At 38.5% G+C, this 57,278-nt stretch carries 61 protein-coding genes and 2 pseudogenes (2 of these 63 running past the window's edge); 37 read left to right on the top strand and 26 right to left on the bottom strand.

The window, feature by feature from the left end; all coding sequences use genetic code 11:
* The 27 genes from rplV to K2F26_RS07540 form a co-directional block, all read left to right on the top strand.
* Positions 1 to 191: the 3' portion of a 50S ribosomal protein L22 gene (gene rplV, locus K2F26_RS07670; protein ID WP_096570361.1), read on the top strand. The gene continues 172 nt to the left of window position 1, outside the view; only the last 191 of its 363 coding nucleotides appear in the window; the start codon falls outside the window, past its left edge; its stop codon occupies positions 189 to 191.
* Between the two features lie 68 nt (positions 192 to 259).
* Complete coding sequence (gene rpsC, locus K2F26_RS07665; protein ID WP_220610986.1) at positions 260 to 1,012, top strand: 30S ribosomal protein S3; 753 nt, start codon at positions 260 to 262, stop codon at positions 1,010 to 1,012.
* Positions 1,013 to 1,122: 110 nt separating this feature from the next.
* Positions 1,123 to 1,548: a 50S ribosomal protein L16 gene (gene rplP / locus K2F26_RS07660; RefSeq protein ID WP_096570365.1), complete on the top strand. Its 426-nt coding sequence runs from the start codon at positions 1,123 to 1,125 to the stop codon at positions 1,546 to 1,548.
* 3 nt (positions 1,549 to 1,551) lie between these two features.
* Positions 1,552 to 1,779, top strand: coding sequence for a 50S ribosomal protein L29 (gene rpmC, locus K2F26_RS07655; RefSeq protein WP_220610985.1), 228 nt, complete (start codon positions 1,552 to 1,554; stop codon positions 1,777 to 1,779).
* 6 nt (positions 1,780 to 1,785) lie between these two features.
* On the top strand, positions 1,786 to 2,037 hold the full coding sequence (rpsQ, locus tag K2F26_RS07650; protein ID WP_220610984.1) for a 30S ribosomal protein S17: 252 nt from the start codon (positions 1,786 to 1,788) through the stop codon (positions 2,035 to 2,037).
* Between the two features lie 43 nt (positions 2,038 to 2,080).
* Positions 2,081 to 2,449: a 50S ribosomal protein L14 gene (gene rplN, locus K2F26_RS07645; protein WP_096570371.1), complete on the top strand. Its 369-nt coding sequence runs from the start codon at positions 2,081 to 2,083 to the stop codon at positions 2,447 to 2,449.
* Positions 2,449 to 2,796, top strand: a complete 348-nt coding sequence (gene rplX, locus K2F26_RS07640; protein WP_220610983.1) for a 50S ribosomal protein L24 — start codon at positions 2,449 to 2,451, stop codon at positions 2,794 to 2,796. The genes rplN and rplX overlap by 1 nt, the downstream gene beginning before the upstream one ends.
* A gap of 127 nt (positions 2,797 to 2,923) precedes the next feature.
* Positions 2,924 to 3,472, top strand: a complete 549-nt coding sequence (gene rplE, locus K2F26_RS07635; protein ID WP_194051589.1) for a 50S ribosomal protein L5 — start codon at positions 2,924 to 2,926, stop codon at positions 3,470 to 3,472.
* Positions 3,473 to 3,492: 20 nt separating this feature from the next.
* Positions 3,493 to 3,894 carry a 30S ribosomal protein S8 gene (rpsH, locus tag K2F26_RS07630; protein WP_220610982.1) on the top strand — a complete coding sequence of 134 codons (402 nt, stop codon included), beginning with the start codon at positions 3,493 to 3,495 and terminating at the stop codon, positions 3,892 to 3,894.
* Between the two features lie 143 nt (positions 3,895 to 4,037).
* Positions 4,038 to 4,586: a 50S ribosomal protein L6 gene (gene rplF / locus K2F26_RS07625; RefSeq protein WP_194051591.1), complete on the top strand. Its 549-nt coding sequence runs from the start codon at positions 4,038 to 4,040 to the stop codon at positions 4,584 to 4,586.
* A 2-nt stretch (positions 4,587 to 4,588) separates the two neighbouring features.
* Positions 4,589 to 4,951: a 50S ribosomal protein L18 gene (rplR, locus tag K2F26_RS07620; protein ID WP_220610981.1), complete on the top strand. Its 363-nt coding sequence runs from the start codon at positions 4,589 to 4,591 to the stop codon at positions 4,949 to 4,951.
* Between the two features lie 112 nt (positions 4,952 to 5,063).
* Positions 5,064 to 5,588: a 30S ribosomal protein S5 gene (rpsE, locus tag K2F26_RS07615; RefSeq protein WP_194051595.1), complete on the top strand. Its 525-nt coding sequence runs from the start codon at positions 5,064 to 5,066 to the stop codon at positions 5,586 to 5,588.
* Positions 5,589 to 5,671: 83 nt separating this feature from the next.
* Positions 5,672 to 6,118 (top strand): 50S ribosomal protein L15, encoded by a 447-nt coding sequence (gene rplO, locus K2F26_RS07610; protein WP_194051597.1) that lies wholly within the window; start codon positions 5,672 to 5,674, stop codon positions 6,116 to 6,118.
* A 69-nt stretch (positions 6,119 to 6,187) separates the two neighbouring features.
* A complete protein-coding gene (gene secY, locus K2F26_RS07605) occupies positions 6,188 to 7,501 on the top strand; it encodes a preprotein translocase subunit SecY (RefSeq protein WP_096570386.1) in 1,314 nt (437 codons plus the stop codon).
* Positions 7,501 to 8,055 (top strand): adenylate kinase, encoded by a 555-nt coding sequence (locus K2F26_RS07600; RefSeq protein ID WP_220610980.1) that lies wholly within the window; start codon positions 7,501 to 7,503, stop codon positions 8,053 to 8,055. Before secY ends, K2F26_RS07600 begins: the two co-directional genes overlap by 1 nt.
* Positions 8,056 to 8,226: 171 nt before the next feature.
* Complete coding sequence (infA, locus tag K2F26_RS07595) at positions 8,227 to 8,451, top strand: translation initiation factor IF-1 (RefSeq protein WP_006276978.1); 225 nt, start codon at positions 8,227 to 8,229, stop codon at positions 8,449 to 8,451.
* 116 nt (positions 8,452 to 8,567) lie between these two features.
* Complete coding sequence (gene rpmJ, locus K2F26_RS07590; protein ID WP_013191489.1) at positions 8,568 to 8,681, top strand: 50S ribosomal protein L36; 114 nt, start codon at positions 8,568 to 8,570, stop codon at positions 8,679 to 8,681.
* Positions 8,682 to 8,794: 113 nt separating this feature from the next.
* Positions 8,795 to 9,175 (top strand): 30S ribosomal protein S13, encoded by a 381-nt coding sequence (gene rpsM / locus K2F26_RS07585; protein WP_194051601.1) that lies wholly within the window; start codon positions 8,795 to 8,797, stop codon positions 9,173 to 9,175.
* Between the two features lie 58 nt (positions 9,176 to 9,233).
* On the top strand, positions 9,234 to 9,629 hold the full coding sequence (rpsK, locus tag K2F26_RS07580) for a 30S ribosomal protein S11 (protein WP_096570392.1): 396 nt from the start codon (positions 9,234 to 9,236) through the stop codon (positions 9,627 to 9,629).
* Between the two features lie 573 nt (positions 9,630 to 10,202).
* The gene (locus K2F26_RS07575; RefSeq protein ID WP_220610979.1) at positions 10,203 to 11,147 is read left to right on the top strand and encodes a DNA-directed RNA polymerase subunit alpha; all 945 of its coding nucleotides are present in this window, start codon (positions 10,203 to 10,205) and stop codon (positions 11,145 to 11,147) included.
* A 32-nt stretch (positions 11,148 to 11,179) separates the two neighbouring features.
* A complete protein-coding gene (gene rplQ, locus K2F26_RS07570; protein WP_194051615.1) occupies positions 11,180 to 11,530 on the top strand; it encodes a 50S ribosomal protein L17 in 351 nt (116 codons plus the stop codon).
* Positions 11,531 to 11,652: 122 nt separating this feature from the next.
* On the top strand, positions 11,653 to 12,480 hold the full coding sequence (truA, locus tag K2F26_RS07565) for a tRNA pseudouridine(38-40) synthase TruA (protein WP_220610978.1): 828 nt from the start codon (positions 11,653 to 11,655) through the stop codon (positions 12,478 to 12,480).
* A 151-nt stretch (positions 12,481 to 12,631) separates the two neighbouring features.
* Positions 12,632 to 13,087 carry a 50S ribosomal protein L13 gene (rplM, locus tag K2F26_RS07560; RefSeq protein ID WP_194051619.1) on the top strand — a complete coding sequence of 152 codons (456 nt, stop codon included), beginning with the start codon at positions 12,632 to 12,634 and terminating at the stop codon, positions 13,085 to 13,087.
* Positions 13,088 to 13,089: 2 nt separating this feature from the next.
* Positions 13,090 to 13,509, top strand: a complete 420-nt coding sequence (gene rpsI, locus K2F26_RS07555) for a 30S ribosomal protein S9 (protein ID WP_096570402.1) — start codon at positions 13,090 to 13,092, stop codon at positions 13,507 to 13,509.
* A 393-nt stretch (positions 13,510 to 13,902) separates the two neighbouring features.
* The gene (gene rpmE, locus K2F26_RS07550; RefSeq protein WP_194051623.1) at positions 13,903 to 14,136 is read left to right on the top strand and encodes a 50S ribosomal protein L31; all 234 of its coding nucleotides are present in this window, start codon (positions 13,903 to 13,905) and stop codon (positions 14,134 to 14,136) included.
* Between the two features lie 123 nt (positions 14,137 to 14,259).
* Positions 14,260 to 15,354 carry a peptide chain release factor 1 gene (prfA, locus tag K2F26_RS07545; RefSeq protein WP_194051857.1) on the top strand — a complete coding sequence of 365 codons (1,095 nt, stop codon included), beginning with the start codon at positions 14,260 to 14,262 and terminating at the stop codon, positions 15,352 to 15,354.
* Between the two features lie 294 nt (positions 15,355 to 15,648).
* Positions 15,649 to 19,548 carry an Eco57I restriction-modification methylase domain-containing protein gene (locus K2F26_RS07540; protein ID WP_220610977.1) on the top strand — a complete coding sequence of 1,300 codons (3,900 nt, stop codon included), beginning with the start codon at positions 15,649 to 15,651 and terminating at the stop codon, positions 19,546 to 19,548.
* Positions 19,549 to 19,676: 128 nt separating this feature from the next.
* On the opposite strand, the gene K2F26_RS07535 is transcribed toward K2F26_RS07540, so the two are convergent.
* Both K2F26_RS07535 and K2F26_RS07530 read right to left on the bottom strand, forming a co-directional pair.
* Positions 19,677 to 20,111: a hypothetical protein gene (locus K2F26_RS07535; RefSeq protein WP_220610976.1), complete on the bottom strand. Its 435-nt coding sequence runs from the start codon at positions 20,109 to 20,111 to the stop codon at positions 19,677 to 19,679.
* 141 nt (positions 20,112 to 20,252) lie between these two features.
* Positions 20,253 to 20,972: a GDSL-type esterase/lipase family protein gene (locus K2F26_RS07530; protein ID WP_194051630.1), complete on the bottom strand. Its 720-nt coding sequence runs from the start codon at positions 20,970 to 20,972 to the stop codon at positions 20,253 to 20,255.
* A 463-nt stretch (positions 20,973 to 21,435) separates the two neighbouring features.
* On the opposite strand from K2F26_RS07530, the gene K2F26_RS07525 reads away from it, so the two are divergent.
* Positions 21,436 to 22,629, top strand: a complete 1,194-nt coding sequence (locus tag K2F26_RS07525; RefSeq protein ID WP_220610975.1) for a glycoside hydrolase family 10-like protein — start codon at positions 21,436 to 21,438, stop codon at positions 22,627 to 22,629.
* A gap of 70 nt (positions 22,630 to 22,699) precedes the next feature.
* On the opposite strand, the gene K2F26_RS07520 is transcribed toward K2F26_RS07525, so the two are convergent.
* The 3 genes from K2F26_RS07520 to nfi all read right to left on the bottom strand — a co-directional run bounded on the left by K2F26_RS07520 (position 22,700) and on the right by nfi (position 26,300).
* Entirely contained in the window at positions 22,700 to 24,667 is a 1,968-nt protein-coding gene (locus tag K2F26_RS07520) for an FHA domain-containing protein (protein ID WP_220610974.1), read from the bottom strand.
* Between the two features lie 292 nt (positions 24,668 to 24,959).
* Positions 24,960 to 25,496 carry an FHA domain-containing protein gene (locus K2F26_RS07515; RefSeq protein WP_194051636.1) on the bottom strand — a complete coding sequence of 179 codons (537 nt, stop codon included), beginning with the start codon at positions 25,494 to 25,496 and terminating at the stop codon, positions 24,960 to 24,962.
* Positions 25,497 to 25,634: 138 nt separating this feature from the next.
* Complete coding sequence (gene nfi, locus K2F26_RS07510) at positions 25,635 to 26,300, bottom strand: deoxyribonuclease V (RefSeq protein ID WP_220610973.1); 666 nt, start codon at positions 26,298 to 26,300, stop codon at positions 25,635 to 25,637.
* A gap of 191 nt (positions 26,301 to 26,491) precedes the next feature.
* On the opposite strand from nfi, the pseudogene K2F26_RS07505 reads away from it, so the two are divergent.
* Positions 26,492 to 27,112: pseudogene (locus K2F26_RS07505) on the top strand (prohibitin family protein); the annotation flags it as partial.
* Here K2F26_RS07505 and K2F26_RS07500 read toward each other — a convergent pair.
* The 8 genes from K2F26_RS07500 to purC all read right to left on the bottom strand — a co-directional run bounded on the left by K2F26_RS07500 (position 27,108) and on the right by purC (position 36,647).
* Positions 27,108 to 27,644 carry a Uma2 family endonuclease gene (locus K2F26_RS07500; protein ID WP_220610971.1) on the bottom strand — a complete coding sequence of 179 codons (537 nt, stop codon included), beginning with the start codon at positions 27,642 to 27,644 and terminating at the stop codon, positions 27,108 to 27,110. The pseudogene K2F26_RS07505 and the gene K2F26_RS07500 overlap by 5 nt on opposite strands.
* Before the next feature lie 138 nt (positions 27,645 to 27,782).
* On the bottom strand, positions 27,783 to 29,114 hold the full coding sequence (locus K2F26_RS07495; protein ID WP_220610970.1) for a DNA cytosine methyltransferase: 1,332 nt from the start codon (positions 29,112 to 29,114) through the stop codon (positions 27,783 to 27,785).
* Positions 29,115 to 29,253: 139 nt separating this feature from the next.
* Positions 29,254 to 30,408, bottom strand: a complete 1,155-nt coding sequence (lpxB, locus tag K2F26_RS07490) for a lipid-A-disaccharide synthase (protein WP_220610969.1) — start codon at positions 30,406 to 30,408, stop codon at positions 29,254 to 29,256.
* Positions 30,409 to 30,580: 172 nt separating this feature from the next.
* Positions 30,581 to 31,399: an acyl-ACP--UDP-N-acetylglucosamine O-acyltransferase gene (gene lpxA / locus K2F26_RS07485; protein ID WP_194051648.1), complete on the bottom strand. Its 819-nt coding sequence runs from the start codon at positions 31,397 to 31,399 to the stop codon at positions 30,581 to 30,583.
* A gap of 344 nt (positions 31,400 to 31,743) precedes the next feature.
* The gene (fabZ, locus tag K2F26_RS07480) at positions 31,744 to 32,259 is read right to left on the bottom strand and encodes a 3-hydroxyacyl-ACP dehydratase FabZ (RefSeq protein ID WP_193942139.1); all 516 of its coding nucleotides are present in this window, start codon (positions 32,257 to 32,259) and stop codon (positions 31,744 to 31,746) included.
* Between the two features lie 89 nt (positions 32,260 to 32,348).
* Positions 32,349 to 33,197 (bottom strand): UDP-3-O-acyl-N-acetylglucosamine deacetylase, encoded by an 849-nt coding sequence (gene lpxC, locus K2F26_RS07475; RefSeq protein WP_220610968.1) that lies wholly within the window; start codon positions 33,195 to 33,197, stop codon positions 32,349 to 32,351.
* 208 nt (positions 33,198 to 33,405) lie between these two features.
* Positions 33,406 to 35,787 (bottom strand): BamA/TamA family outer membrane protein, encoded by a 2,382-nt coding sequence (locus K2F26_RS07470; RefSeq protein WP_220610967.1) that lies wholly within the window; start codon positions 35,785 to 35,787, stop codon positions 33,406 to 33,408.
* A gap of 122 nt (positions 35,788 to 35,909) precedes the next feature.
* Positions 35,910 to 36,647: a phosphoribosylaminoimidazolesuccinocarboxamide synthase gene (purC, locus tag K2F26_RS07465; RefSeq protein ID WP_220610966.1), complete on the bottom strand. Its 738-nt coding sequence runs from the start codon at positions 36,645 to 36,647 to the stop codon at positions 35,910 to 35,912.
* Positions 36,648 to 37,479: 832 nt separating this feature from the next.
* On the opposite strand from purC, the gene K2F26_RS07460 reads away from it, so the two are divergent.
* Complete coding sequence (locus K2F26_RS07460; protein ID WP_220610965.1) at positions 37,480 to 37,752, top strand: DUF7219 family protein; 273 nt, start codon at positions 37,480 to 37,482, stop codon at positions 37,750 to 37,752.
* Positions 37,753 to 37,829: 77 nt separating this feature from the next.
* Here the strand turns inward: K2F26_RS07460 and K2F26_RS07455 are convergent, their stop codons facing one another.
* The 9 genes from K2F26_RS07455 to K2F26_RS07415 form a co-directional block, all read right to left on the bottom strand.
* Positions 37,830 to 40,403, bottom strand: a complete 2,574-nt coding sequence (locus K2F26_RS07455) for a GAF domain-containing protein (RefSeq protein ID WP_220610964.1) — start codon at positions 40,401 to 40,403, stop codon at positions 37,830 to 37,832.
* Between the two features lie 141 nt (positions 40,404 to 40,544).
* Positions 40,545 to 41,663 (bottom strand): glycosyltransferase family 4 protein, encoded by a 1,119-nt coding sequence (locus K2F26_RS07450; protein ID WP_220610963.1) that lies wholly within the window; start codon positions 41,661 to 41,663, stop codon positions 40,545 to 40,547.
* A 185-nt stretch (positions 41,664 to 41,848) separates the two neighbouring features.
* Positions 41,849 to 43,000, bottom strand: a complete 1,152-nt coding sequence (locus tag K2F26_RS07445) for an NAD-dependent epimerase/dehydratase family protein (protein ID WP_220610962.1) — start codon at positions 42,998 to 43,000, stop codon at positions 41,849 to 41,851.
* A gap of 171 nt (positions 43,001 to 43,171) precedes the next feature.
* Complete coding sequence (locus K2F26_RS07440) at positions 43,172 to 43,675, bottom strand: hypothetical protein (RefSeq protein WP_220610961.1); 504 nt, start codon at positions 43,673 to 43,675, stop codon at positions 43,172 to 43,174.
* 155 nt (positions 43,676 to 43,830) lie between these two features.
* A complete protein-coding gene (locus K2F26_RS07435) occupies positions 43,831 to 44,781 on the bottom strand; it encodes a patatin-like phospholipase family protein (protein WP_220610960.1) in 951 nt (316 codons plus the stop codon).
* Positions 44,782 to 44,793: 12 nt separating this feature from the next.
* Positions 44,794 to 45,126: an element excision factor XisI family protein gene (locus K2F26_RS07430; RefSeq protein WP_220610959.1), complete on the bottom strand. Its 333-nt coding sequence runs from the start codon at positions 45,124 to 45,126 to the stop codon at positions 44,794 to 44,796.
* Positions 45,111 to 45,530: a XisH family protein gene (locus K2F26_RS07425; RefSeq protein ID WP_220610958.1), complete on the bottom strand. Its 420-nt coding sequence runs from the start codon at positions 45,528 to 45,530 to the stop codon at positions 45,111 to 45,113. Before K2F26_RS07425 ends, K2F26_RS07430 begins: the two co-directional genes overlap by 16 nt.
* Positions 45,531 to 45,539: 9 nt before the next feature.
* Complete coding sequence (locus tag K2F26_RS07420) at positions 45,540 to 46,523, bottom strand: diguanylate cyclase regulator RdcB family protein (RefSeq protein WP_220610957.1); 984 nt, start codon at positions 46,521 to 46,523, stop codon at positions 45,540 to 45,542.
* Between the two features lie 24 nt (positions 46,524 to 46,547).
* On the bottom strand, positions 46,548 to 49,112 hold the full coding sequence (locus K2F26_RS07415) for a dynamin family protein (RefSeq protein ID WP_220610956.1): 2,565 nt from the start codon (positions 49,110 to 49,112) through the stop codon (positions 46,548 to 46,550).
* A gap of 330 nt (positions 49,113 to 49,442) precedes the next feature.
* Between K2F26_RS07415 and K2F26_RS07410 the strand changes: the two genes are divergently transcribed.
* From K2F26_RS07410 to K2F26_RS07390, 5 genes are all read left to right on the top strand, one after another.
* Entirely contained in the window at positions 49,443 to 49,790 is a 348-nt protein-coding gene (locus K2F26_RS07410; RefSeq protein ID WP_220610955.1) for a slr0373 family blue light stress response protein, read from the top strand.
* A gap of 99 nt (positions 49,791 to 49,889) precedes the next feature.
* Positions 49,890 to 51,401, top strand: coding sequence for a stress-responsive protein Ycf46 (gene ycf46 / locus K2F26_RS07405; protein ID WP_194051667.1), 1,512 nt, complete (start codon positions 49,890 to 49,892; stop codon positions 51,399 to 51,401).
* Positions 51,402 to 51,561: 160 nt separating this feature from the next.
* Positions 51,562 to 51,912, top strand: a complete 351-nt coding sequence (locus K2F26_RS07400) for a DUF1257 domain-containing protein (protein WP_015136553.1) — start codon at positions 51,562 to 51,564, stop codon at positions 51,910 to 51,912.
* A gap of 600 nt (positions 51,913 to 52,512) precedes the next feature.
* On the top strand, positions 52,513 to 52,902 hold the full coding sequence (locus K2F26_RS07395; RefSeq protein WP_194051673.1) for a type II toxin-antitoxin system RelE/ParE family toxin: 390 nt from the start codon (positions 52,513 to 52,515) through the stop codon (positions 52,900 to 52,902).
* A complete protein-coding gene (locus K2F26_RS07390) occupies positions 52,889 to 53,194 on the top strand; it encodes a helix-turn-helix domain-containing protein (RefSeq protein WP_194051675.1) in 306 nt (101 codons plus the stop codon). The genes K2F26_RS07395 and K2F26_RS07390 overlap by 14 nt, the downstream gene beginning before the upstream one ends.
* A gap of 94 nt (positions 53,195 to 53,288) precedes the next feature.
* Here K2F26_RS07390 and K2F26_RS07385 read toward each other — a convergent pair whose 3' ends face one another.
* The 3 genes from K2F26_RS07385 to K2F26_RS07375 form a co-directional block, all read right to left on the bottom strand.
* Entirely contained in the window at positions 53,289 to 53,510 is a 222-nt protein-coding gene (locus K2F26_RS07385) for a hypothetical protein (protein ID WP_220610954.1), read from the bottom strand.
* Between the two features lie 553 nt (positions 53,511 to 54,063).
* Positions 54,064 to 55,050 carry a hypothetical protein gene (locus tag K2F26_RS07380; RefSeq protein ID WP_220610953.1) on the bottom strand — a complete coding sequence of 329 codons (987 nt, stop codon included), beginning with the start codon at positions 55,048 to 55,050 and terminating at the stop codon, positions 54,064 to 54,066.
* Positions 55,051 to 55,184: 134 nt separating this feature from the next.
* The gene (locus tag K2F26_RS07375) at positions 55,185 to 55,529 is read right to left on the bottom strand and encodes a hypothetical protein (RefSeq protein WP_220610952.1); all 345 of its coding nucleotides are present in this window, start codon (positions 55,527 to 55,529) and stop codon (positions 55,185 to 55,187) included.
* A gap of 371 nt (positions 55,530 to 55,900) precedes the next feature.
* Here K2F26_RS07375 and K2F26_RS25420 point away from each other — a divergent pair.
* Both K2F26_RS25420 and K2F26_RS07365 read left to right on the top strand, forming a co-directional pair.
* Positions 55,901 to 56,506 (top strand): annotated as a pseudogene (locus K2F26_RS25420) (dual OB domain-containing protein); the annotation flags it as partial.
* Between the two features lie 229 nt (positions 56,507 to 56,735).
* A complete protein-coding gene (locus K2F26_RS07365; RefSeq protein WP_220610950.1) occupies positions 56,736 to 57,098 on the top strand; it encodes a 2TM domain-containing protein in 363 nt (120 codons plus the stop codon).
* 91 nt (positions 57,099 to 57,189) lie between these two features.
* Here K2F26_RS07365 and K2F26_RS07360 read toward each other — a convergent pair whose 3' ends face one another.
* Positions 57,190 to 57,278, bottom strand: partial view of an Rpn family recombination-promoting nuclease/putative transposase gene (locus K2F26_RS07360; RefSeq protein WP_220610949.1) — the final stretch only. Its footprint extends 748 nt past the window's final position; 89 of the gene's 837 nt are visible here — the last part of the coding sequence; its start codon lies beyond the right edge, outside the window; it ends in the stop codon at positions 57,190 to 57,192.

The raw sequence follows: 57,278 nt of genomic DNA, 5'->3' as shown, positions 1-57,278 counted from the left end.
GTGCCGCCGCTAATGCTGAACACAACGCAGGTTTAGATCGGGCAGAACTGGTAATTACTCAAGCTTATGCTGACCAAGGACCAGTGTTAAAACGGTTCCAACCTAGAGCGCAAGGAAGAGCTTACCAAATTCGCAAACCGACCTGTCATATTACTGTTGCTGTCGGTGCAGGTGCTACCGCTGCTAAATAAGCAGCCAAATAAGCACTCATACAGCCACAACTAATTGCGTACAGTAAGAAATTTTAGAGGAAGCATTTGTGGGACAGAAAATTCATCCAGTCGGTTTTCGTCTGGGTATTACACAAGAACATCAATCCCGTTGGTTCGCAGTTCCTGACCGTTATCCAGCACTGCTGCAAGAAGACCACAAACTCCGTCAATACATAGAACAAAAACTGGGAAGAAACGCTCAAAACAACGCTGGTATTTCCGAAATCCGCATTGAGCGCAAAGCTGACCAAATCGACCTAGAACTACGGACAGCTAGACCAGGGGTAGTAGTAGGTCGGGGTGGACAAGGTATAGAATCACTGCGTACCGGACTGCAAGACTTGTTAGGTGGTCAACGGCAAATTCGCATTAACGTTGTGGAAGTGCAAAAAGTTGATGCTGATGCTTATTTAATTGCCGAATACATCGCTCAACAATTAGAACGCCGTGTTTCCTTCCGTCGGGTAGTGCGCCAAGCGATTCAACGCGCCCAAAGAGCCGGAGTACAAGGAATTAAAGTGCAAGTGGGTGGTCGCCTTAACGGTGCGGAAATTGCCCGGACAGAGTGGACTCGTGAAGGTAGAGTACCTTTACATACACTGCGTGCTGACATTGACTATTCCTACTGCACAGCCCAAACAATTTACGGAATTTTGGGGATTAAGGTTTGGGTATTCAAGGGTGAGATTATCCCTGGACAAGAAGAAGCACCACAACCATCAGGAAGGGAGCGCGAACCCCGTCGTCGTGACCAAAAACGCCGTCGCCAACAATTTGAAGATCGCTCCAATGAAGCGTAATTTAGGTGACAGGTGACAGGTGACAGGTGACAGGAAAAAGCCAATAACCGATTACCAATCACCCATTACCAATTACCAATCACCGATTACCAATTAGCAATTAGCAGATCATGTTAAGTCCTAAAAGAACGAAATTCCGCAAACAACAACGCGGACGCATGGAGGGTCTAGCACACCGTGGCAGTACCCTGAACTTTGGGGATTTTGCCCTACAGGCACAAGAACCATGCTGGATTACTTCCCGGCAAATCGAAGCTTCCCGTCGGGCAATGACTCGTTACATTCGCCGGGGTGGTAAAATCTGGATTCGCATTTTCCCAGATAAACCTGTAACCATGCGTCCCGCAGAAACCCGGATGGGTTCTGGTAAAGGTAATCCCGAATTTTGGGTAGCAGTAGTTAAACCAGGTCGGATTTTGTTTGAAATCGCTGGTGTATCCGAAGAAATAGCTCGTGAAGCTATGAGATTGGCGGCTTATAAGTTACCCATCAAAACCAAGTTTATTGTGCGCTCTCAACCACAGGAGCAAGAATAGGTTATGCCTCTTCCCAAAATTTCAGAAGCTAGAGAATTAAGTGACGAGAAACTGGCTGAAGAAATAGTCGCTGTGAAAAAACAACTATTTCAACTACGCTTGCAAAAAGCTACCAGACAGTTAGAAAAACCCCACCAGTTTAGACACGCCCGCCATCGTCTGGCTCAACTGTTAACAGTAGAAGGCGAACGCAAACGGGCTGGAAGTCAAGCTACTAAGGAAGAAAAGTAGAAGATTATGGCACTCAAAGAAAGAGTTGGCTTGGTAGTGAGCGATAAAATGCAAAAAACCGTGGTGGTTGCTGTAGAAAACCGCTCTTCTCACCCCAAGTACGGTAAAACCGTAGTGAAAACCCGGCGCTACAAAGCTCACGACGAAGAAAATACCTGTAAAGTGGGCGATCGCGTCCGCATTCAGGAAACTAGACCCCTGAGCAAAACTAAGCGTTGGCAAGTCGCAGAAATCCTCAACGCTAAAGCTACAACATAAATAGTTGTTATCAAATTAACAACTCTTAACCGGGAGACTAATTGTGATTCAACCCCAAACCTACCTCAATGTTGCCGATAATAGCGGAGCCAAAAAACTCATGTGCATCCGCGTATTAGGCGCAGGTAATCGTCGCTATGGTGGCGTAGGCGATAAAATTATCGCTGTTGTGAAAGAGTCTAACCCCAACATGGCTGTAAAAAAGTCTGATGTTGTGGAGGCAGTAATTGTTCGCACCAAGAAAAGTATTAATCGTGACAGCGGTATGAGCATTCGTTTTGATGATAATGCCGCAGTCATCATCAACAAAGATGGTAATCCCAGAGGTACACGGGTGTTTGGACCAGTGGCAAGGGAATTACGCGATAAAAACTTTACCAAAATAGTTTCTCTCGCGCCGGAGGTGCTGTAATGGCAAAGCCAAAACCTAAAGTGTTTCATAAAATGCACGTCAAAACCGGCGACACTGTACAAGTGATAGCTGGTAAAGATAAAGGCAAAGTGGGAGAAGTGATTAAAGCACTACCCCAAGACAGCAAAGTTATTGTTAAAGGTGTCAACATTAAGACTAAGCACATTAAACCTCAGCAAGAAGGTGAGTCTGGTCGGATTGTTAACCAAGAGTATCCTATTCATAGTTCCAATGTGATGCTCTATTCCACCAAGCAAAACGTCGCTAGTCGTGTCTGCTACACTTTCACCGCTGAAGGGAAGAAAGTGAGAATGTTGAAAAAAACAGGTGAGATTTTAGATAAATAAGCCTGTAACCAGGTTGAGATTTTAGATTTGAGTAGATTTAGTAGATTTAAATATATTCAATCCAAAATCTAAAATCCAAAATCTAAAATTCCCTGACCAAGCCCAGGGATAATCAGGACAAATAACTATGGCGACAACTAGACTCAAAACTGTATATCAAGAGACAATTGTCCCCAAACTAACCCAACAGTTTCAGTACACTAACGTACATCAAGTACCGAAAGTGGTGAAAATCACTGTTAACCGGGGTTTGGGTGAAGCTGCTCAAAATGCTAAAGCATTAGAAGCATCTTTAAACGAAATAGCCCTGATTACTGGTCAAAAACCAGTAGTGACAAGAGCAAAAAAGGCGATCGCAGGCTTCAAAATTCGTCAAGGTATGCCTGTTGGCATCATGGTGACTCTCAGAGGCGAACGGATGTATGCCTTTCTCGACCGTCTGATCAGCCTTTCATTACCTAGAATCCGCGACTTTCGCGGTGTTAGCCCCAAAAGCTTTGATGGGCGGGGTAACTATACTCTAGGTGTACGAGAACAGCTAATTTTTCCAGAAGTCGAGTACGACAGCATCGATCAAATCCGTGGTTTAGATATCTCTATCATTACCACAGCGAAAAACGACGAAGAGGGTCGTGCCTTACTTAAAGAAATGGGAATGCCCTTTCGCGATCAATAAGTTCATCTAAAGAGGGAACGATGGCGGCTAACGACACAATTGCAGATATGCTGACGCGCATCCGCAATGCTAACCTGGCAAGGCATCAAACAACACAAGTGCCAGCGACAAAAATGACTCGTAGTATTGCCAAGGTACTACAACAAGAAGGCTTTATTTCTGAAGTTTCAGAAGCCGGAGAAGGGGTCAAGCGTAACTTAGTAATTTCCCTGAAATACAAAGGTAAAAATCGCCAACCCTTAATTACAGCACTGAAGCGTGTAAGTAAACCTGGTTTGCGAGTTTACTCCAACAGAAAAGACTTACCAAGAGTGCTAGGTGGCATCGGTATTGCCATTATTTCTACATCCAGTGGGATTATGACTGACCGTGAAGCGCGTCGTCAGAACTTGGGTGGTGAAGTGCTTTGCTACGTTTGGTAAAAACTAAGAGCAGGAGTATGGCTAACGCCACGCTTCGCTATCAGGAGTTTAGGAGTTCAGGAGTTCAGAATTTTTTCAGGGTTATTAACCACAACTCATTCTCGTACTCACAACTCATAACTGACAAAGGACAAAATTAAATCATGTCTCGTATTGGTAAACGTCCAATTACTGTTCCCGCCAAAGTACAAGTGGCGATTGATGGCACAAAGGTAGTGGTGAAAGGTCCCAAGGGAGAACTTTCCCGTGACCTACCTGCCAATGTCATTGTTTCCCAAGAAGGGGAAACATTGTTGGTGACACGTCGGGATGAAACCCGTACCTCTAGACAAATGCACGGTTTAAGCCGAACTTTAGTTGCCAACATGGTTGAAGGCGTATCCCAAGGTTTTCAACGGCGCTTGGAAATTCAAGGGGTCGGTTATCGCGCCCAAGTTCAAGGCCGTAACCTAGTTTTGAATATCGGTTATAGCCATCAAGTACAAATTGAACCACCAGACGGAGTTCAGTTTGCTGTAGAAAATAACACCAACGTCATCGTCAGTGGCTATGACAAAGAAGTGGTAGGCAACACAGCAGCGAAAATTCGCGCTGTACGTCCACCTGAACCATACAAAGGTAAAGGTATCCGCTACGCCGGTGAAGTGGTCAGACGCAAAGCTGGTAAGACTGGTGGTAAAGGTAAGAAGTAAACATGAAACTTACTCGTAGAGAATCAAAACAGCGTCGTCATCGGCGCGTGCGTGGTAAAGTTAGCGGTTCCCCAGAACGCCCACGTTTAGCTGTATTCCGGTCTAATGAGCATATTTATGCTCAAGTCATTGATGATACACAACATCAAACCATTGTCGCAGCATCAACTGTAGAACCAGAGTTGAAATCTAACTTAGCGTCTGGTGCTAACTGTGATGCCTCAGCGCAAGTTGGTAAGTTGATAGCAGTGCGTTCCTTAGAAAAAGGTATTACCAAAGTCGTTTTTGATCGCGGTGGCAACCTCTATCATGGTCGCATCAAAGCACTAGCTGAAGCAGCACGCGAAGCAGGTTTAGATTTCTAAAGTCATCTGTCAGGGAACAGCGAACAGGGAACAGTAATAACTGAAAACCGAAAACTGGCAACTGGCAATTGACTAATGACCAATGACAACTAACGTTGAGAGAGCATGAATTATGGCAACGGGTCGTCGTAAAGCAAGTAAAGCAAAAAAAGAAGAAACCAACTGGCAGGAACGAGTGATTCAAATCCGTCGTGTTAGTAAGGTAGTTAAAGGTGGTAAAAAACTCAGTTTCCGAGCAATTGTGATCGTTGGTAACGAACGCGGTCAAGTTGGTGTGGGAGTAGGTAAAGCCTCTGATGTGATCGGCGCTGTGAAAAAAGGTGTGGCAGATGGTAAAAAACATCTGATTGACATCCCTATCACCAAATCTAATTCTATTCCTCATCCAATTGATGGCATTGGTGGAGGAGCTAAAGTTATTATGCGTCCAGCCGCACCTGGTACTGGTGTAATCGCCGGTGGTGCAGTGCGGACTGTATTAGAGTTGGCTGGAGTACGTAACGTTCTCGCTAAACAATTAGGATCTAATAATCCTCTGAATAATGCTAGAGCCGCTGTTAATGCTCTATCTACACTGCGGACATTCGCGGAAGTCGCTGAAGATCGGGGCATTTCTGTAGAGAATCTCTATATTTAGTCATGCTTTGATATTGGATTCTCCATATAAAATCCATAAGCACAACGAGATTATCAATCCCAAATCTAAAATCCCAAATCAAAATGAGACTCAACGATGTTAAGCCCCAAAAAGGCTCGAAAAAACGCCGTAAGCGTGTAGGTAGAGGTATTTCTGCTGGTCAAGGCGCTAGTGCAGGTCTAGGTATGCGGGGTCAAAAATCTCGTTCTGGTAGCAGCACTAGACCAGGTTTTGAAGGTGGTCAACAGCCATTGTACCGCCGGATACCCAAACTCAAAGGTTTTCCCGTCGTTAATCGTAAAGTTTACACTACGATAAATGTAGAGAAGTTGGCCTCCCTACCTGCTAATTCAGAAGTAACTTTGGCTTCTTTAAAGGAAGCTGGTATCCTCACTGCGGTGAAGGGACCCTTGAAAATCTTGGGTAATGGGGAATTGAGCGTTCCGCTCAAGGTGCAAGCGGCGGCTTTTACAGGCCAAGCTCGTAGCAAAATTGAGGCAGCTGGCGGAAGTTGTGAAGTCTTAGACTGAGCCAGGAAACAGCACTCCCAGCTAGTCAACTCGCTTCCAGCGCCTGGTTAACTATAAAGGTAGCACTCTATGATCAGTCGAGACAAAGCCCCAACGGCTCAAGAAACTTTTATGCAGATGGCGCAAGCAGCTGGACTGAGAGGAAGGCTGCTGGTCACAGTCGGTATTTTAATTTTGGTTCGCCTGGGTATCTTTTTACCAGTTCCAGGAATTAATCGCGAGAGATTTGCAGAAGCTATATCCGGCAATAATTCCATTTTCGGTTTATTGGATATATTTTCGGGACGGGGACTCTCTACACTGGGGGTATTTGCTCTGGGGATTTTGCCCTTTATCAATGCGTCTATTATCATCCAATTACTGACTGCTGCCATTCCCTCTTTAGAAAATTTACAGAAAAATGAAGGGGAAGCTGGAAGGCGGAAAATATCGCAAATTACCCGCTATGTGACGGTTGGTTGGGCTGTGGTTCAAAGTACGGCTTTTTCAGCATTGTTCTTACAACAATTTGCCGTTAATCCCGGACCAGTTTTTGTGGCAGAAACGGCGATCGCTCTCACTGCTGGTTCCATGTTTGTCATGTGGGCATCGGAACTGATCACAGAAAGAGGTATTGGGAATGGTGCATCTTTGTTGATTTTTGTCAACATTGTTGCTTCTTTACCTAAATCTTTAGGCGATACCATTGACTTGGTACAAGTTGGCGGACGGGAAATAGTCGGTCGTGTGATTGTCCTCGTACTGGTTTTTATAGCTACAATTATCGGTATCGTGTTCGTGCAGGAAGGAATGCGCCGCATTCCCATTATTTCTGCACGTCGTCAAGTAGGTAGACGAGTTTTGGCAGAACAACGGAGTTTTCTTCCTTTACGCCTCAATCAAGGCGGTGTTATGCCAATTATTTTTGCCGCTGCTATCCTCAGTTTGCCACTGCTAATAGCCAATTTCACTAAAAATGCTGACTTGGCAAATATCGTCAATACATACCTCAGTCCCAGTGGTTCTGGTTCTTGGGTTTATGCTTTGGTGTACATGGTTTCTATTATCTTCTTTAGCTATTTCTATTCTTCGTTGATTCTCAACCCAGTAGACGTGGCGCAAAATTTGAAGAAAATGGGTTCTAGTATTCCCGGTATTCGTCCCGGTAAGGCTACCAGTGAGTATATTGAGCGTGTCAGTAACAGATTGACTTTTTTAGGCGCACTCTTTTTGGGCTTAGTGGCTATTATTCCCACTGCTGTAGAAAGCACTTTAAACGTGCCAACTTTTAGAGGCTTGGGTGCTACCTCTTTATTAATTTTAGTGGGCGTGGCAATTGATACGGCAAGGCAAATTCAGACCTACGTTATCTCTCAACGCTATGAAGGAATGGTGAAACAATAGTGACGCGATTAATCTTCTTGGGACCACCAGGTGCGGGTAAAGGAACTCAGGCTAAAGCCTTGGCTGATTTTTTAAATATTCCTCATATTTCCACTGGGGACATTTTACGCCAAGCCATTACAGACCAGACAGATTTGGGGAAAAAAGCCCAAGAATACATGGATAAGGGTGATTTAGTCCCTGACACACTGGTGGAAGATATGGTTGAGGAACGACTCCAAAAACCAGATGCAGAAAACGGTTGGATTCTTGATGGCTTCCCCCGTACAGTCGCCCAAGCAATTTTCTTGGGAGAACTGTTGGCAAAAGTGGAGAAGGATGAGGAAAAGGTGGTTAACCTGGATGCACCCGATGATGTTGTGATTGCTCGGTTGCTGGGACGTGGACGGAAAGATGATGCTGAAGACGTGATTCGTCACCGTTTAGATGTTTATCGTCGAGATACTGCACCACTCATCAAATATTATGGCGATCGCCATAAACTTTTGACTGTTAACGGTAATCAGTCCCAAGAAGAAGTCACCACTGCATTAAAAAAGGTCATAACTGTTTAGGGGATGAACAGGGGAAATAAAGGAGCAAATATTCCAATCCTCAATCCCCAGTCCCCAATTCCTTTTAGCTAAGATATATTAATAAACTGTTGATATATTTCGCAATTTGTGTATTCTTACCGATTGCATTTGTGGCAACGGAACAGAAAATTGTCGAGTTGAGGAAAAAATTTGTCTAAACAAGATTTGATTGAAATGGAAGGGACTGTCACCGAATCATTGCCCAATGCCATGTTTCGTGTGGACTTGGACAACGGTTTTAATGTTCTAGCACACATTTCCGGCAAAATTCGCCGTAATTACATCAAAATTCTACCTGGTGATCGGGTCAAGGTGGAGTTAACCCCCTACGACCTGACAAAAGGCCGCATTACCTATCGACTACGGAAGAAATAAAACTATGTAGAGAATCTTACCATAAATCAGCTTATTTGGGATTTACCCATTTGCTTAACTGAAATAATTTCCCTAGAAATGCTATAATTTACTATTTGGAGTCAATTAGAACAGGCATGAAAGTCAGAGCCTCAGTCAAAAAAATTTGTGAAAAATGCAACGTGATCAAGCGCCGTGGTCGCGTTATGGTGATTTGTGAAAACCCCAAACACAAGCAACGTCAAGGATAAAACTCTGATTACCAGAGCTTTGGTGCTATCGAAAGATCACCATCAAAAACCAAGAATGTGATTAATCACGATCTGGTAACTGCTATTAAGAACGAAAGAGGGAGAGATTCATTGTGGCACGAATTTCGGGAGTAGACCTGCCACGCGATAAGCGCGTAGAGATTGGTCTAACTTATATTTATGGAATTGGGTTAACAAGGTCGCAAGAAATCTTAGCGGCTACTGGTGTGAACCCAGACACCCGCGTTAAAGACCTGAGTGATGCTGATGTAGCGGCTTTGAGAGCCGAAATAGAAAGTAATTATCAGGTAGAAGGTGACTTACGCCGTTTAGAGGCGATGAACATCAAGCGTCTAGTGGATATTGGCTGTTATCGTGGTCGTCGTCATCGCATGGGCTTACCCGTCAGAGGACAAAGAACCCGCACCAACGCCAGAACCCGACGCGGTAGAAGACAAACAGTGGCTGGTAAGAAGAAAGCCCCTGGCAAATAAATAAACTTTCTAGGCTTGCTCATGGCAGCAAGTTTTACCTTAAATTCACCAAACAAATATGGCAAGACAACCAACTAAAAAAACCGGGAGCAAAAAGCAGAAACGGAACGTACCTAACGGCATTGCCTACATTCAGTCTACTTTCAACAATAGCATTGTCACCATTACCGATCAAAATGGAGATGTCATCTCCTGGGCAAGTGCTGGTTCAAGTGGATTTAAAGGGGCAAAAAAAGGAACTCCCTTCGCAGCCCAAACCGCAGCTGAAAGTGCAGGCCGTCGCGCTATGGACCAAGGAATGCGTCAAATTGAGGTGATGGTAAGTGGACCTGGAGCCGGTCGGGAAACTGCGATCCGGGCGTTGCAAGGAGCAGGATTAGAAATTACCCTCATTCGTGATATTACCCCTATTCCTCACAATGGCTGCCGTCCACCTAAGCGCCGTCGAGTTTAAACACTGTAAGAATTCAGGAGTCAGGATTCGTAGGGGCGAAGTAGGGTCGAAGTAGAGTCGAAGTAGGGGCGAAGGATTCGGACAATAGCCTGTTCAGAAAATTGGTAATTGGTTGCCCGAATGCTTCGCCCTTACAAAAGTCAGGAGTTGGAAAGTTTGAGAAATCAGTAGATGATCAAATAGTAATTTTTGGCGTAACTGTTAAGAAGCTGACTGCTGATAGCTGAATGCTTACTCAGCATTAACTGTTAAAAACGCTCAGGCAGAAAGTTCATGCTCAGGTAAATCACAGCCAAGGCAATCTGGAAAATATAAAGTAAACTTCAGAAGCAATTGGTGATTTAAAAGCATAACAGCCCTCCCACTGGGAAGGCTGCTCAACTTTCAAAAAAACAGAAAAAACAGAATATTATCATGCCTGCGGGTTGAATTGGTAAATCAAACTTTCCCTGCTTTAAATATTGGTTTAAATGTTGGCAGTTTGATCCATCACAGTCACAGATCAGAGCATAAAGTTAATTCGATAGGCAAATTAATTGCCTGATAGCAGCACCTTAAAAGGGAGGCTACTCCGTGGCGCAGTTTCAAATTGAATGTGTAGAGTCTAATACAGAGGAAAGTCGCAGCCATTACAGCAAATTTGTTCTCGAACCATTAGAACGTGGTCAAGGAACAACTGTAGGTAACGCATTGCGGCGGGTTTTGTTGTCCAATTTAGAAGGGACAGCAGTTACAGCAGTCAGAATAGCTGGGGTTACTCATGAGTTTGCCACAGTTCCCGGTGTCAGGGAAGATGTGCTAGAAATTCTCATGCGAATGAAGGAAGTGATTCTCAAAAGCTATTCTTCTCAACCGCAAATCGGTCGGTTATTGGTTAACGGTCCGGCAACAGTCACAGCGGCACATTTTGATTTGCCCAGTGAAGTAGACGTGATTGATCCTACCCAGTATGTAGCTACTTTGGCTGAAGGTGGCAAACTGGAAATGGAGTTTCGCATTGAAAGAGGTAAAGGTTATCGTACTGTAGAACGGGGTAGAGAAGAAGCCACTTCCCTGGACTTTTTGCAAATTGACTCGGTATTTATGCCTGTGCGAAAAGTCAATTATAGCGTTGAAGAAGCTCGTGGTGATGGTACTCTTAAAGATCGACTGTTATTAGAAGTTTGGACTAATGGCAGTGTTTCACCCCAAGAAGCACTTTCTTCAGCGGCGGGAATTTTGGTAGATTTATTTAACCCGTTAAAAGATATCTCCTTAGAACCTACAGATATGGGTTCAGATATCCCAGACGATCCAACTGCTCAAATTCCCATTGAAGAATTGCAGTTGTCTGTCCGTGCTTATAACTGTCTCAAACGAGCGCAAGTTAACTCCGTGGCAGATTTGCTGGATTATACCCAAGAAGACCTCTTGGAAATCAAAAACTTTGGTCAAAAGTCGGCGGAAGAAGTAGTGGAAGCTTTACAGCGTCGTTTAGGCATTACTTTACCGCAGGAAAGAGGTTCTAAACCAAGCTAATTTTATTTTGTAATAATTTCAAGTGCATTATTATGCGTCACCGTTGTAAAGTCAAAAAACTTGGTAAACCCGCAGACCAGCGTCGTGCTTTATTGCGATCGCTCACCACTGAGCTAATCCGTCATGGTCGTATTACCACAACTTTAATCCGTGCTAAAGTATTGCGGAGTGAAGCTGAAAAGATGATCACCCTAGCTAAAGATGGTTCTTTGGCAGCACGTCGGGAAGCTTTGGGTTATATCTACGACAAATCACTGGTTCATGCTTTGTTTGAGCAAGCACCTAATCGGTATGCTAACCGCCAAGGTGGTTATACTCGCATCCTGCACACCGTTCCCCGTCGCGGTGACAATGCAGAAATGGCGATTATTGAATTAGTTTAAAGTCAAAGGGAACAGGGAACAGGGAACAGGGAACAGGAAAGATATCTATTAAACATTATAGAACTATTGCCTTTTGCCTCTTGCCTTTTGCCTCTTGCCTCTTGCCTTTTACCAAACCCAGTATGTTAGAAAGCCGCCAGCCAACACCAACTTATCGAGTAGCCTTGGTCATTCAGTATCTAGGTACTAATTTTCACGGCTGGCAACGGCAAAAGGCGCAGCGATCAGTCCAAGAAGAGATAGAAACAGCTATAGCTACTGTTCTGGGGTATCACGTGACACTTCATGGCGCAGGGCGAACCGATGCCGGAGTTCATGCAGCTGCTCAAGTCGCCCATTTTGATGCCACAGGTTTTATTCCCGCGCACAAGTGGGCAACAGTTTTGAACAGTTATCTACCTCCAGATATATTAATCAGGGCTTCGGCGGGTGTAGATGACCGTTGGCACGCTCGCTTTAATGCAGTGTATCGACGGTATAGATACACAATCTATACTGAAGCTCGACCAAACTTGTTTGTGAACTCCTTCAGTTGGCATTATTATTATGCTCCCTTGGACGAAAATTTAATTCAAGCTGCCCTGAAACCTCTACTGGGAAAACATCATTTAGCGGCTTTTCATCGTGCAGGATCAGCGCGATCGCATTCCTGGGTGGAAGTACAAGCAGCAGAATGTTATCGAAAAGGTTCATTACTCCATATTGAAATTCAGGCCAATGGATTTTTATATGGCATGGTGCGGTTATTAGTAGGAATACTGGTGGAAGTGGGATCAGGAGTGCGATCGCTCGAAGATTTCACCAACATCTGGCAAACAGAAAACCGGGAAAAAGTGAAATACGCCGCACCACCTCAAGGCTTATGCTTGTTAAGGGTAGGATATCCTGATTTTCCCTTTCCCCAGGAAATTTGGTACGACACCCAACCATATTTAGTGTTTGGTCATTAGTTATTAGTTATTAGTCATTAGTCATTAGTCATTAGTTATTAGTAAAACTTACAACTAATTGCTGATTACTGATTACTGAAAGCTGAAAGCTGAAAGCTGATTACTGAAAGCTGATTACTGACCACTCAAAACCGACAAAGGAAAAATAACAATGAGTAGTAAAACTTACCTTCCTCCTCAAGAAAAACTTGAGCGCGAGTGGTATGTAGTAGATGCCACCGATAAACGCCTGGGTAGACTAGCAAGCGAAATTGCTATGGTTCTCAGAGGCAAAAGAAAAGCCGAATATACACCCCACTTAGACACTGGTGATTTCGTTGTTGTCATCAACGCTGAAAAAGTAGCCGTTACCGGTAAAAAACGCACTCAAAAAGTTTACCGTCGTCATTCTGGCCGTCCTGGTGGAATGAAAACAGAAACCTTTGCTAAATTGCAACAACGTTTACCAGAACGGATTTTAGAACACGCTGTGAAAGGGATGTTACCTAAAAACAGCTTGGGTAAACAACTATTTACAAAGTTGAAAGTTTACGCTGGTCCTACCCATCCCCACGCAGCACAAAAACCCAAAGAACTGATTGTTAACACAATTCCTGGAGAAAATTAATAATGGCAACAGTAGCAGAAGCTAATAGCGGTCGCGCTGTGTACTGGGGTACTGGCCGCCGTAAGTCCGCAGTGGCACAAGTACGTTTAGTTCCCGGTGAAGGTAAATTTACCGTTAACGGCAAAGATGGAGAATTATACTTCCAATTCAATGCCAACTACTTAGGAGCGATCAAAGCACCTTTAGAGACTTTGGGACTAGAAAGCGAATATGACATTTTAGTAAAAGCTGAAGGCGGTGGTTTAACTGGTCAAGCTGACTCTATTCGCTTGGGTGTCGCTCGTGCTTTGTGTCAATTAGATCCTGATAATCGTTCACCTTTGAAAATTGAAGGTTATTTAACTCGTGATCCACGAGCTAAGGAACGGAAAAAATACGGTTTACACAAAGCTCGTAAAGCTCCTCAATACTCCAAACGTTAATCAATTTTGGATTTTGGATTTTGGATTTTGGATTTTGAATTTTCAACGCAGATGGACGCAGATAAAAGCAGATGGTTTTCTGTTAATGTAAGTTGCTAGTTGGGAGTTTTAGAGTTGAGAATGAATTTTTTCTGATTTGTGTACAAGTCACGAAAGAATGAACCACGAAGAAGCGAAGTACACGAAGGAAAGAAGGTTTAGAGAGATTTTCTGTAAGTCCTGTTTTTCTTGGTTATTCTTCCCTGCTGTCCTCTGAAGACTATCACTAGCAATTTGGGTTACTGAATCAATGGTTTTAATTGCGTTTTGATGTTGAATCTAAAATCTAAAATTCTCTTAGTTACCAAAGTTTGAAAGTTATAATTTTGATAGAGAAACACCACAAAAGGAAAAATGGCTAAACCTGATATTCATCCCCAGTGGTATCCAGAGGCTAAGGTCTACTGTAACGGTCAAGTTGTGATGACTGTTGGTTCTACAAAACCGGAATTGCACGTAGATGTTTGGTCTGGAAACCACCCCTATTACACTGGTACTCAGAAAATTATTGACGCTGAGGGTCGTGTGGAACGCTTCCTCCGCAAGTATGGTATGTCTGGCGAACAAGGCGGTAAAAAGAAAAAGTAGCTGGTTGGCTATAGCTTGTGCTGGCAAGATGCCCGCACTACAAGGACCCTGCATGGTTGTGGGGTCACTTGTCATTTTATGCTTGAGCCAACTTGTTATTTTTTAGGAGCTTGTGAAGTCGTTATGGCAGAATCATATTTACTGGAGAAACTTAAATCTGTTGAACAAACTTTTCATGAATTAACTCGCCGTTTGGCTGACCCGGATACAGCGAAAAATCCTGATGAGTATCAAAAAATTGCTAAGTCTCGTTCTTCTTTAGAAGAGGTTGTTAATACTTACGAAACTTGGAAAACTGCCCAGGAAGAATTAATTGGGGCGCGTCAAATTCTTAAAGAGTCTAATGGTGATCCAGAGTTGCAAGAAATGGCAGCTTTTGAGGTGAAGGAATTAGAAGATAAGATAGAACATCTGGAAGACAGGTTGAAGATATTGCTGCTACCTCGTGATCCGAATGATGATAAAAACATCATGTTGGAAATTCGCGCTGGGACTGGTGGTGATGAAGCTAGTATTTGGGCTGGTGATCTGCTGAGAATGTATTCCCGCTATGCTGATACTCAAGGTTGGAGAGTGAAGCTAGTCAGCGAGTCTCTGGGTGAGATGGGCGGTTTCAAGGAAGTAATTCTGGAAATTCAAGGCGATAGTGTTTACAGTAAGCTGAAGTTTGAAGCTGGTGTTCATCGTGTGCAGCGTGTTCCTGCTACGGAGGCGGGGGGTAGGGTACATACTTCTACAGCTACGGTGGCTATTATGCCAGAAGTGGATGATGTAGAGGTGCATATTGACCCGAAAGATATTGAAATGACTACTGCGCGTTCTGGTGGTGCGGGTGGACAAAACGTGAACAAGGTGGAAACGGCGGTTGACTTGATGCACAAACCGACTGGTATCCGCATTTTCTGTACTGAAGAACGGAGTCAGTTACAGAACAAGGAACGGGCGATGCAAATTTTGCGGGCGAAACTCTATGAAATGAAGTTGCGGGAACAACAGGAAGCTGTAACTTCGATGAGGCGATCGCAAGTTGGTACTGGTTCTCGTTCAGAAAAAATCCGCACTTACAACTATAAAGATAGTCGGGTGACTGATCATCGTTTGGGACAGAATTTCACTTTGAGTCCTGTTTTAGAAGGTGATATAGAAACTTTGATTCAATCTTGTATTTCTCAAGATCAACAGGAACGTTTAGCAGAATTAGCTGCTGCTAATAATTAATTTTTAGGTTTAAATTTTTGGTAAAGCCGCTTATTTTGTTGTTGTTTTTTACAGGAATAGGCGGTTTTTTTTATGGTTTTGTTTCGCGCAAAGTGGCAAAGGAGCAAAGGAATGAACCACGAAGACACGAAGGACACGAAGGAATGGAAGTGAAGAAGAGGAAGAAAAGAAGGTTTGAGGGAGATTTTTTTGTGATTTTTGTATTATTCCACTTATATGTAAATTTTTTTTATGCCTCATCAAAAGGATAAAAAACTAGGTATCATAGATGATGATTCATGAATGAGTAAGTAAATGTCACTATCACAATTCCGCGAAAATATTACTCAGTTAATTACAACCGCAGAAACTATGTTAGGTTCACCACGTAGTGGTAAACCAGAAGAAAATACTAAAGATAGTCTCATTGTACCTGTTTTAGATGCTCTCGGTTATACTTCAGAATACCGGACTTTAGAAGGTGCAATTCGTAGTTTAATTGGTACTACGACATGGGTGGATTATTTGCTGCGTAATGAAATCGGAAAACATCCTAAATTGCTGTTTGAAGCTAAAAGTTTATGGGATAAAAATATCTGGGAAGCTAATGAAAAGCAAGTATTAGATTATATCAGAAATTATAGTTTAGATATTCGTACACAAGAGCCTGTTCTTTGGATTATTTTATCTAACTTTCGAGAATGGCATATTTTAAGATTACAGGATCGCAAACCTTTTTGGTCTTTTACAATGGAGGATCTGAAAAATGATCCTGAATTGATTAGTACATTATACAATTGTTTAGTCCGGGAAAATTTATCTAGTAATCGGTTAGAAGCTTTTTATAGTGAAAAATCTAGAGAAGAATTAGGTGCTAAATTTCTAGCAGATTTAAAAATTTGGCGAATTATTATTGCTAATGGTATTAAAAAATCTCACCCTGATTTAAGTTTAGATCAAATTCGTGAAGCTGCCCAAATTATTCTGAATCGATTTCTCTTAATTAGACTTTTAGAAACCTTTAGCCGAGAAATGCCATTTAATTATTTGGGTATAGTTTATTACAACTGGCAGCAAACTTTTCCTGATTTACCTTTTATTGAAGAATTAAGGCGTGCTTTTCGTCATACATGGGTGGGATATAATACTGAATTATTTCAACCTTCCTGGATTGATGAATTAATTATTGATGTTGAATATTTAGAATCAATTATTGTGATTAATGCTGTTCCCCAACAGGGAATACTTTATCCCATTACAGGAACATTGGCTAATTATCGTTCAATTTATAACTATGATTTTACAACTTTAACCCAGGATATTTTAGGTACTGCTTATGAACAATTTTTGGATCATCAATTAATTTTAGAAAATGATATTATTCAAATATTAGAAAATCAAAAAACTCGCAAAAAAGAAGGTATTTTCTATACTCCTAATTATATAGTCCGTCGGATTGTTCAGCAAACTTTACAACCTTTAGTAAAACCGAAAATTGATCAAGCAATTGAATTACTAGCAGCAGGGGAATTACAACAAGCTTATTTAGTAGCAGCATCGGTTTTAGAAATTACAGTGCTTGATCCTGCTTGTGGTTCTGGTTCATTTTTATTAGGTGCATTTGATTATTTATTAACAGAAATTAAACGTTATAATCTAGCTTGTCAAAATGCCAAAATTCCCACAAATTTTGATTTATTTAGTCATGTAGCACCCCAACCAATTATTAATCCTGAAGAACAAATTTTAGTAAAAATGCTGCATGGAGTAGATCGAGATCCCCAAGCGGTTTTATTAGCAAAATTATCATTATGGACTAGGTTATTACGTGCGCGTCCCGGTGAATATGGTAGACGCAATGGTTCTATTTATTCCCATCTCCCTGCACTAACTTTAAATATTCGTGTTGGTGATAGTTTAGTGTATAGTCCTGCTAATTTACAACCTTTTGAAACACAATTAGCAATAGTCGCAGATTTGGCTAAAATTGCTAGAGATACTACCCAAACAGAAATTGAAAGAAATCAAGCTGTGAGTAATTTAGAAACTAGAATTACCGCAATTAATCAAGAAATTAATCCTGTGTTAACTGCTTTTTTTGCTAGTGATGAAAGTATCAATTCGGTAGTTAATTTAATTAAAAATCGAGATGCTGAAGATAACGAGATAGAAGAAATTAGAAAGTTAATCATACAAGAAAATCATTCAGAACAAAGTTTAGAAAATTTTTTAGAAAATTGTTTAAAAAATTGGACTTCAGGAGAATTAGCAAGGGTAAAATCTGAATTAATGATTTTATCAACTGCGGTTGAGGAAGTTGTACTAAAAAAACCATTTAATTGGGAATTGGAATTTCCTCATATTTTTGATCCTAGATTACCAAAATCAGCAAGAGGATTTTCTGCAATAATTGGTAATCCTCCTTATTTTAATGTTGATGCTACCTTTGGTAGAGGTGCATTGGAATTAAAATGGTTAAAATTTGCCTATTCTGATATTTATACTGATAAAACAGATATTTTATTTTATTTCTTCCGTCGGGGTTTTGATATTTTACAGGAAGATGGTTATTTAAGTTTTATCATTTCTCGTTCTTTTATTCAAGGTGATAAATCTAGAAGTTTACGAGAATTTATTTGTAAAAATACGAAGATAGTTAACATTATTGATTTTTTAGGACATCAAGTTTTTCAAGCGGGAATTGCTACCTGTATTATGCAATTGCAAAGGAAAAATCCTCAACCAGAAGATACTTTTACTACTTTTTATGTTCTGGATTTGGATATTGTGAAAAATACTTTTAAGAATGATGATAATTGTTTAAGTTTAATTGATGGTGTAACCCAGGTAGATATTACCCAATCTAGTTTAAATGATAATCGTTGGCAAATTTCACCCTATAATCATATTTTTGAGAAAATTGATAAATCGGGTACTAAATTAAGAGATATAGACTGGGTACGTTATACAGAAGGTATTACTACAGGTCGTGATTCTATTTTTGAAGGTGAATTTAAACAAAGATTTCCTGATGAATATTATTTACAAAGAGTTGCGATTTCTGATATTAATTCCTATGGTTGTGAACCACCAGATACACAAATTTTGTACTATACTCATCAAACAGAATGGGAAGAATTACCACAGTCTGTCAAAACCTATTTACAGGAAAATCGTTCAGAATTAGAAAGCAGAGATGTTTATAGAAATAAAACCAGTAGTTATGAGTGGTTTCATTTGCATCGGCCACGTTACGGAATGAGAGATGCAAAAATTCTCTTTCCCCGTCGTGCAAATTCTAATAAGTTTTTTGTTGATGAACAGGGAATTTTTGGTTTTAAAAGTGATGTAGCTGCTTATATCAAATGTGCAAATACTGATGTTAATATCCTTTACTATATCTGTGCTTTAATCAATTCCCAAGTTTTAGAGTTTCGCTATCGTGCATTAGGTGGAATTGGCAAACTCACAGGTAAAGGAATGTTTGAATATTTTGAAAATCAAGTTGGTGATTTACCAATTCTCCCATTTAATGATGACACAAATTCTGATTATCAAGAATTAATAAAATTAAGTCGTGAAGCGCATGAAATATGGCAAAATCGCTATCAAATTATCACGACTTATGAAGCTAAAGCTGGGAAAATTCCCAGTAAAGAAGTATCGTTAAATGAATATCATCAATTAACAGGTGATTATGCTATTGATATTGAATGGGAAAGTGCTAATGCAAATGCAGAAGGACATTTATTATCATTAAAAATTGAACCAACTGCAAATGGATATATAATGTGGGGAGAAATTACCGATGATGAAGATTGGAAAGAAGGGGATAGAGAATGGATAGAAATAGCTAACGTGAATATTCGTAATTCTTATTTACGGAGATATCTGTTAGCAAGATTAATTTATTTAACTGAATTTGATGCTTCTTTCCGTCGCAAACAAAAATTATCACGGGAAATAGGAAACTTAGTGAATATTGCTTTTGATGTCATTAAAGTTAAGAGATATGATCAAGATAGATTTAGTAATCTTCGTACTTTAGAAGTGATTGCAAATAGAGTTACACAGGAAGTAGGTAGAGCAGATTTAGAAACAGTTTTACTCAGACAAATAGAAATCAGAAATCAAATTGATCAAATTGCCTATCGGATGTATAAAGTAGAGGAATATGTAAATATTATCGAGCAAGCTTTAAAAGTTGTGTTGTAATATGAGTCATTAGAAACTTTATTTCCCATCATAATCTAGAAGATCAAATTTTAGATAACCCACATAAACATTTAACCATTAAACTTTGCGTACTCCTCTGCGCCTCTGCGTGAAAAAAACTCTGTCTTTTATAACCACTGTCCACCACGAAAACGCCAACGGGGAAAAATAATTCTCATTAAACTTTGCGAACTCATAAAAACCGCCAACCAAACTACAGAATAATGTAATAAAAACGCCCCTATTGATAATTCCTCTTTTGGTATAGGTATAGGTAAAAACCCAAAAATCTTTACTCCACAAAAAACAAATATCATTTCCCACATACCTGCAAAAAATTGATAAGCTGCTGGCCAGTCTCTATCCCAGCGAGACTTTTGCAGATAATTATAAACAACATCCCAAACTAAACCAAAAATAGCAACATAAGCAAGTATAAAGAAATAAACTATATTCGCACCAGAACCTATTAACCCTAAAGCAAAAGGTATGGATACTAATACACCAACAGTTGCTAATAATAATAATCGAGTTTGCCACCGACCAAATAAAGTGGGAGTCATAACAATTAAAAATTAAAAATTAAAAATTAAAAATGGTAAATAGGGAATAGGGAACAGGGAACAGGGAACAGGGAACAGGGAACACGATATATATATATATTTCTCCTGACTCCTGACTCCTGACTCCTGAATTCTTACATACTATAGTTTAAGTTGATAATCTACTTGACAATGATATTGAGATAGTTCAGACCAGTTGAGGACAGCTTCTAATAAGTCCTGATAACCAAGAGTGTTGGGGTGAAGTCCATCTGCTGTCATGCGTTGACTTCTCCAAGTTTCATTATGTGACATCCATTGATCAAAAATATCCAAATAGGGAATTTTTCTTTGTTCACAAGCTTGACGGGTAGCTTCTTTGTAGCGGTATTGATCAGCATGATTGTAGTATAAACAATCGAGAAAAGGCATTTTGGCTTCATCAACCGGGACCATACCGACAAAGAGGACTGGACAAAGTTGTTGTGCTTGATCTAATAATGTGGCGATCGCTGTTTCAAATTCCGCAAAATCTGTATAATTTTTCCCAGTGGGACGACCTAAACGGGGTGAGTCGTTAACGCCAACAGAGAGGATAATTAAATCAGGAACTCGGTTTCTAATTTCTCCCCGGTGACGAAATTCTACTTCTAACCGTTGTGAGACTTGCTGAGTGCGATCGCCCCTAACCCCCAAATTATAAAGCACATGACCCACACTATCCGGTAACATCCACCAGCGTCTTAATTGTTCTACCCAACCACCTTTTTCATGGTCCCCATATCCATATACTAAACTATCCCCCAAAGCGACAATTTTTAAAGGTTGACATAGTTTTGGCGTAATAGACAGCATTGAGGAGGAAGGTTTTACAGTTTGCATCTTAAACAAGAATGTAATTGATATCTCTACAATATTCTAGACATTATTACACTATTGTATGGTATATTTTTTATCTTTTATGCACAAAGTTAGAACCCAAAATCCAAAATCTTAAATTAGAACCGTTAAACCAGGCACTAATTTGAAGTATTTACGTCAAAAACGTAAGCAATCAACCGTCGGCTTCCGTCAGTACCTGAAATATGAAATATAAAGAATGAAAAGACACAAATGCAGATAAATAACATTACTGAAATTAACCTGAACTTAAAACCTCTGAATCCTGTCTATTAGCTGTTTCCTGATTGCTGATAGCTGAATACTTACATTTTGCACACCCTCAGAAAATATGAATCATAAATTACTTCACAATTTTAGACTGCTGCATAAATGGTTAATTCAAACCTCTGCCCCAAGAGTGAAATTCAATTTTTTTTCTTCAGATCGGCAACATATAAAAACCATGAATTTAAAACCAATGAATTGGCATCACAAATTTTTTAAAAGGTTGTTTCCCTTTTTGTTTTTAATTTCTTTTGTCACAGTCTTATTAACAAATACCTTTACACCTGTTAACGCCCAGATACCACGTCAAGAAATCCGCGGTGTATGGATCACTAACAATGATTTGGATATATTTAAGGATCGTGCCAAAGTTAACGATGCTGTGACAAAACTACGTCGCCTCAACTTCAATACTATTTATCCCGTAGTGTGGAATTCTGGTTATGTGATGTACCCCAGCAAGATAGCCAAAGATTTAGAAATTCAACCTTTTGTATTTCGTGGTTCAGATGGCCATGATATTCTTGCCGATGTAATTAATCAAGCCCATCGTCAAAATTTACTTGTAGTTCCCTGGTTTGAATTTGGTTTTATGACTCCCCAAACTTCAGAACTAGCATTAAATAAACCAGAATGGTTAACAAAAAAGCGGGATGGTAGCGAAACTTCTGTTAGTGCAGCCGGTGAAGTGGCATGGTTAAATCCCTTTCATCCAGAAGTACAACAATTTATTACCGATCTTTTGGTAGAACTAACATCAAATTATGATATTGATGGTATCCAGTTTGATGATCATACAAGTTTACCCCATGAATTTGGTTACGACCAATATACAGTTGATTTATATCGCCAAGAAATGGAAAAAGATCCCCCAGCAGATTCTCAAGATCCAGAATGGGTAAAATGGAGGGCAGATAAAATCACAGATTTCATGGTGAGACTCAACCAAAGAATTAAAGAAATTAAACCAAAAGTAATTTTTTCAGTTTCACCGAATTACTACGATTTTGCTTACAAACTGCAACTGCAAGATTGGTTAAATTGGGTGAGATTAAACATCGTAGATGAACTAATTGTACAAGTTTATCGTTCTGATTTAAACAGTTTCGCTGCTAAAATTGTCCGTCCAGAAATGCAAGAAGTACAACAACTAATTCCGACTGGAGTAGGAATTATGGCAGGTTTAAGAACTAGCCCCGTACCCATGCGACAAATTACAGAGCAAGTCAGAAATGCCCAAAGACAAGGATTAGGTGTGGTTTTCTTTTATTATGAAACTCTGTGGAATCATTCTCAAGAAACATTCCAAGAACGTCTTGCAGGATTTAAAAATCTTTTCCCCTATCCTGCTTTGCGATTAGCATCTGAATAGATTGGTAATAGGTGATTGGTAATGGGTAATTGGTAAAAACTCTTAACTGTCACCTGTCACCTGTCACCTATCATGGTGCTTGATTAAAAACCCATTTGATCCACTGATTTAAAGAGCTAAAAGTATTTAACTTTTTAACACCAGGCGCACGGGCAATATACATCCCATCTACAGCAACTAACGCCGCATATTGCAAACCTAAAAAACTATCAACTGCTGCATAGTGTCCACCTAAAGTTATTGCCCCTGCTACATACATTTGACCTTTAGTATTTCGCATTTCTACTAATTCAAAATTGTTGGCTACTACCAATCTTTCTAAATGATTTAAAGGTAATTTGTAATGTTCAACTAAATCTTCTAATAAGGGATTAGTTTTAACTTTGGCATCAAGTCCGGTAGCATCAATAATAAAATCAGCAGTTAATTTCATTTCCCCAAAACCTTTTTCTTGAATATGGGTAATAGTGTGGTTTTGGGCATCTCTTTCCACACTCACAACTTGACCAAAAGTAATTTGATACCAACCTTCTTTAATACCTGCTTCTGTGATTCTTTGCCAGTCTCCACGATCTGCGGTAGTAGTTCCTCCCCAGTCAGATAATAACCTTTGACGTTCTTCTGGGGTGGCTTTTTCTAACATGACTCGTAGTTCACCACCCCAACAAGCTTTTGGCCAGTTAAAAGGTTGAAACTCATAGTGATTTTTAACAGGACGTTGGGCTTTTTCAAATTTATTCCCTTGGGGTTTAGGCGATCGCATTAAATGTAAAACTGTAATATTTCTATTTTGTTTTCTCACCTCATAAATACGTTGTAAAATTCGTGAAGCTACAATACCCCGTCCTCTAATTAAAACAGTACCACCTTGTTTTTCTAACTGTTCATAGACATGATTATGGTCTTCATAGGCATTAACTACAGACTTAAAATCCTGATATTTTTCCCGATATGCTTGTAAATCTGGTAAAAATTGAATAGCTGGATATCCTGTAGCTAAATGTAAATAACGACAAACTAAAAAAGCATAATTTCCCGGACCACGAGAATAAGCAACACAATATCTACCATCTTCCGTTTTTCTAATAGCTCTCACTCTACCATAACGATAAATTTTATCCCAACCAATACGTTTAGCTTCCCGATCTATAGAATCAAAAACATTACCTGCACGGGGAGTATAAGTTTCTGCAAAAGTTGGTTCATTAAAAACCTGCCATAAATATTTAAAAGCTGAATTTATCTGACCTTTTGTTAAATCATGCCAAGATTCTCGCAAAGCATAACTAGGCCATCCCCAAATATTATCAGGACAAGAATCAGAATTAGAACGCAATCTTTCATGTAAAGGAATTTGAGAATTTAAACATAATCTCTTATAACGTGCATAGGGTTCTTTTTCTAATCCTACAGCAATAATTTTTTCAGATTTAACACCACTAATTCTTAATAAATCAACCCAAATAAAACTACCCAAACCAGCACCAACTGCTAAATAATCACATTCATCAACAGGTAAACCAGTAGCATGAATAGCTTGTAAATCAACTTTGTGATTCTGAAATTCTGAAGGTGGAAAATTACTACCTAAAGGCGTAACTGGACGAACAGGAGATATGTTAGGATCTGGAAGATTAGTATTAGGATTAAATTGAATAGTAGAAGGATTATTAGGTGTAGGAATAACAGTATTTAATCCAAACTGGACAGTAATAATATAAGGTCCAATTTGCAAAGTATCACCATTAGCTAACTGACAGCGAGTTTGTTTTTGACCATTGACAAAAACACCATTAGCACTATTTTGATCAATAACTACAAAATGATTTTGTTCCCAATCCTGTTCCCAATCAATTAAAGCATGATAACGAGAAACTTCATTACTATTTAACAACATCCGCGAAACACGCTGACCTCTAATTGCTGTAGGTAATTTCGCAAATTCTCTACCAAAAGCAATCGGTAGATTTAATTTAGGTTCTCTTCGTTCTCCCGTTGTGGGATCTTCCCAACTTAATTGAATTTGTAAATTAGTCATTAGTTATTAGTTATTAGTTATTAGTCATTAGTTATTAGTTATTAGTTATTAGTTATTTTCCTGATTTTCCTATTCCCTATTTTCTGGGGAGCATCCCAATTTTGAAACAATAACCGCAGCAACACCAAAAAATCTCTGAAACTCTCTTACCTTTGTGTCCTTTGCGTCCTTTGCGGTTCAATCATATCAAGACCTTAGATCATTTTTTCCGTTAGATCAAAATTAATTTACATATTTGGGATGCTCCCTCTTTTCTGTCACCTGTCACCTGTCACCTGTCACCAATCACCAATCACCCAATAATTACACTAACAGCAGCAGCTAAAGATGTACCACACCAAGGACAACCTATTTGTAAATTTTCTGGTGGGGAAACTTTATGACATTTAGGACAGTCTAAACCATACACCGAATTTGGTTGTGTTGGAATAGATGGTTTATGGTGGTGATGTACGGGTTGTTTTGGTGGTTGGACTATGATCGTAGAAGGAATACTACTAACAGAAATTGCCGTAACTTGTAGTTGTTGTTGTCCTAAATAAATAATGCTTTTTTCATTTAAAGCTATTTCCCCTTTAACTAAAGATTTACCATCTATTTGTGGGGGGTTTGGTTCACGTAAATTTCTAATATAAAAACGTTGTTGCTGAGAATTAAAAAATATCTCAATGTGTAAACCGGATACTGTCGGATGAGTTAAAACAATATCACACTTTGCTGGATCACGTCCAATGCGACAAGTACCAGCGTTTTTACTGTTATGTTTTTCATAAATTTGTTGAGTTTTATTTTGACCTGCTTCTTGCCACTGTAAAGTTAGTACATTCATGATTTTTAGATAACTTTAATACATTTAATGGATTCAACTTTATGCTGTGGGATTCCTAACATGATTGGTAGCAATTTAGCAAGTCTTGAAAATCAAAATTAAAGAATGATTATCTTCACCATTTATACTTTTTATACTTTATCTGTTTGATGCTAGTTTATCAGCAATGCGTGTAGTTTCTGGCAAACGATATTTAGATGTACACCGTAATACATAGTCAATTGCTGTAGGTAGGCTGATACGATGGCCACTGGAGATATACAAAGGTTTAACTCCAGTACGAGTCCGTAAAACTGCGCCTACTGTTTCATTTTTATGTATTAATGGCTGCCAACTCCCTTTAGCTGCTGGTAGTTCTTCATACTTACCAACAAGTAGGGATTTTGCTACACCTATAGTTGGTATATCCACTAAAACACCTAAATGGCAAGCTATTCCAAATCTGCGAGGATGAGCAATTCCTTGACCATCACACAATATTATATTAGGTATATTTTTAATTTTTTCTAAGGCATCAAGAATAGCGGGTATTTCCCGAAAAGATAAAAATCCAGGTATATAAGGAAACGTTGTAGGACGGTATACTAGGCTTGTTTCCACAACTTTCAAGTCAGGAAAACTTAGCACTGCTACCGCTGCACGGCACATTGTACCATCTTCCAGAAAACCCATATCCACACCAGCAACATATTGAATAGGTGTGTTGAGTTGATCTGTAGTAATAACTTGATTTCGTAAAGTTTCTTGAATTTCCGTCGCTTCTTCAACGCTAGATGGCCAAGGATGAATTTGTTGAATTTGCATATTGTTTGTCTATTTCAATTGTGATCAAAATCTTGATTTTCCGAAATGCCTACTTTTAATTTTGTATCTTATATATATATAGACTAAACATTCAACCCTATGTAAATTTTTGCTAATTTTTTTGTATAAATCTTGATTTTTTTTATCTGATAGCTACTCTCAGATACAGTTGAGTTAAGGAACATACAGCCATGAGAAATAATAACATCAATGTCCTTCACAATTCGCAAATTGTATTTTATTTAGGAGGAGGATTATTATTCTTGTTTTTAGCAATGATGCTGCGTCCTTTTGCTATTGTCAATGCTGGTGAAAGGGGTGTTTTGATGCAGTTTGGAAAGGTGCAAGATACAGTTTTAGATGAAGGATTACACCCAATCATTCCCATTGTCACAACAGTTAAAAAGCTCAATGTTCGCGTGCAACAAAATAGTTTTAATGCTGGTGCTGCTTCTAAAGATTTGCAAACAATTACCACAGAATTAGCAGTCAACTGGCACATTGATCCGTTAAAAGTGAACCGAGTTTTTCAACAAGTGGGAGATGAGCAATTAATTATTAATGGGATTATGACACCCGCAGTTTCCGAAGTTTTGAAAGCAGCTACAGCTAAAAAAACTGCTGAAGAAATAATCACAAAACGTACAGAATTAAAACAAGAAATCGACGCAAATTTAAAAAGTCGTTTAGAACCTTATGGTGTAATTGTAGATGATGTATCTTTAGTGAATTTTTCCTTTTCTCCAGAGTTTAGTAGAGCGATTGAAGCGAAACAAATAGCAGAACAAGAAGCAAAACAAGCAAGTTTTATTCTTCTACTGTTAAATTTAATTCTATTCCCGGCAAGATAATTAAATCATCTTTTCCGTATTTTAATTCTGGTTCTTTTTGAGGTTGAAAAATCAAAATTGATCGATCATCTGGGTCAATTAACCATCCCAATTGACAACCATATTTAATACAATGTAAAATATTGCCAGTCACTCTATTATAACTTTGTTCTGGAGACAAAATTTCTATAGTCCAATCTGGTGCAATTACAACATCATCTACAACTTCACCATTATCATCAAAGGCGATATTTTCCCAGCGAATAATGGCTATATCTGGAATAATTGATCTACCAGCAAATGTACACCTTAACTCTGGAAAAGCATAAGCAATTTTATTTAGTTCTGTGACTTGATTTACGGTATTAATAATTTTACCTTGAAGTCGAGAATGGCGAGTTTTTGGCATGGGTTTTTGGATGATTTCGCCGTTGATATATTCATTTGGTGGTTTAGTTTCTGGTAGTTTGAGAAACTGTTCTAGTGTTAGTGATAAAGATTTGGTTACAGTCATGATTTTTGTTCCCAATAACTGCTAATTATAGTTTATATCAATTTTCATTGAGCTTGCACATAATCGCAAAACTTCAAATCAAGATATATCAAGATTTGGGAGTTTTCGTATTATGTGCATCTTCAAAGTAAAATGATATTAGCAACTTGTTGTTAATTTCTCCTGCTTTTTCCTTACCCTTGGTTCAATAATATTTGAACTCACATTAAAATGTTTTGCAGCTTGTGACATATTCAAAATTAATAACTTCTCATCTCCCAAACTTTTTATCTTTGTATTTTGAGAAACTTCGACATTTAAAACCTTAATAATTTCCGCCGCAACCGCTTGCGCTAAAAGTGGAGGAACAGAATTACCAATTTGTCTAAAACCATGCCATTTGGTAGGATGAAATCTAAACCAGTCAGGAAAGGAATGTAAACGTGCAGCTTCCCTGACAGTAATACATCTTGGTACAAATGGATGTATAGGACGAGGAGAAGTAAAAGCACCTTTATTACTCGCTGTTCCTGCTCTTAATGTATTACATAAACCGTCAGGATCTAGTTTATAAAAACGGCTAATTGGTTCATTTTTACCATGAGGAGTTGACGCAAATCTTTCAATAGATTCAGGACTATGTTTTGTTCTCAAACTCGATGTTAAAATGTGATGATCAAATTTACGGGAATAGGAATAATTATTGTTAGCAATGCACAGATTACGCATTTTCTTACCGTATTTACTGGGTTTACCAAATTCAGCTAAAACCCAATCTTGTTGTAATAATTCTGGGTAATTTTCTATGGTTGGTAAATCTTGCAATGCTTCCCATACGGTAGGGGTTGCAGGTAGTTTCATAGCTTTTTTTGATTTAGTATTTGATTTAGTATTTGATTTAGTATTTAATTTAGCTGGATGGGTGCTTTTATCAGGATAATTTGGTAATTCTAAATCTCGACGACAACCTAACAAAAACAATCTTTCTCGATTTTGGGGTACTCCGTAATTAGCAGCATTTAAAACTTGATAATTATGATTAACTTTGTAACCGTTATTTTCAAACTTATCAATAATTTCGGCAATAAATTCTTTATGTTTACCTACCGTCATTCCTTTGACATTTTCCATCACCAAATATTTCGGTTGTAATTCTAACACCAACCTAATAAAATGAAAAACTAAGGAATTTCTGGGGTCATCAAAAGACCGTTTACCAATTAATGAAAACCCTTGACAGGGTGGACCACCAAAAACAACATCAATTTCTTGATTTTCAATTTCGCTACTATTTCTAATTTCTAAACCTGTGGTATCTTCTACACTTTTACATAACACTTTCCAAAAAGGAAAATTAAATTTATGAATTACACAATGTATAGGATCTAATTCTACAGCAGCAAGGACATCAAAACCAGCTTGTTCAAAACCAAGGGTCATTCCTCCTGCACCTGCAAATAAATCAACTGCTATGGGTCTTTTTTTCATCATTGAATTGATTAGTTATAGTGTTCCGATTTGATTTATAAATTTTCCGTGGAGGCAGGGAATAGGCAATAGGGAATAGGTAACAATAAAATATATATTATCACCAATTACCAATTACCAATTACCAATTACCAATTACCAATTACCGCATTTCTAAAATTTCCTTAGCAGCGCGATCGCACACTCCCAAATCTCCTAAACATTGCCGCATTTCTTGATAATCTAATAAGGTTTTTTCCCGCTTTTCACTATTTAATAATAATTCCATTGCAGCTTGAGTAATATTCTCTGCTGTTGCTTTTTCCTGTAAAAATTCTGGAACAATTTCTCGCATCAAAACTAAATTTACAGGTGAAGCAAAGGGAATCGAACCTTTAAGAATATTCCGCGCAACCCAAGCAGTAAAAGGACTAAGACTGTAAACTACTACCTGGGGAACATTAGCTAAAGCTAACTCTAAATTGGCTGTTCCAGATTTAGTAATTGCAAAATCCACAGCAGCAAAAATTTCCTGTTGTTTACCAGATAATATTGTTGCTTTTAACCCATAATTTTGAATAGCTTTGGCAATTTTATCTCTAAATTTTTCCAAAGATAAAGGAATAAAAAACCGCGCCGTTGGTAACTTAGATTGAATATTTTGAGCAGCTTGAAAAATGACAGGTAAGAGATATTTTAATTCTTGACTACGGGAAGCAGGTAAAAGAGCGATCGCTATTTCTTCCTCTTTAATTCCTAACATTTCCCGCGCATCTTTTCTACTCGGTGCATTAGCCATTTTATCAACTAAAGGATGACCCACCCAATTAACTTTAGCCCCTTTTTCTTGATAATAACGAGCTTCTTCTGGGAAAATTGCTAATAGCTTATCCGTAAAACTAACAATTCTTTTTGTTCTCTCCAAACTCATCGACCACACCCATTCTTGAGGCGCGATGTAATACACCACAGGAACATCGGGAAAATGTTCATTCATATAACTCCCAATCCCGATATTAGGAGTCATATAATCAATCAAAACTATGATATCAGGTGGATTTTTTTGTAGATAAGCGATCGCCCTTTTTTGTACCTGAATAGTAGGAATAAAATACGGCAAAGCTTCAATTATACCCATCGAACCAATACCGCTAGTATCCCCTAAAATTGTCGCTCCTGCTGCGGCCATCTTCTCACCACCCAAGGCCACAATGTCTAAATTTAACCCCAAAGCTTGAGCTTGATTTTGCAGCGCCTTAATTAACAACGCCCCTTGTAAATCTCCAGAAACTTCCCCAGTGCTGATAAATATCCGCATTTGAATTTTAGATTTTAGATTTTAGATTTTAGATTTTAGATTTTAGATCATGACCGGCTAATTGCTTGTAATATCTTTTTTCTCTTACCTGTTCCCTGTTCCCTGTTCCCTGTTCCCTCTCCTAAAAATGAATGATGAATATAGGCGTGATTCATCATTCATCACTCATAAATCACGACGCATCACTTGCAGAAATTTTACCCTTTCCGGGAATTAAACCGCGTCTTCCAGGCATTTGCGCCAATAGCAGAAAACGGCGTAGATGTTCCAACTGTGCGGTATCTCCCAACAATTCCAACTCTGCCAAAGCCTCTTTAAACAGCAAATCAGAACGGTAGAGAATGCGAAAAGCTTTTTTCAGAAGTTGAAACTCCTTAGCGGGCATTCCTGAGCGTTTTAGCCCCACCAAATTGAGCGATCGCACCCGTGATGGATTGCCCTCAACCAACATATAAGGAGGAACATCTCGATCAATGCGAGTCATCCCACCAATCATAGACATACCACCGATATGTACAAACTGATGAACACCTAAAACCCCGCTTAACCTCGCTCTAGACTCAATATACACATGACCAGCTAAAGCCACAGAATTAGCAATAACCACTGAGTCCTCAATCACGCAATTATGTCCAACATGAACATAAGCCATCAGTAAATTCCCGTTACCGATGATCGTCGCTTCACCCCGGCCAGTAGCGCGGTTAATAGTTACATACTCACGAATAGCATTATTATCACCAATTTTTACCCAAGTAGGTTCTCCCACATACTTGAGATCCTGGGGTTCCATACCAATAACAGCACCAGGAAAAATATGATTTCCCGCCCCAATTTCACAAAGACCATCTAAAATTGCATGAGCGCCAATTACAGTTTCCGGTCCGACTTTAACATTCGCTCCAATCACAGCATAAGCACCGACTTGCACCGTTGAGTGGAGTTCCGCATCAGGATGTATTACAGCAGTTGGATGAATAAGTGTCTTCAAGGGTGACTCTCCAGAACTGAGTTCATTGAAAAAAGTGTCGGGCAAAATAAGTTATGTGTGTTATGTGTGAGGATAACGAATTTTGGATTTTGGATTTTAGATTTTGGATTGAAGATAGCTATCTAAAAATAACAAAGGGGTACAAGTACCTAAATTTATTATTGAAACAAATCTTAAACCTTAAATCCAAAATTGTCTGATCAAAGTCCAGCCAACAGTAAATACGCTTGTGATTTTTCGTGTTTACAGTTATTCTTACTTATAATTGACTTAGGGCAGTTCACGGCTATGCCCCAAATCTAAAAAGCCAAATTCAGCCCAGTTGTAGCTAAACTTAGCTAAACTTAGCTAACCAAAGAAAACATTAGCTCCCCTTCAGCAGCCAGTTGTCCATCAACTTCAGCTCGTCCCTGCATTTTACCAAAACGACGCTGCTTAATTGATAACAGTTCCACTGTCATAATTAACTGATCACCTGGTACAACTTGGCGACGGAAACGGACTTTATCAATACCCACAAAAACAAACAGTCCTTTTGGTATATCAGGCATTTGGGTCATAACCACCCCTCCAACCTGCGCCATTGCTTCTACAATGAGTACACCAGGCATCAATGAGCGTCCGGGGAAATGACCTTGGAACTGAGGTTCATTAAAAGTGACGTTTTTTACACCCACAGCCAATTTTCCAGGAACATAGTCAATAATTTTATCGACCAGCAAAAAAGGATAACGGTGCGGTAGCAGTTGCTGAATCTCTTCCACCGTGAAAGTTGTTTTAATTGCCGGTGTATTGGTTTCCTGATGTTCTCCTTCAGATGTAGTCACTTGAGTAGAATTAGCTTGGGTGAGAGTTGACATTGGTACTATATTTTATAAGAATCTGGAAATTAAGTAGGCTAGAAAATAGCGTACAATCTTAAATTTTAGTGAATTTTTAGCCAAATTCCTCAGCAAAATTCTAAAATCTTCTCCGCCAATTGAATATGGAGATTGTGACTAGCTTTGTAAGCCAAGAAGTGAGCAACAGGAAATTTACCTAATAAGCTAATATCTCCCACTAAATCTAATATTTTATGACGTACTGGCTCATTTGCAAATCTTAACGGTGGATTTAGCCAACCATCAGCACCACAAACCAGTGCATTATCCAAGCTGCCACCTTTGATCAATCCTGATTTTTGCAGATATTCAATTTGATGTAATAACCCAAAAGTACGAGCCGGTGCAATTTCTGTCACAAAGGAGTTTTTGGTATCTTCTGGATTCAGAGATAATGAGAAACTATACCATTGATTACCAATTGCAGGTACATCAAAATCAATCCCATAGCTAAAACGGGTTTCTGGGGATGGTAGGGCGCAGACAAAAGCATCACCTTGATAAACCGAAATAGGTTCTTTAATCGCTATAGGCGCTGATTCATCACTGGCTGGTTGTGATACCAAACCCACAGCAGCAATACTATCAGTCCACACCTGAGCCGAACCATCTAACAGCGGTACTTCTGGTCCATCAATTTCAATCCGCGCATTATCCACACCCATAGCTGACAAAGCTGCTAACAAATGCTCTACCGTGCGGACATAAACTTCATCTGTACCCAACTGAGTTGATAGAACAGTTTGATTAACTGTTGCAATTTTAGCAGGAATTATCGGCGAATTAGGCAAATCCACCCGCACAAAATAGCGATCGCTTCCCGGTTCTGCTGGTAGTATCCGCATACTGGTATTCACACCGCTATGCAGTCCCACACCCGTTTGAGTAATTTCCTTAGCTAACGTGTGTTGGTGCATAGTCTAAAAGCCAATATATGATTTTGCTGTTTGTTATTCATTTGTTCTCTATGTAGTAAACACCCTGAAAGTAGAAGTCAGGAGTCAGGAGTCGGGAGTCAGAATAATTTTAGATTTTAGATTTTAGATTTTAGATTGGAGTTGACAAAAACAATCCAAAATCCAAAATCCAAAATCCAAAATTGTATCACCAATCACCAGTCCCCTCTTAAAACCTTTCCCCAATCCCAAAGTTAATGCGGCTATCACCATCATCACTTAAACCATAGTCTATGCGAATAGGTCCAAGTGGAGACTGTACACGCACACCCAGACCATAACCGTAGCCGCTACCATTTTTATTGAGAATTTCTGCTGCTCTGGTACTACTTCCCAAATCACTACCATAATCAAAAAATAGTGCGCCACTGACTACAGAGAACACAGGAAAACGATATTCAACAGATGCTTGTACATAACTGCGTCCAGTAGCTAATCTACCTTCATCGTAACCACGCACAGAATTACTACCGCCAAGGGTAAAAGCTTCATAGGGGGGTAAGTCTCCGAGAATTGTACCACCTTGAAGGTTAAACGCCAGAGTTTGTGGACCTTTACCAAAACTCAAAAAGTTCACAGGCAAATATTGGCTGTAGTTACCCCTAACTCTGGTCAGGAAAATATTACCTGAGCCTATGGGTACAGATTGATCAACTCCGACACGGAGATAAGAACCGTTGGTAGGTTGTAAGGGATTATTACGGCGATCGCGTTGTGCGCCTAGTTGTAATAATAATAAATCGTCTTCACCTTTTTCCGATTGGGTGAGGGGAATCCTATCGCTAATTTGCTGACCATTATCATTAAATCTTGCCCCTTCTTTTCTCACATTACCATCAGCATCACGGCTAGAAACTCGTTGATATTGCAAACCGGCTGAAGCCACCCACTCTGACTTTTCATAAGTATTAGGAGAAAGGGGACGAGTGAAGGAAACACCACCACCTAAACGGGTAATCCGCGGACGATCTTGATCATTTGTATTAGTGGGATTATTGGGGTTATAGGTTTCAATGTTGTCATCCTTACCTTCAAAAATCAGAGAGATTGAACGACGACGGAAAATATTAGCTGTATAGGAAGTCCGATAAGGATCACCAGCAATCCAAGGATCTGTAAACCGCAGGTCAAACAGCAGTTCTCTTTCTCCTAGCTGTACCTCGGCACCAAGTTTCTGGTTTCTACCTCCCAGGTTTTGCTGTTGATAGCTGACTGTACCAAATAATCCACTGGCAGAACTAATACCAGCACCAGCAGCTATTGAACCACTGCTGCGTTCAGCAACATTAACCACTACATCAACTTTACTAGGGTCTGTACCAGGGTCAAGGGACACATTTACATCTTCAAACAAACCTAACCCAAATACTCTTTGTAAGTCTTTTTGGACTGTATTACGGTTAAATACTTGACCGGACTTTAATTCTAATTCCCGTTTAATTACATATTCTTTTGTGCGTCCCCGAATGGGTTCTCCTTTTTCGTCTACTTCCTGTCCTTCTTTATTACGGAAGCGAACTTTGACATCTTCTACTACCCCTTCTGCTACTTGTAGGGTGACAACTCCATTTTCTGAAACTCTCGGCGCTCCAATCACGTTGGCTAGTACATAACCTCTATCTTGATATTCTTTGGTTAACTGTTTAATACCTTCTTGTAGGTCACGCAAGTTGAGTATTTTACCATACTGTTCACTGAAGATTTTATCTACTGTGTTAGTTGGGAGTACAGAAGGAACATCAGTTCCAGGGTTAGCTTCGACTTCTACTTTACTCAGGACAGGATTAGGATCAACCACGAAACTCACCCTTACACCCACAGGTGTATCTTCTGGCACGGCTCGCACGTTGGAGAAGAAACCTGTAGCAAATATAGCATTAATATCTTCTTGTAATTGGGAACGGGTGGTTGTTTGTCCTGGTTGGGTACGAATCGCTTGGTAAACTTGGTTTTCTAGTTCTGGTGAGATTGTGCCAGTTGGTGATGTTACTGCTACTTCTGACACCAGGACACGGGGTTCTGCTGTTTCTGAATTACTAGGGAAAGTCGGTTGTGCTGTGGGTGGCTCAGCATTTTCCTGGGGAGAATTAGTATCAGGATTTACTTCTGTTTCTGGTGCTTGTGCAGTTTTTGCTGGTGTTGTTGCCGTTGATATAATTACTGCTGATTTTGCTTTCTGTTCTGAGTTGCGAGATAATGCAGCTTTGAGAATTTGAGCCGTTTTTGAGGGTGTTGTTGCCGTTGGTATGATTACTTCTGGTGTCGCTATTGATACTGAGTTAGCTGTTGGTGAGACTTTGACAGCAGGTGTCGATGAGTCAGATTCTGGTTTTATAACTACTACCTTTGCCAAGACGGGAGTTTTTTGATTTTCACTAACATCATTTTGACCAGTTTCCTGTGGTAGTGGCTGGTTGGTTTCTACCGTGGCAACCTCTGTTACTTGCTGGGTTTTATCAGGAGTTTGTGCAGTCGCACTGAGTGAGTTGTCAACAGGGACAGCGATCGCCACAACTGCCAGAAATACAGGAGATAAATGCTTTTTACTCATATTCCTCTTCACTACCACACACAATTAAGTCATTCTTCATTCGTCATGAGTCACTGGTCATTAGTCATTAGTTTTTAGTCATTAGTCATATCAGAAAAATGACTAGATACACGCACACCCAGTTAATTTTTGCTGTCTACTACTTGCAAAACCCTTTGTAAAACCTCCTGGTAGGCATTTTCTACATTTCCTAAATCCCTACGAAACCGATCTTTATCCATTACTCGACGGTTAGGATCATTTTCTGTCATATCCCATAAACGACAGGTATCAGGACTTATTTCATCGGCCAACAACAACTGCTGTTGTGAGTCCAGACCAAATTCGAGTTTAAAGTCTACCAAGGTAATGCCGCACTTTTGCCAAAAGCTTTTGAGAAAGTCATTGATTTGTAATGCCAGATGGGCAATACTGTCAACTTGTTCCTCAGTTGCTAGTTGCAGGAGCAGTAAGCGATCGCGTGTGAGTAGAGGATCTCCTAATTGGTCGTCTTTGTAATAAAAATCTACCAAAGGCTGTTCCAATATTGTACCTAGTGGCAATCCTGTTTGTTGACAAAGACTACCAGCAGCAATATTTCTGACCACAACTTCCAATGGCACAATCTTAACTGCTTTCACCCGCATTTGATTGGGCGCTGGACAATCAATATAATGTGTTTTAATGCCATGCGCTGCCAATTGTTCAAACAACTTGCTGGAAATGGTACAGTTTATGCTACCTTTTCCCTGGATGCTACCCCGCTTTTGGGCATTAAACGCAGTTGCATCATCTTTAAAATCAGCCAACAATATCTCAGGTTCGTCTGTGGTGTAAATAATTTTGGCTTTGCCTTCGTATAGTTTGGTATTATCAGACATGGTGGTAGATATGCAGAGCAATGGTTTCCAGCTTAACCATTTTATCAGCCCTTTGGGCAAGGCAGAAGGGTTTAGGGAAAGGTTCAAAGACCCGCTGATCAATGTCGCCCTTACTCCAACAATATTCAACCTTCGACAAGCTTTTTTACCACCTGTCTGGGTTTCAAACCCTTGCTTTCCCTGAGTTCGTGCAATCGGACTTAGTTTGTATAGCTTGCCGACTGCTCTTTTCTCATTACCAGGACTTTGTCTATTTCCTTCAACCTATTCTTCTATATTGCCTGTTAAACTGGTAAAATTTAGATCAAATTTTGATGTTTTTATGTAAATTTTGCTAATTTTTGTTGAAAAATGATATTATGTTGCAAATATAACTCCATATCTTCAATTGTCAATTTATTACTTTCCTCCACTGTCTCAAAGTTGCTTTCCTACCTTTTGGGGATTTTCTTGTGAATTTTAGCTATCGCAAACAATTTTTACAAAAGATGTATAATAAGTAAATACAGCACTTTCCATCTAAATGAGGTACACTATGGGCGGGCAAGATGTCCACCCCACAAGATTTTTATCATTAATATCTGTACCTCATAATAACGGAAACTGCTCTAATAGTAAACTTTTTGCTAACTTTATCGGTCAAATTTTTGGATAATTTTATACATTGGATTTATAAATCTAATTATTTTGTCAAATTACAAATAAACTAATCCCTGTAAGACCTTTTATGATTAAGGTTTAATCTTAAGTTTTCTCCTGACTTAACAAAATAAAAATAAGAGTGTTTAGTGGTTTTAATATCATACATAAAATCAGGAGGATTATTAAATACATGGAGAAAAATATAGTGAGCAAAGATGATTTTCTCTATCCTCGTGGTCGATACTACGGTCATGTACAACCTGAGAACTTGGTTTTTAACGCAAATTTACAGGAATTTGCTCAGAGAGTTAGTTATATTTGTAACTTAGAAACAGGTGGCAAACTTCCACCAGAGGAAGCTTATGAACAGATCAAGGTGTTGTGGAAACAGTTAAAACGCTCGAAAAAGCAACTGAGGATAGGTGAAGATCCCTTTGAAAACAATGAATCTGATAATAGTTGATAGGGAAAGAAGGGAACAGGGAACAGGGAACAGGGAACAGAGAACAGGTAAATAATTTTCTCCCCAGTCCCCAGTCCCTATTTTGTAACCATCGTCCAAACACCATCCCAGGAATTTGGAGGTGGTGTTTTTTGGTAATTGTAAGCGCGTTTTAGGTGTATGTTTACGGCTTGGTCTGTGGGTCGAATGCGTTTGGCAATTTCAAAACTGGCGATCGCTTGGGTGAAATTTCGGGATACATAAGCATTACGTCCAGCATCGTAATAGTATAAAAATTCTTGAGTATTGGCATCGAGGGGAATAGAGCGATCGCCAATTAACTCATAGATATTAACAGCTTGATGTTTACCTTTAACACGAATTGTATCTAGTTGACGCACCCACAAGAGATCACTACACAGTTTATAAGTAAATTCACTAATAATAATATCACAGCCATATTCTTTAGTCACCCCTTCCAAACGAGAACTCAAATTCACCCCATCACCAATCACGGTATAATCCATTCGTTTCTGAGAACCAATATTTCCAGAAACCACCTCCCCCGAACTAATACCAATGCCAAATTTGATTTGTGGTTGAGACTGAACAATCCGTCTGTGATTAAATTCCTCTAAGCGGCGACGCATATCTAATGCTGATTCTACTGCTCGCCAAGCATGATTTTCCAATGGTAGCGGCGCACCAAACACAGCCATTAAAGCATCACCAATAAACTTATCTAAAGTTCCTTCATAGTGAAAAACTGACTCCACCATTGTTTCAAAATATTGATTCAATAGTGATACCACCTCTGCTGCTCCCAAGTTTTCTGTGAGAGTTGTATAACCCCGAATATCAGAAAACAAAATCGTGACTTCCTTTCTTTCACCCACCATCAAACTATCATCACCCAAAGCCATAATTTGCTCGGCTACATGAGGTGTAAGATAACGGTACATGGTGCTTTTGAGGCGTTTTTCCCGACTGATATCTTCCAAAACCACCAAACCACCCCTAACTCCTCCTTCTGGGTTAGTTAAGGGATTTACGGTAAGATTAATGCTGCGTTCTAATTCTTTGACAACATCTGCACTCAGCAACTTCGATGGAGGAGTAAGCGGTTGATTCCAAGGAATAAAAATATTTGGATTATGGCGATCTCGCACTGCTAAAATTAACTTTTGATTTTTTGTTCCTGAATCTTCATTTTTATCTTCTTCCCAGTTATATAATCCCGCCACCAAATTTTGCTCTGGGACATAATGCCTGGAAGCATATTTTAAACTATCTTCCAAACGCATTTGCAGATTTTCAAGTGGTAGAACTTCCCAAACTTTACGCCCTAGCAAATTTTCTTTCCATAACAACTTATTTGCGATTTTGTTGGCTTCTTTTAAAGGACAACCCAGTAACTCTAGTGCTGCATCATTAATAGTCACTATTTGACCTTGCATATCTGTAGAAATTACTGCATCCGACAAACTTTGAAGAATATCCTTTTGATACTGTCTTTCTAACAATACATTTTCAAATAAACGGGCATTTTCCAAAGCTATTCCCGCCTGGATATTAAAAGCTCGCATGAACTCTTCATCTGAAGACGTAAAACTACCTTGTTCTTTATTTATTAACTGAGTTACACCAATTAATTCATTGGCAGAATTGAATACTGGTAAACATAAAATATTGCGAGTTACATAACCAGTCTTTTGATCTGTAGTCGGATCAAAACGAGGATCTTGATAAGCATCAGGAATATTTACTGCTTGACCTGTGGAAGCTACATAACCAGCAATACCACGATTAGACGGAATACGAATTTCTATTAATTTTTTCTCATTAACTGTGGCTACTTTCGTCCACAGTTCTCCCATTTCTTTCCGATACAAAAATAGGGTACTGCGGTCAGCTTGCATCAAAACCCGGGCTTGTTCCATGACTATTTGCAAAGTTGCTTCTAAATCCAAACTTTGTCCTAAAGTCTGGGTAGCACGTAACAAAGCCGTTGCACCACGTTGATTTCTCGCTGCTACATAAAAAGATTGGCAACTTTCCAAAATAATGCCAATAGAAGCTGCAAAGTCTCGAAAAGACTTTTCATCATCTTCCGTAAAAGGAATATCCCCCGCTTTATTTGCTAACTGTACAACCGCTACAGTTTGCTTTTTACTACTCATCACCGGCATACATAAAAGATTGCGGATTTTATAGCCCATTTGTTTTTCCAACTCTGGACTAAAAAGAGGGTGAGTAGCAGTTTCAGCGATATTCAGATATTTACCTGTAGTAGCTACATGGCCAGGAATACCTACATTTAAGGGATTGCGTATTTCTAAGAATTTTTGATTATTATCTTGGGGAACTTTTGACCATAGTTGAGCTTTATCATAGTCAACTAAAAAAATAGCTGTATGTTCTGCTTGGAGAATTTGACCAATTTTGAGTGTAATTGCTTCTAGAACTTTCTCCAACATCCCTTCTAGAGCTTCATTATTGATCAGATCAATAGCTCTCAGAAATTGTTGAAACTCTGCTGTAATAAAGTCTAGTAAACAAACAAACTCATTAACAGATAAGTCTTTGACCCGACTGAGTAGGGACTGGGTGCGATTAACTTGTGTGAGTTCAGTTAATGTAGCCAAGACGCTACCCGCGTTAGGAAGTGTCATAAAATCAGGAGTCAGGAGTCAGGAGTCAGGAGGCAGAAGGCAGGAGTTTTTTATGTTGGATTTTGGATTTTGGATTTTGGACTGTTTTTGTCAACTCCAATCTAAAATCTAAAATCTAAAATCTAAAATTTTTCTCCCCAGTCACCAGTCCCCAGTCACCTTTTTGTAATAATCTTGTAATTGTCGTGTAGCAGCAGACCATCCCCATTTTTCTGCTTCCTGACGAGCATTTTCACGGATAATATTTATTTCATGTTGTTGTTGTAACAATTTTATAGTAACATCAATTGCTTCTTGAATGTCCGCTTTAGGGTCAAAAAGATAACCATTGACTCCATCTGTCACAATATCAGGAATACCACCAGAACGGGCTGCTACTACTGGACATCCGGCGGCCATTGCTTCTAATAAGACTAATCCTAGTGTCTCTGTCCGAGAAGGAAAAATAAACACATCTGCACTAGCAAAGGCTGAACCTAATTCTTTACCCATTAAATAACCGACAAAATGGGTATTTGTACCTGCAAAATGTTTCTCTAAATTTTGCCGATTTGGACCATCTCCAACTAAAGCTAATCTGGCATCAGGAATAGCTTCTAAAATGGGTTTAATGCGTTCAATTTCCTTTTCTGCCGAAAGACGACCTACATACAACAATAAGGGGCTTTTTGGATGACCTTGGGATAAGTGCGATCGCATTTCCACACTGGCTAAATCAGGATGAAATAATTCTGTATCTACTCCTCGTTGCCACAAATCTAATCTTTCTATGCCATGTGCTGCCAATTCCTCGACCATTGCTGTGGAGGTACACAAATTTAATGCAGCTTGATTATGAGCGCCTTTGAGTAATTGCCAAAGTAAACCTTCTAACATCCCTAACCCGTAATGTTGCAGATATTGAGGTAAATGGGTATGGTAAGAAGCCAACAGGGGAATTTTCAGAACTTTACTATAAAAAATACCTGATAATCCCAGAACTGCGGGATTAACAACATGAATAATATCTGGCTGAAACTGTTCTAAAGCGTGACCGATAGCAGGACGAGGCAGTGCTAATTTTAACTCTGGATACAAAGGCAGTGGAAACCCCGTCACACCGTAAACTTTCGCTCCTTTGTGTTCTGTGATGCCACCTTCTGGGCAAAATACCATAACTTGATTTCCGTCCCGTTGCAGATGATCAACGGTGTGACGAAGACGGGTGACAATACCATCAACCTTGGGTAAAAAAGTTTCTGTGAATAGGGCAATTTTCATAAATAAACAGGAGTCAGGAGTCAGGAGTCAGGAGTCAGGAGGCAGGAGGCAGGAGGCAGGAGGAAGAAGGCAGGAGGCAGCAGGCAGGAGAAATGAAAATTGTAACTTTTGCCTTTTAATTTTCTCCCCAACTTCCCCAGCTTCCCCTGCTCTCTGTCACCTGTCACCTGTCACCTGTCACCTAATTATCTGTGCCAAGTGACTTTAGGCAGAATTTGATTATTATCAACTCGTTTCTGATACTTGACGGCAAAGTTTAACAGTGAATCAAGTAGAGAATCAGAGAGGTAATGAGGTTGCAAGCCTAAATCCAGCAATTTGGTGTTTTTAGCGTTGAAGTAATGTTCTTCTTTTTCAATTCTGGGGTTGTCAATGTTATTGATTTCCACATTTAGCCCCATTGCGTTACCGGCTTTTTTCACCATTAACGCTAAGTCACCAACGCTGAATAATTCAGTGAATTGGTTAAATACGCGAAATTCTCCGGGTTGGGCTGGGTTGGCGATCGCCAGTTCAATACATCGCACTGTATCCCGAATATCCAAGAAACCGCGAGTTTGTCCACCTTTACCGTAAACAGTCAAAGGATGACCTATTGCAGCTTGAATACAGAAGCGGTTTAACGCTGTACCAAACACACCATCATAATCAAGGCGGTTAATTAGTAGTTCGTCCATACCGGTTTCTTCGGTCAGAACGCCATACACAATACCTTGATTCAGATCAGTTGCTCGTAAACCCCAGATCCGGCAAGCAAAGTGGATATTATGGCTATCGTGAACTTTGCTCAAGTGATACATTGAACCAGGCTGTTTAGGATAGGGCAATGTATCCTTACGTCCGTTGTGTTCAATGGTGATATAGCCTTCTTCAATATCAATATTGGGTGTCCCATATTCACCCATTGTTCCCAATTTCACCAAATGACAATCTGGGAAATCTTCCCGCATGATGTACAGCAGGTTTAGCGTACCCACCACGTTATTCACCTGAGTGAGTACCGCGTGTTCACGGTCAATCATAGAAAAGGGCGCTGAACGCTGTTCACCAAAATGCACTATGGCTTCTGGTTGAAATTGATGCAAAGCTTTGTGCAGAAAACTGTAATTGGTAATATCGCCGATAAATAGGTCGATAGATTTACCAGTCAAATCTTTCCATCGTTGGAGACGCTGCTGAATTGGTGCAATTGGGGTTAGAGTCTCAACACCGAGTTCATTATCCCAGTGTCGTCGCACCAAACTATCTAAAATGCCAACTTCATAACCTCGATTAGAAAGGTAAAGCGCGGTTGCCCAACCGCAATACCCATCACCACCAATAACCAGGACTTTCATCTTTACCAGTTTTTACTCGCTGATAGCTAAATCTATCAGGTTTATGTCCCCTCTTCATCATTAAATTCTTACTAAGACAGTAATCAGTTAAAAATAAAAAATAAAAAATAAAAAATAATTCCTACTGCTTACCTAACTACGGACAACTGACAACTAACAACTAACTGTTAACTATTGACTAATTTTGTACTCTTTAGCTATGTAATAAAACAGACGATAATAATTGGCAAACTCTTGAATGCTGCTTTTTCCTTGCCAGTGATATTCTAATTCTGATTGAGTAATGGTTAACTTAATTACAGTCACCCGATCTCCTACTTCTATGGACATGACTCCAGAAAATCCTTGATTAGTCCGAAAGTTATACACTGACTGGGGATTTGGTTTTGGTGTTGTTAGTAAAGGCTTACTTGCATAGGCGCGAATTTCTACAGTTTTCTGATTTGCTGGTGCTAAAGCAATACCATCACTGTTGTATGGGTTGCCTAATTCCTGCCAAGTTTGGGGATAAGGAAACTCAAAACCATAGCGAGGATTTTTATATATCTTCCATGTCTCATTTTCAGACTGGAGGTTATTGGCATTACACCCCCAGAAGATCATTCCTATGCCAACACTGCACGTAATGGCGCACAGCACCCTGTTTATTTGTATTCCACCCCAGGGCTGTTTCATTCTCAAATTTGATATTTTATTGTGTTTATGGGAATATATGGTTTTGGAATCTAGGGGTTTTGTGTGATAGACCGCTAATAACACCTAAATTCGGTACTGAAATCTAAAATGAAATCATTTTGGTTTGTACTAAATATTTTATCATTCAGTTTTAATTAATATATTGGTGGATCGTCTCTTAATCGCTTTGACATTTCCTGAAGCCGCGCAAAACTTTCTTGGCGCGATCGCTCGATTATCAGTGTTTGTAAAATTGGTTCGAGAATGCGTTTAGCATCTTGATAACCCCTTTGTTGCAAGAGTTGAATCCGTTCAGGACTGAAATCTAGTAATTTGTCGAGACTTCCCATATCTTCTGTTGGGCGAATTTCAATTATTGTTTGATTAGGAAAATCATGACGATTCCAAAGTTCACCATTGCCTAAATGAATGATGATCGCATGGCTACAACCGCGATTTGCTAGGGCTTGGAGAGGAACATTATCACCTAACCAACCATCTACATAATGCTTGTCATCAATCTTGCGCGATTTAAAGGCTAAGGGAATAGCAGCACTAGCAAGTAATGTTTGATAAATTTCTTCATCGCTTTTAGCTGATTGGATATGAATATATTCGGCGGGTTGCCCAACAAAGGAGGTTATAGCGTTGCCGATGGTGGGGACAATTTGACCTGCTTTGTGTGAAGATGGTAGAAAATTGTGTGTTGAAGGAAATGCAGCTACCCATAGTTCGATTCCTACTCGCAGTTGTTGGGTATTGATTGCGTAGCGTAAAAATTTATCCAGTGGGTTGGGATCACACAAAGATGCGTCTTCCTGTGAGAAATGTAAATATTGTGCCAAGGATTGCAGTGGATATTTAACTAACTGCCAGTTGATAATTTTGGCTTCACCTAGTTCTCTCCATAGTTGCCACAGGCGATCGCTTGATTGTTTAAATGATGTATGAGAGGCGATGATCGCACCATTGAGCGCACCAATACTTGTACCTGCAATTATATTAGGAGCAAAGTCAATTTCTGCTAGGTATTTGACCACACCTGATTGGTACGCGCCTTTAGCACCACCACCTGCTAATACTAATCCGATTTTTGTTTCTTTCATGTAAAAATTACATTATTTATTATTGGTAATTGCTTGTTGCCAACTAGTAACGATATCTTCCTTTTTAATTCCTGCTTCGATGAGTGTATTAACTAATCCTTCTTCAAAGTTATCTTCTTCGATGATTATTTGGGGATTACAGTTATCTTCTTCAATGAGTCGCGCATGAAATATGACATTATCCATCCAACGATGTTTATCCCGACCTGTGGCAAGAACTACAAAATGTCCAGACTCAGCATCACAAACTGGATAAAGTTTGATTGCTTGCAGACTAGGTTGATCAATTGTGGCATCCTGTACTGTTTTTTTGAGGATGTCTACATACTTTAGTGAGTTATCCATTTGACAATTACCTCCTGATCTGGGGAATAGATTAATAAATTAATTTTATTGCGCCCGATTGCAATCTGAAAAATTGGTCTTTGAAATTGTGAAATATACACTGTTTGACTTATAGCCAAAAACAATTGACGCTCTGGTTCTTGTTCTTCCAATGCCCATTGATAAAGTTGAAGTTGTCCCATTGTTTTCTCCAGTTCACTGATTACCGAAGGAGCATCAAAATCTTTGATCTCAACAGCTATTTTACGCCCTTCTTTTTCGGCTGTGAATAGTTTTTCTGCTCCTAAATCAGCTTTTAAGAGTGTTTGTCCAAGCACTAAGATTAAGGGATCACTGGTAATTATCCATCCATCTTTTTCAAGAGTACGGCGTAAAGGAAAATGTAAATCATCTCTTTTAGACATTATTCTTTCCTATAATATTATCAAATTTAACCTATCGTTTGCCGTTTCATTGACGATGCGTTCCACAAATTCTCTTTTGCTGGTTGCCGGATAAATCATAACATTAGGGTATTTACGGCATAATTCAAATGCGGCTTTTGCTGGGTCTTGGTGCTGCTGTTGTGTGGCTAATTCTAGGGTTTTACCAAGGGTGAACAAATAGGGCGTTTTCCCTAGTCTTTGTTCGGAAATAGATTCTACTTCTAGCAAATAAGCTGCAAGTTTTTGATTATATTTTTGATTATCTGGAGATGTTTCGCTATATGACAAGTTGAGGAGGTTGGTTAATGGAAAATGGTGATCGGGGATTGTGTTGTCCGCTGCAAGTATTACAAGTATTCTATTGCTTATACTCTGACGCAGTTGGCTGTCTTTACCTTTGGTGATGAATCGTTCGTAATCACCCAGCGCATAATCTACTATTTCACGGGTGACAAAAGCAACTTGAATCGCCCAATGAAATCCTTGATATGTCTCTTTTGACTGCCATGCTGCGATCGCCTTTCCAATTTTAACATCAACTTCTGTTCTATAAACTCGCTGTTCTAATTCCAGAATCCGATGTTCGTGATCGTCAACTCTGTGTTTCAATTGATCGACAATATCTGTAAGTAAATTAATGTCCTGTCGCTGGTTGCGGATTGCTTGACGAGTTTCTATTAATTTTTCTTCAATGGTGATAATTGCATTATTACTAACATTCAAATTATTAGCAATATCTAACACCCAACTGTGTAGAGATTGCATTGCTACATTGACATTTTTATCTATAGCAAGTTCGCGGTTTCGATCTGCGCCTGTAAGGTTATCAAAGAACTGTTCAAATAATCCTTGCTTTTGGCGAAAACTAATTAGATCGTCATTGACTTGGATTAAGTTTACCAAATCAACGAGTATTTTATCAGTAATGATAGGAATTTTTTTTTGAAGATCGTTAAAGTAAATAAGTGACATTTTTGTTTTTCATTTAATGTTGTTTCAGTAGTCTTGTTGATATTTTAAATTTATTTCTAGATTAGAGATTAATTCTAAAATCTGAATATACTTGTTTTTTAAAATTCTGTAATCATTTCCTTTTTTTTGGGATATTTTAATCCAGAGTTGTAACTTATTTTCATATTTTTTGAGGAATTTATCTCGTTCTTCAATAAATATTTCAACATCTACAGCGAATAAGGCTTGTATTTTTGTACAAATATTTTTCTTTGCTCGATCTACACATGGCTCTAAGAAATCTTTTCCACCATATTTTTCATAATGAGTAAAGAATTGTTCAATGTAACGAATAATTCCTTTCTTCGTGACATAGTAGCTAGTTGCTTCAGATAGCTCATCACTAGCTCCAGTGTAGAATGTATAATAAGGACGGTTGTAAGAAATCTCGATTCCGGTTTTAATTATTTCTTCAATATAATCGCTTCCATGCGATTTATGCACAACAAATTCAAGACGACAAGGTATAGATGAACTACAGGAGAAATGTCTGTAATTAGAAGAGTCTCTTGTTGCACTGTAGAACCACTCTATGGGTTTTCCCATCCAATATGGTAATAACTGGTCTTCCAAAATTAACATTGCTTTTCCTTTCCGAATTGCTGTAGACTCGTCTTCACATAATACTTTTTCACAACCATTCAAGTCATACAGCTTAAAATCTAGTCGTTCGGTTATTTCCTTCTGCAAATTATTAATATAGGTTGAATAATCATGAGAATTTATCCGCTCAATAAATTTATTAAAAAAAATATTTTCGTCTTGATTAAAAATTGATTTGTAATAATAATTGATTTGAATATTTAATTGAGTTAATAGCTTTTGTTTTAAATTAAGTGTTATTTGCCGATAATTTTTATCAATGATTTGATAAGCATCTTTGAGAAAATTTGTAATTTCTCTTGCTCTAGATACATTATAATAACGAGATGATTCTCTATTAATTCCTGATGGTTCAAGTAAAAGTAAACCTTCCCATACATCATCTAACTCACGATTAAATTTATCTAGCACTATATTTCTTTCTCTATCAAGAACAGAAATAATTTCTTGATTAAATATATCCATGAAAGAAGATATTATTTCTTCTTTGCATTCATTTTTTTTGCAAATTGATATCGCTTCACTCAAATCTATTTCTAATTGATTAATCTCAATCTCTAACTGTTGAATATCTTGCTCAAGTATTCCCTTCAGCTTGCTGAGACAAGATAGAAAAGAAGTAAATATCTGACTAATATCTTTTAACGCATCCTTAATGCTAGGTACTAGAGGTGCGATCGCCTTATCTATAAATCCCACAAATCCAGAATCTTGCAAAAACTCATCAGCCGCTTTCTGCATTTCTTCTAACTCAACAGTCGTTTTTTTAGTTTTCCAAGACTTTGCATAATATTTTTGTCCAAGAGCCTCAAAACTCGTCCTTTCCCGTAATTCTATTAGCGTATAAATCTCTCGTTCACGCTGAAAATTAGTTGCTAAAAATGCTTCAACAGCCGACATTTCAAAAACGCGATTTTCAGGATTATCAATTTCATATTTAGTTTTAACTAAATCAAAAATTTGTTCCGTAGTTAAATCATTAGTATTATTCAGATCACGAGCATCAATTTTATTAACAATAATATAAATGCGATCGCGTCCCTTAACCTCAGCAATTTCATCCACCAACTTTTTGACTTTTGCTGGATCTGTTTGTCCAATTTTGGTATAGTCCACCACTACCAAAACCAGAGAACTCACCTTTAGTCGCTCCTTAACAACATTCACTAAATTTAAAGACTTATCTTCACTAACTCCAGGCGTATCCACCAGTGCTAAAGTCCCTAAATCCGAATTTTTTAGAGATGATAATTGTCGCGGAAAAGGAACTTCAATCCGAGGAATTTCAGATAAAGAAGACAAAAAATCTGTAGCTATACCAAAAATACCGCACAACCGCAGAAGATCATTTATTCTGATTAATTCAGCTTGAATAGTATTTGATTCTTCAACCTCAGATTGAAAAGAAACAGAACTACTATTTAAAATTTCCTTAATTACATTCTCGCGGGGAAAATCATTTTTAGTAGCTTGTTCAATAGCTTCTTTTAAACCAATTTGTTGCAATTTCTGATGTAATTGTCCCCAAACCTCTAACAAAAGCGTCATCAAAGCCTTATCCAGAAGCAACTTAGGATGAGTTACCTGACGAGAAAAAACAATCTCAGTGGGTAAAACCGTCATTGCATCATTACGACTAGGTAATAAATCCTGTCCAGCGATCGCATTAATAATAGTAGACTTACCCGCACTGGTTGGTGCAACAATCGTCATCGTCAATTCTTTACGCTTTACCCTTTCCAATTTCTCATTGACGCGCCCTATATCTTCTTCAATATCCTTAATCTCAGCATTCAACCGATGCTCACCTTGATTTTCAGCCAGCAACTGATCATGTTCTCTCAATATTGCACAACCTTCTGACATCACATTACCGACATGGGTAATCACATCAATAGCAGACTGGTGTAGTGCATCCGAATCAGGCTGTAAAAGGTTGTTAGACATAAATTAAAGATATTAGAAAGCATCACCGTCAACAATAATCTTAAAACGGCACAGGACGAAGCTAAACGGCGGCAGATAATATTTTCACCAGATTATCATAAAGCGGTATGTACTCTTTGTCAAACATATTTAGACAAAATCATCAAAATCCCCACAAAAATCCTGAAAATCCTGAAATCCTGGACATCCTGATTCAGACAAAATCCTAGTCAACCTAGTTATATTGCGAAATGTAACAATATTGGCGTTAAAACGGCTTACCATATTGACAACCAAGAAAAGAACAGATAGAGTGATATACATACCCGGGTAAGACCGTTAAATAGTCATATGCAAACTAAGCAAAAGGTAACGTTGTATTTATCGCCGGAATTACATAGAAGGCTAAAAATTCGTTCCGCAGTAGACTCAGAACCGATGTCAGACCTTGCAGAACGGGCGCTCAATTTCTACCTGACTAACTCAGAATTAGTTGAAGAATTGGAAGAGTCTTCTTACGGCAGAACTCACAGAGTTTATTCCTGTCCCACCTGTGAAAGTTCACTGGTTATACGTAACGGGGAATTAGTAGCTTTGGGTAATCAGCCAGGACTAATTGGTCAAGAACATCTATCCATTGAGGAAATGGAAGAAGATGAAACCCATCCCAAGGGTGAGGAAGAATTAGTCCCTTGCTAGTTAGGAATTATGAATGGATGAATTAATAATAGATTTGGTTGTTCTGACCAACGGCGATGATTGTACTGTCTCTATAAGGTCTCAAGTAGGTCGATAGATATGAAAGAAGAGCTAAACATACTGATTCAAGCTCAATACCCTTTAATCTACCTTGTGACCTCCGAGGAAGAACGGGCAGAGCAAGCAATCTACACAATTTCTCAATTGTTAAAGCCTCAACGTCGAGTTTATGTTTGGACAGTAACTCACGGCATTGTGGAATACGGTCAACCCCGGAGTACAACTCAACACAATACCGTTTCTCCAGAGGCGGCGATTGAGTGGATCATTAGACAGAAAGAACCCGGTATATTTATTCTTAAAGATTTACATCCTTTTATTGATGCTCCGGCAACAACTAGATCGCTTCGGGATGCGATCGCTAGTTTTAAAGGAATGCAAAAGAACATCATTTTGATGTCTCCAGTGCAACAAGTACCAATAGAACTAGAAAAAGAAGTTGTTGTTATTGACTTCCAACTGCCGGATATGTCTGAGTTGAATAAAGTTTTAACTCAACATCAAGAGCAGCATCGTGGACGACGGTTGACTACCGAGGCTAGAGAAAAACTTCTGAGAGCAGCTTTAGGTCTAACTAAAGATGAAACTGAGAAAGTATATCGTAAGGCTCAGGTAACAACGGGGCGGTTGACGGAAGATGAAGTTGATATAGTTTTATCAGAAAAGAAACAACTCATACGCCGTAACGGTATTTTAGAGTACATCGAAGAAGATGAAACTATTGAAGCTGTAGGCGGTTTAGAGGAGTTGAAAAAGTGGCTCAAACAACGCTCCAACGCTTTCACAGAAAGAGCTAGAGAGTATGGTTTGCCGCAACCGAAAGGGATGTTAATTTTAGGTGTTCCTGGTTGTGGAAAGTCACTGATAGCCAAGACTACCTCCCGTTTGTGGGGTTTACCAATCTTGCGTTTAGATATGGGGCGAGTTTACGATGGCTCAATGGTGGGTCGGAGTGAAGCAAATCTGCGAAATGCCCTGAAAACAGCAGAATCAATTTCCCCAACGATTCTTTTTATCGACGAGTTGGATAAATCTTTTGCGGGTAGTGCTGGTTCTGGTGATTCCGATGGGGGGACATCAAGCAGGATTTTTGGTTCTTTCCTCACCTGGATGCAGGAAAAGAAATCTCCAGTATTTGTAATGGCGACTGCGAACCGGGTAGAACGTTTACCAGGTGAGTTTTTAAGAAAAGGTCGCTTTGATGAAATTTTCTTTGTGGATCTGCCCACACCAGAAGAACGTCAGGATATCTTCAACATTCACCTGACTAAAAGACGGGAAGATATTGCTAGATTTGATTTAGAACAACTAGCAAAAATGTCCGATGGTTTTTCAGGGGCAGAAATAGAACAGGCGATCATTGCGGCGATGTATGAAGCTTTTGCCCAAGATCGGGAGTTCACCCAATTAGATATTATTGCTGCGCTCAAGGCAACTTTGCCGCTGTCAAGAACGATGCAAGAACAGGTCACAGCTTTAAGAGACTGGGCCAGACAGCGAGCTAGACCAGCAGCTTCCTCTGTCGCTGAATATCAGCGGATGGAGTTCTAAAAGCTTTCCTCTGTATGCCAGAGGGGAAAGGTTAGCCCACAAAGCTAACAGGTTACGAAAAAAAAGCCGCTTCCCAATTAATCCCAAATTAATGCGGCTTCGCTGAATAAAGAAACCGTTGTCGTTTTTCTCATCAATCTTCTCATTGGAGGAAACCCAAATGTCTCACTTTAGCACTCTGCGTACCAAGATCACCGATGCCGAAATCCTCAAAGCTTCTTTGCGCGACTTAGGTATTAGCGTAAAGACTGAAGCTGATGTTCGTGGTTATAACGGTCAGCGTGTTCGTTCCGACATCGTTGCTGTTTTGGAAGGCGAGTACGATTTAGGTTGGTCTCGCAATAGCGATGGTTCTTTTGATTTAATCGCTGATTTGTGGGGCGTTGCTAAGAAGCACAACCAAACCGAGTTGATCAACTCCATTAACCAAAAATACGCCGTTAACAAAACTTTGGCTGAAGTAAAACAGCGCGGCCTGCAAAACGCTAACGTTAAGTTGGTGTTGCAATAAGAATTTCTCTGCGCGTTCCCAAAGCTGAACGGGTTAACCAAGCATTAGCGGTTAGCCCGCTTTTTTTGTCTGATTGCTGAGATTTAGCGGCCATGTAAAGTAATATTTTAGTAATTATTACAAATCAAAATTATTGTCTGAATCAGGATTTCCCGGATTTGAGGATTTACAGGATAAGAACGCAGATAAACGCAAATAAACGCAGATAAATGCAGATTGTCTGAATCAGGATTTCCAGGATTTAAGGATTTACAGGATTTAAGAAAGTTGTGATTTGAGCGGGTGGGAAAAATATGTTATCAAAATTATCCTGTTCAATGTAAATACACTTAACAAATACTTGTTTAGATAGGTTAGGTTTAGTATAATTTTACTCAGGTTATTTATAATGATGCTCAGTAAAAAAGATGCTGGTTTATGAATATTGATTTAGGGGCGATCGCACGTTATCTGATTATTGATTTTATCAATTTGTAAGAATCAGGATGTCCAGGATTTAAGGATTTATGGCTAACGCCACGCTGCGCGAACAGGATGTTTGGTTTGATCAAATGCTATTTAAGTTACTTTGATTAATTTGTAAATAAATATGCTATTATCATGAGTAAAGAATATATCATTTATGTTGGTTTAGTTTTTCAATTAGAGTGGTATTTTGATGAAAATGGTGAAAGTGAAGCTCTGGAGTATTTTAATCAAATATCCGAACAACAACAATTAAAATTTTTATTTTTAGTCAAACGAATTGGTGATTTTGGGAAAATAAGTAATAAAGAACAATTTCGCAATGAAGGAGATAAAATTTACGCTTTTAAACCACAACCAGATAGATTTTTATGTTTCTTTTTTACAGGTAAAAAAATTATTGTCACTAATGCTTTTCAGAAAAAAACACAAAAATTACCAAATAATCAGAAAGAAAAAGCTATCAAATATATGAATGATTTTATTCAACGTCATGAGGAAGGAAGATATTATGAAGAAGAATGAACAGTTATCAACTTTTGATAGAATGATGCAAGATAATGATTTTCAAGCTAAGTTTGCATCAGGATATCAGGAGTTTTTGTTATCAGAATTGTTAATTTCTATCATGGAAAATGATTATATTTCTGTTGAACAATTAGCTAAGGAAGTTAATCTTTCTCCTGCTGTTATTCAAGATATTTGTTCTGGAAAGCAAAATGATATTAACTTTAGTAAGTTTTTACAAATAGTTCAATCTTGTGGTTTTCGTCTGGTTTTGGAAAAAGGTGATGAGCGTATTCCTGTAATTTTGTAAAGTTGATTATTGATTTTATCAACTTGTTTGAATCAGGATTTGCAAGATTTGAATTAATGCACTGATAATTACATTCGTATCTATTACGAATCGGTTAGTTTTCATCATTGAGAATTGACTCTAAAATTTCTGGGGTGATTCCATTAGCAATTGCTTGTTGACTTGCTGCTTCCATGATGTCTAAGAGTGGTTTTTCACTGACTGCTTTTTGCAGCATGGTTTTCAAAAACATTTGGATTTTTTGCTGTTTTTCTGGTTCTGCTTCCCGGTACGCTTTGGCAATTTCTGGGTCAACTTGAATAGTAATGTTTTCCATAATGATTTAAGAAGCTATCAATTTACTTTTTTGATTATAACTGTTAGATGTAGGTTGGGTTGACGCAGGGAAAGCCAACAATTTAACATTTTGTCAGAATCAGGATTTTCAGGATAAGAACGCAGATAAACGCAGATAAACGCAGATTGTCTGAATCAGGATGTCCAGGATTTGAGGATGTACAGGATTTAAAAAAGTTGTGATTTGAGAAGGTATGAAGACTATTTTATCAAAATCATCCTGGTTGATGTAAATATACTTAACAAATACTGGTTGAGATGGGTTAGGTTTAGTATAATGTTTGCTCAGGATATTTATGATGATGCTGCTGAGTAAAGAAGATGCTGGTTTATGAATATTGATTTACAGGCGATCGCACGTTATCTGATTATTGATTTTATCAATTTGTCTGAATCAAGATGTCCAGGATTTTAGGATTTACAGGATTTTATAAGTATTCATAAATTCAGATCCACGACTTCTTTGATTAATTTTATAATTGATTAAATTAATAATCTCAGAAGTCGGGTATCTTTAGATGCAGAAATGTAAATCAACTCACACCTAAGTTACTATTCAAACTATTAAGAATTCCGTCGTGGAATTTGTTGACCGAAGATAAAATTCCATTCTCTGGATCGTTTAGCAATGACTCCTTGACCTCATTCAAATAACTTTCCAGGCTGGCTCGTAGAATTGGCCTTTCTAATTGAACAGTATGATAATGATCCCATACATCCCAAACAATAATACCCAAACCCGCAATTGGATTTAACAATTCTAATCCTAGAAGACCAACTGCCATTTCGCCACCTCCCTCTGCTGCGGCTTTAGCTGCTGTTTTGGTTGCTAATTTTGTTACTGCTTTAGAAGTTGCTTTACTCACTGTAGAGGCAACAACTTTTTTAGTACCAATAAAACCAATAGCCTTGATCATTGCAGTAGTAGCTAAATAGCCTGTACCACGTGAAACAGCCCTAAGTGTAAGGTCTTGCTGCTGTCCTCCAGCATTATAAGTTATGCTACCTAAACCTTCGAGAAATCTTTCCCAGGTAGGTTGAGGAATATTATAAGCACTTTGAACTCCTGCTAAATTACGATTTGCTTCTGAAACATATATATCAACAGCTTGTCTTGTAAAACGTTCCATTTCTAGCTGCATTAACGATGGTTGAAAAACTTGTTTAGCAAATTCTTGTTGAAAACTGCCAATTAGTTTCTCGGCTTTTTCTTCTTCTGAAATAGAGTACAAATTAATCCAAATAGATTTTGCTCCAATTCCTAACTGATTAAAGTAGTTGTAGTACCAATCTAGAAAAGGATGATCTACCCGGTGCATCACCTCATTTTTCCACTGTTCTAAATTATTGGATGCAGATTGTCTAGAGGCGACTAAAGCTTTACCAAGGGCAGATGTAACTTCAGTAGAAATTTGATATTGCTGTTGTTCAGGAATAGATATATTTACTGTTGTTGGATTGATGTTTTGCTTAATGTGATTAGTAGAAAAACTACCCCAAAAGTGAATAATAATTATCAAAACTACAGCAATCCAGATAAACTTGGATATTGATTTAATTAATTCACTGTAAGCACGAATCCTATCAGTTTTTTGAGTCTCAATATTAATATTTTCATATGTTTGGTTAGTTTCCTTTTGTTGAAAGTTTTTTTCTAGGGAATCGTTTTCAAATAATCTTTGATTTTCAATTTCAGATCACGCCCAATTGGATATGATTCAACTTCCCGTTCTATATCAGATTTGGACTTTCCTTTTTTTCTCAGTTCTTCGACAGTGGCTTGAAAAATTTTTTCAAAACCATAATCTGTCAATCCTTTTGATATCAAACCAAGAACCCCAAGTACAGCAATTCCTCCAAGCATACCAAAAGGTCCGCCAAGTACAGCTAAACCTGTTGTTATTGCTGCCGCACCAGCCCATCCTGTAAAGGCCATAGCCACAACTAACACCAAACCAGGTACACCTAAAGCAGCTATTTTGTCTACTATTTTATCCATATTGCTCTACACTTACTCAAATGAGTCTAACAACAACGCTATTATTTTAGCGTTAAGACTCAATATATATCAGTGTAAATACTTATTGATTTAAGAACCTTAATAGTCCTTTTTGTAAGTTAATCTTTCTTAAATATGATTGATCACTATGCTTTACTATATATTGAGAAATTTTAAGCAGTCTAAACATGACATATTAACTCAAATTGAGCATAAAATATAGGAGATAAAGAAAGAAATTAAGATATTATTGAAGTAATTTCAGGATGTAATTGTCTGAATCCTGTAAATCCTAAAATCCTGGATATCCTGATTCAGACAGCAGAAATGGGACTTTATATCCAGAACATTAGACAACTAGAGATGGTCAAGAACCGGAATTATTTGATATTATTAGAATTCCTTTTATTAGACATGAACCGCAATGTCATCATCCTGAAAATTATCTAATTCATTATAGTTATAAATGGCAGATTTTAGGGAAAGCGAGTTTAGAACAAGTTAAAAATTTAATTAAACCAGAAATTAAACGTAGTTCTTCAGAACCGAAATTATTAGGTAATTTTGATAAACAAATAGGTTATGAAGATTTACAAAATACACCTCTCAAATCTTCCTTAGCTATGATTAATCCAGAGGTGTTAGAATGGGAAATTAGATATAATCATCAAAATAAGAAAGTTTTTAGATGTTTGTTTTCTTTATGTGAAAACTTCTATGATTTACCTATTACCGATCCGGTGTGGATAGAGAAACTGAATGTTTTAGAAGAGGGAATATATTCCTGTGAAGATGTGATAAAAAAATTGGATTTAGTAAATTTTGAACCGGATAAATTTAGATTAACCATTAGTTTAAGTGAACCGTTTCAACCTTATTATCCTAGTGAGTTACAATACTGTTATAAATTAGTTGCTTCCGTCATTAATGTTACAGATATTTCTCACCGTTTAGGATGGGTGAGAATGAAGAATTAAAAATTAAAAAAACTCTGCGTCCTCTGCGGTTCGTTATCAGAAAACCTTCCCAATATTAAGAAAACTGTCTTTAAAAATACTGTATTAACTAATATGTAAAAGATAGAATATGTAACGAAATTGTTTTTAAAAACAACGTCAAATATTTTTTAAGGTTGTATTTCTACCGCTTCAGATGTAAATGTCAAATAAATCTCAAAAGTATTTTTTACCCTTTTAGGTATTGGTAATGACTTACAATTCAGAGGAAATGCAGCAAATTTTGGAAGTAGCATTTAAACGTAAGCAACAGGGAGAATTTACGCGAGAACAAATAATAGAAATCGCTTCAGAGTTAGGGGTTTCTTCGGAATCTCTCATTGCTGCGGAAAAAGAATGGTTAAAAAAACAAGTGGAAGTGAAAAAAGAAGAAATGTCTAATCATCAAAAACAGCAAGAGTTTAAATCACATTTCATGGTTTTTTTGATTGTTAACGGGTTTTTGATTTTGTTAAATTTGTTCACTGGTTCTGGTTATTTTTGGGCTATTTTCCCGCTTTTGGGTTGGGGTTTAGGTTTGTTACTGCATTGGATGAATGCTTATAAAAAGTAGGTTTTAGAGTAAGTTTTAGATCCCCGACTTCTTTTACTATCATGTCTATAAATTATAAATTGATTACAGAAGTCGGGGATCTGTTTATTTATTACCGACCTATCTCAGACTGTAACCATATTTCCAAATCATGAATATCTGTAAAATCTAAGAATGCTTCTCCTAGTTTTTCTAATTGTT

Source organism: Sphaerospermopsis torques-reginae ITEP-024 (assembly GCF_019598945.1).
GTDB lineage: Bacteria > Cyanobacteriota > Cyanobacteriia > Cyanobacteriales > Nostocaceae > Sphaerospermopsis.
Note: the sequence above shows the minus strand (reverse complement) of the source record. Positions and strands in the feature narration are given on the sequence as shown.

What these genes read in the sequence shown, in the direction of transcription:
- purC (WP_220610966.1), bottom strand. Translation starts at nt 36,647, where the DNA reads ATGTCTGATAATACCAAACTATACGAAGGCAAAGCCAAAATTATTTAC.
- K2F26_RS07400 (WP_015136553.1), top strand. Translation starts at nt 51,562, where the DNA reads ATGTCTCACTTTAGCACTCTGCGTACCAAGATCACCGATGCCGAAATC.
- K2F26_RS07445 (WP_220610962.1), bottom strand. Translation starts at nt 43,000, where the DNA reads ATGAAAGTCCTGGTTATTGGTGGTGATGGGTATTGCGGTTGGGCAACC.
- lpxC (WP_220610968.1), bottom strand. Translation starts at nt 33,197, where the DNA reads ATGCACCAACACACGTTAGCTAAGGAAATTACTCAAACGGGTGTGGGA.
- K2F26_RS07450 (WP_220610963.1), bottom strand. Translation starts at nt 41,663, where the DNA reads ATGAAAATTGCCCTATTCACAGAAACTTTTTTACCCAAGGTTGATGGT.
- K2F26_RS07455 (WP_220610964.1), bottom strand. Translation starts at nt 40,403, where the DNA reads ATGACACTTCCTAACGCGGGTAGCGTCTTGGCTACATTAACTGAACTC.
- K2F26_RS07395 (WP_194051673.1), top strand. Translation starts at nt 52,513, where the DNA reads ATGAGTAAAGAATATATCATTTATGTTGGTTTAGTTTTTCAATTAGAG.
- K2F26_RS07530 (WP_194051630.1), bottom strand. Translation starts at nt 20,972, where the DNA reads ATGCAAACTGTAAAACCTTCCTCCTCAATGCTGTCTATTACGCCAAAA.
- rplX (WP_220610983.1), top strand. Translation starts at nt 2,449, where the DNA reads ATGGCAAAGCCAAAACCTAAAGTGTTTCATAAAATGCACGTCAAAACC.
- K2F26_RS07430 (WP_220610959.1), bottom strand. Translation starts at nt 45,126, where the DNA reads ATGGATAACTCACTAAAGTATGTAGACATCCTCAAAAAAACAGTACAG.
- ycf46 (WP_194051667.1), top strand. Translation starts at nt 49,890, where the DNA reads ATGAAAGAAGAGCTAAACATACTGATTCAAGCTCAATACCCTTTAATC.
- secY (WP_096570386.1), top strand. Translation starts at nt 6,188, where the DNA reads ATGATCAGTCGAGACAAAGCCCCAACGGCTCAAGAAACTTTTATGCAG.
- K2F26_RS07495 (WP_220610970.1), bottom strand. Translation starts at nt 29,114, where the DNA reads ATGATGAAAAAAAGACCCATAGCAGTTGATTTATTTGCAGGTGCAGGA.
- K2F26_RS07515 (WP_194051636.1), bottom strand. Translation starts at nt 25,496, where the DNA reads ATGAATGTACTAACTTTACAGTGGCAAGAAGCAGGTCAAAATAAAACT.
- rplM (WP_194051619.1), top strand. Translation starts at nt 12,632, where the DNA reads ATGAGTAGTAAAACTTACCTTCCTCCTCAAGAAAAACTTGAGCGCGAG.
- lpxB (WP_220610969.1), bottom strand. Translation starts at nt 30,408, where the DNA reads ATGCGGATATTTATCAGCACTGGGGAAGTTTCTGGAGATTTACAAGGG.
- prfA (WP_194051857.1), top strand. Translation starts at nt 14,260, where the DNA reads ATGGCAGAATCATATTTACTGGAGAAACTTAAATCTGTTGAACAAACT.
- rpsI (WP_096570402.1), top strand. Translation starts at nt 13,090, where the DNA reads ATGGCAACAGTAGCAGAAGCTAATAGCGGTCGCGCTGTGTACTGGGGT.
- rplE (WP_194051589.1), top strand. Translation starts at nt 2,924, where the DNA reads ATGGCGACAACTAGACTCAAAACTGTATATCAAGAGACAATTGTCCCC.
- K2F26_RS07540 (WP_220610977.1), top strand. Translation starts at nt 15,649, where the DNA reads ATGTCACTATCACAATTCCGCGAAAATATTACTCAGTTAATTACAACC.
- truA (WP_220610978.1), top strand. Translation starts at nt 11,653, where the DNA reads ATGTTAGAAAGCCGCCAGCCAACACCAACTTATCGAGTAGCCTTGGTC.
- K2F26_RS07470 (WP_220610967.1), bottom strand. Translation starts at nt 35,787, where the DNA reads ATGAGTAAAAAGCATTTATCTCCTGTATTTCTGGCAGTTGTGGCGATC.
- K2F26_RS07390 (WP_194051675.1), top strand. Translation starts at nt 52,889, where the DNA reads ATGAAGAAGAATGAACAGTTATCAACTTTTGATAGAATGATGCAAGAT.
- K2F26_RS07385 (WP_220610954.1), bottom strand. Translation starts at nt 53,510, where the DNA reads ATGGAAAACATTACTATTCAAGTTGACCCAGAAATTGCCAAAGCGTAC.
- rpsH (WP_220610982.1), top strand. Translation starts at nt 3,493, where the DNA reads ATGGCGGCTAACGACACAATTGCAGATATGCTGACGCGCATCCGCAAT.
- rpmC (WP_220610985.1), top strand. Translation starts at nt 1,552, where the DNA reads ATGCCTCTTCCCAAAATTTCAGAAGCTAGAGAATTAAGTGACGAGAAA.
- K2F26_RS07425 (WP_220610958.1), bottom strand. Translation starts at nt 45,530, where the DNA reads ATGTCTAAAAGAGATGATTTACATTTTCCTTTACGCCGTACTCTTGAA.
- rpmJ (WP_013191489.1), top strand. Translation starts at nt 8,568, where the DNA reads ATGAAAGTCAGAGCCTCAGTCAAAAAAATTTGTGAAAAATGCAACGTG.
- rpsE (WP_194051595.1), top strand. Translation starts at nt 5,064, where the DNA reads ATGGCAACGGGTCGTCGTAAAGCAAGTAAAGCAAAAAAAGAAGAAACC.
- rplR (WP_220610981.1), top strand. Translation starts at nt 4,589, where the DNA reads ATGAAACTTACTCGTAGAGAATCAAAACAGCGTCGTCATCGGCGCGTG.
- rplF (WP_194051591.1), top strand. Translation starts at nt 4,038, where the DNA reads ATGTCTCGTATTGGTAAACGTCCAATTACTGTTCCCGCCAAAGTACAA.
- K2F26_RS07500 (WP_220610971.1), bottom strand. Translation starts at nt 27,644, where the DNA reads ATGACTGTAACCAAATCTTTATCACTAACACTAGAACAGTTTCTCAAA.
- K2F26_RS07520 (WP_220610974.1), bottom strand. Translation starts at nt 24,667, where the DNA reads ATGACTAATTTACAAATTCAATTAAGTTGGGAAGATCCCACAACGGGA.
- rpmE (WP_194051623.1), top strand. Translation starts at nt 13,903, where the DNA reads ATGGCTAAACCTGATATTCATCCCCAGTGGTATCCAGAGGCTAAGGTC.
- nfi (WP_220610973.1), bottom strand. Translation starts at nt 26,300, where the DNA reads ATGCAAATTCAACAAATTCATCCTTGGCCATCTAGCGTTGAAGAAGCG.
- rplQ (WP_194051615.1), top strand. Translation starts at nt 11,180, where the DNA reads ATGCGTCACCGTTGTAAAGTCAAAAAACTTGGTAAACCCGCAGACCAG.
- rplP (WP_096570365.1), top strand. Translation starts at nt 1,123, where the DNA reads ATGTTAAGTCCTAAAAGAACGAAATTCCGCAAACAACAACGCGGACGC.
- K2F26_RS07440 (WP_220610961.1), bottom strand. Translation starts at nt 43,675, where the DNA reads ATGAAACAGCCCTGGGGTGGAATACAAATAAACAGGGTGCTGTGCGCC.
- K2F26_RS07365 (WP_220610950.1), top strand. Translation starts at nt 56,736, where the DNA reads ATGACTTACAATTCAGAGGAAATGCAGCAAATTTTGGAAGTAGCATTT.
- rpsK (WP_096570392.1), top strand. Translation starts at nt 9,234, where the DNA reads ATGGCAAGACAACCAACTAAAAAAACCGGGAGCAAAAAGCAGAAACGG.
- fabZ (WP_193942139.1), bottom strand. Translation starts at nt 32,259, where the DNA reads ATGTCAACTCTCACCCAAGCTAATTCTACTCAAGTGACTACATCTGAA.
- K2F26_RS07460 (WP_220610965.1), top strand. Translation starts at nt 37,480, where the DNA reads ATGGAGAAAAATATAGTGAGCAAAGATGATTTTCTCTATCCTCGTGGT.
- rpsQ (WP_220610984.1), top strand. Translation starts at nt 1,786, where the DNA reads ATGGCACTCAAAGAAAGAGTTGGCTTGGTAGTGAGCGATAAAATGCAA.
- K2F26_RS07525 (WP_220610975.1), top strand. Translation starts at nt 21,436, where the DNA reads ATGAATTTAAAACCAATGAATTGGCATCACAAATTTTTTAAAAGGTTG.
- K2F26_RS07415 (WP_220610956.1), bottom strand. Translation starts at nt 49,112, where the DNA reads ATGTCTAACAACCTTTTACAGCCTGATTCGGATGCACTACACCAGTCT.
- rplO (WP_194051597.1), top strand. Translation starts at nt 5,672, where the DNA reads ATGAGACTCAACGATGTTAAGCCCCAAAAAGGCTCGAAAAAACGCCGT.
- K2F26_RS07410 (WP_220610955.1), top strand. Translation starts at nt 49,443, where the DNA reads ATGCAAACTAAGCAAAAGGTAACGTTGTATTTATCGCCGGAATTACAT.
- K2F26_RS07435 (WP_220610960.1), bottom strand. Translation starts at nt 44,781, where the DNA reads ATGAAAGAAACAAAAATCGGATTAGTATTAGCAGGTGGTGGTGCTAAA.
- K2F26_RS07535 (WP_220610976.1), bottom strand. Translation starts at nt 20,111, where the DNA reads ATGACTCCCACTTTATTTGGTCGGTGGCAAACTCGATTATTATTATTA.
- K2F26_RS07375 (WP_220610952.1), bottom strand. Translation starts at nt 55,529, where the DNA reads ATGGATAAAATAGTAGACAAAATAGCTGCTTTAGGTGTACCTGGTTTG.
- K2F26_RS07420 (WP_220610957.1), bottom strand. Translation starts at nt 46,523, where the DNA reads ATGTCACTTATTTACTTTAACGATCTTCAAAAAAAAATTCCTATCATT.